Below are 56,699 nucleotides of genomic sequence, written 5' to 3'. Positions count from 1 at the left end.
CCGCGTGGAACGCCACTAGCTTGCTTCAACGCTATAATACTACGCAGGCGTTCGGAGAGGCTTATAACGTTTCCAGTGTATCTGGATGTATTGCTGATAGCTCTCGCATCCGAGCGATTGTCTGTCGGTAAGAGGCTGTCAACGTCGATATCTGTCCAGTTCGTATCCTGTACAATATTATTATACACACATCGCGTTAAGCCACTTCCCACATCGAAGATATCCGTACTACTTCTCGAAAGAACACGACTGTCTTCGACGACGGAAATCCCATTCAACTCCGATGCAACGGAACGGTCAGGTATCGCATCTGCCGATTTCTCACCGTCCTCAATATCCTTATCAATTGAAATGCTCGAAGACGTGATACGTTGATCACCGCCAACTGCGTTTTCTTTGGCTTGCCCGATGATAACGCGAAGCGATTGAAAGCCTGATCGCTCCACACATAGCCAATCCACATATGCGCGGATATCTTCAGCTGACCACCAATTGCGTTCGGTTGGCTTTGCCTCATCGGCTTGTTCTGTCTCGATGAAGTCCTGAGCATCCGGCCGCTTGTAGTCACACTCGATGCGGAACTTTAGGCAATATCGGACGATGTTCTGAATATTGTCGCCGACATCGCGATATGTACGAAATGGCTGGATATCCACCTGATATTTTGCTGTGTGGGTTTCCTTGCGTAAGGCGCAGGCAATTTCTTCCGTGGGCAATTCGCCCTTGCGAACTATTGCATGAAGATGCGGACGCCAGATTGTTTTGTTGGGAGCTTCCATCAAAGGAAATCCTAATGCATCCAAGGCCAATCGTGTGTTACGGCCACAGGTTTCGAAATCACCGAAGCTCATGCGATCGACTTCCCACCAGCCCATCAACTGAAAATCGTTCCAGCGGGTGTCCTTTCTCCGCTGGCGATCTATAAAAGTCCTTAGGCGGCGCTTCTCATTTTCAACGAGAACGGTCATGCCGGAGAAGTCCAATTGCGGTGGCAGCAGGATCGTTGCGAACGCCAGTTCGTCATTGGTGGCATCACAGAAAATCTTTTTAACTGCCTTTCCCGTTTGCACTCCGCGTTCTCGCAGATGGCAGCGCGGACAAAGCGGGACACGGCAATAATCGATGTTTCCGTAATCATCTACCTCGCCACAGGTTTCCATCCGGCGTCCGGCCAGATGGTTCACCGGCAGTGCTGCTCTTACATATTGACGCTGAGCCTCATTCGCTTTCGTCAACGTTCGGATTTGGCGTCGCTCATAACGGGTGAAGACACCCTTCGTCATCAAATCCGCCCTTAGCTGTTCCATACTTGTCATTGAAAATCCTCTGCTGAAATAACGTGCTATTTATCCAGCACCATTTTAGCGCCTTGGCCTCTTGAAAATAAATATTTGTTTCAAGGAGATAGCAGAATGAAGATCAAAGACATTTACGAGGTATTACAAGCAGACGGGCTGACGAATTCGCAGATGGAGTTTTCTCGCATCTGGCTCGGACGTAGCCCACGCTATTATTCGCATCTCATCGCCGTTAATCGAGAGCCGGGGCTTGCCACGCTTTGTGGGATTTCATGGCGGCTGAAACGTATGCGCTTAAATAATCTCCCCCGGCTACTAGATTTACAGCAGAAACTCGCCAGCGAGATCGAACGGCGGACGGTCACCGATGTCCGTCGCTCCGGCCTACGCGGCCAACGCATCATATAGTACTGCTCCGTCGAAGAACTTGTTCCTGATATTGGACGCAAGCACGTCCGCATGGTCTTGCCATTGGTTCGTCCTCGCTTTAGTCAAGGCCGACCGCATATGCGCTACGAGTTGCAATTTGCAACGCTGGTAGCTGTCCCAGTCCGCGGTCCAAGCGCACGGGTAGAGACATTCCCTGGGATACATTTCAGAATAGGAAAGCCGGTTCGGCGCAATCGGCATAGCGCCGCACAGCAGCCCCTCATAGAGACCAATTCCGAGGGTTTCCTGCAAACTCGCGGAGAATACGGCCACGGACTGTCCCAGCAGTTCATGATACTCGCGCTTCGTCAGCTTCGCCTCCTGACAAACGCGGAATTCGTATTCAGGAAACTCGGTCGCCAGATCGCGGAAAATTTCGACCTGCTTTTCCGGCGCGATGCGGTGTGGGAACAGCACGAGCTTGCGCTTGCACAATTCGAGGTGAGGCTGAAGGTTTGAAGGCAAATATTCCATCGGCCAACCACAACGCTGGATCCGGCTTTCATCGTTGATCCCATGTGCCTCTTTGAACAGATCGATATGGAAGCGCGTGGCGAACATGTTTAGGTCGATTGCCTCAAACAGCGAGCGCTCGAAATCCCGAGCCCATGTGACATCGGGAATGCGGCCAAGAAAATCGTGCGGATCATGGCTACCTGCGTGCCAGAGCGCTACGGTTCGAACGGGAATCCGCAGCAAATCGCTAATATAACGCAGAGCGACAATCCCATAGTGCCAGGCATCAGTGAACAAGAAGCAGTCACTGTCCTTAACGTCGCCTCGCTCAAACAACGCAGCGATTTCCGCGATCTGCTGAGACTTGAAGATGTTGGTCGCCGCGAAGTTAAGGAACGCTCCCGGCGTGGTTTCTTGCTGTTTCGCAACGCCTTCGATGACGCGGATATCCTCGTTCGGTAAGGCCTGCCGGATTTGATCCGGCAGATGCGTGGCCCATTCACCCGTATAGCGTTGCTCGTGTGCCTCAAGGCCGACGACGTAAATGACCATAATCAGACCTCCTTCCGCTGGCAAATCGTGAGACTGATCCAGAAAAGACCAGTGCCGATCAGCTTGACGCCGATCCCGACGACTAGCGAATGAGGATCGAGTATCCCGAGCGCAAGAAAGAGCGCGGCAGTATCCACAGGCACGCCGACCAGTGAGGACAAGAGGATGCGTTCACGCATCGGTCGCTTCGTCATGGTGTAGATTCCCCAGTCGGCCAGCTCCGAGACAACGAAGGCGCTAACACTGGCAAAGGCGATTGTAGGACCGGCAAGCGCGTATGTGGCCACGGCCGCAGTGCTCATGACAAGAAGTACATAATGCCCGATAGCCTGCTGCGCGAAATCCCGCAGAACGAATACAAAACCAAAGGCGAAAATCGCCGGAGGAATAACAGTGCCGAACAGCGGCATCATCGGTAGCCAGATCATCAGGAAATTGCTGAAAACAATCGTCGCAAAATAGACAAGCGGCCAGCACAGCGCGGAAAACCCCAGGCTAACGTGACCAACGACAGTGGTGAGAGTACGCATTACTATTCTCCTTTTGCCGCGATGCGGCGATTAACGATCAAACCCTGTCGGGTCGTTGACCAAACGGGTGTTTCGGCTTTTGTGAGCCAGGCTATCGAGCAGCGGTCGGTGCTGCCGAATGAGGGACATCGGTTTTTCTGCGTGGAGGATTTCACGCACGAGTTCCGTGAGTTCGATGAGGCGGGAAGGTAAAACCGCTAGTGCCTCCCCGACTGGAAGCCGAAGACGCCTATTTGCTTCGGCTACGGCGTAGCTCAGCGCCCAAACATTGTGCGCGGCGAGAACCGCATGCGACATGTCATCCCAAGATGTCTTGCGACCGCTGGCATGAAAGTTCAGGTCACCCAGCGTAAGACGGTCAGCAAACGGGCTAGACATTTTCCATGACGCAGTGCTGCCGACAAACGAGGCGGCAACCGGCATCTTGACGACCGGCACATAGAGGCTTTCGCGCGTCAACGATGGCGTCCCGAAGCCCCGTTTGAACCTTCCGGCAAGCAGGAACGGAGTTGCCGTATCGAAAGAAACGAGAATTGCCTCATCGACAGTCGCACGAAGGCCGTCCTGTATCGCGGTCAGCCCACAGCCAATTTCGGGATGACCGACTCCAAGAAAATGCAGACGCGCGCCCGGCAAAATGAGTGCTTGGTCCCGCATCATCACCAGCAACGTAAGCACAAGCGAGAAATAGGTCCGCGTCGCTCCAGCAAACGCCCAATCCTCTAGCGCTCTTGCACCAAAGCTGCATGGGTCATTGAGGAACTTGACCGCTTCAAACCAGTCGATAGCCTGCTCAAAGCTCAGACCCTGAATGACGTTGAGCAGTCTGGTCTTGCCCGGAATACGGTTCGAGATCGCGTATCGCGCATTCTCGACGGTGAAATCAAAGCACTCCCGAACATTGCGAAGAAAGCTTTTCGGATTGAAAATGGAGGAGGTCGGGCCGTCGAGGATCGGCGCTGCTTCGAACTGCTCGGAATACCGCAGTAAATCGAACATCGTGCGTTCGGAGTATTTTTCCGCGCCAGTTGAAATCTGATAGCCACCGCTGTCAATGAGGGCGGCGCTAAGGCGCTTATCACGGCCCGCAACCATGGTGTCACGCGCCTTCAATCCGCTAAAGGCGGACTGCAGAAAATGCCCAAGCGTCATCAATCCATGGCCGCTCAGCATATCGAGCTGTTTGTTCGTGATCCGGCCATTAGTCCGCGCCGCAACGTCCGTGCGCGACAAAGCTTCCGAATACCAAGGCTGCACCGCAGCGCGATAACACGCGCCGTCGTGACGCAGCGGATCACAGGTCCGCGCGGCCATATTCATGCTCCACATTCATATCTGATAAGGGGGTAAAGCTGGCCGCATTTAGCGGCCAGGGGCCTTCAGGATCGGGCCGTAAATGTGAAGCTGATCGCCAATCGTGCGACCTTCGAACAGGAATGTATCACCAGCCAGGCCGAAAGGCAGATCAATCGTGGCCACAAGCGGCAGTTTCTGATTGATCTCACCGACAAGACACGTGTTGGCCAACTCGTTCTCCGCCTTGTCCGTTGCAGAAGGCGACTGACGGCCCACGACACGTTCTTCCGCGACGCGAGCGGGAACGGGCAGCGGGACCGGCTGCGGCGGCTCAACAGGTTCGGAGCGCCGATCTTTCACGATCTTTGCGAGGGCATCACGACTCGAACCTTCGATCAGTCGAAGAACCTCGCTGGCCGTGCGAAACGACGGCACAATGCCGTTGTCTGCACAAATAATCTCAATTCCCGAGAGCGCCGTGGCACTCCGAGAGATTTCCGACTTATGTGCCAGTTCTTCGGCGTTCTGCGCAGAAAGGTAACGAAGCACAGCAGCATTGATGGCCTGCTCGTTATCCGTATTTCCGGCAATGGAGACTCCCGCCTTCTCAAGCACGCTAGCGAGATAGCCGCCGATGTCCTTGGCCTCAGCCTTCCAGCAAAGGGCACGGCATAGAAACCGAAGCTTGTAGCGGCGGCTAAGTGACAGCGTGATATTAGTGTATCTCCGGTCATGCGACCGGATAAGGTGGGCCGTTTCCTCAAGCACCGCCTCGTCGGTTGTGAGCTGCTCTTTGCACTTGAAGCCGCGCCAAATGTCATCTGCGTCGGGAATGGACTGCGCCAAAGCATGCGCGTCTTCCGCAGTTGCGTCGAAATCGGAAGCTGCGTTCGATGCGCTGATGCTTCCGTTGATGTACCGCATGAAATGCCTCCGTGCTTGTTAACTGAAGGCAATTCTGAGGGCGGAATCCGCTTTCGAAAAACATGGAGTAGCGTTTTATGTCATTGAATATGCAGACATTTGAGAAATTTTATTTTCGCCGCCTTTTTATTTCTCGCCGCAAATCGCTGTGACGCTCATAAAGATCGGCGACACCCCGGGCGTCGGCGTCCGCAACCTTGAAGCTTTCCGTCGAGTGATCGTATTCCGCTGCCATAATGCAAGCGGCGACGATGATGTTTTTGTCACGCCCCTCCCAGCTCAGTCGGCTAATGAACGTGTCAGCATTGAACCGCTCAATCAGATGGCAATAATCCTCGGGAAAGTACTTCTCTTGTTCCTGCAAGAAATGGACCAGGGCATCCATAGCGCGAAGCCCGGGGGCCGTATCGTCAACAGACCAGTGTCTCCATCTCTTGTAGAGCAATGTCTCTTCGATATGCATTTTAGCCGGATTGATAGTATCCTGGGCATGGAATTGACGACGGAAGTCTTCGAATAGCGTGTCGATATCCCGGCCACGCAATGCGGAGAGATAACGTCGCACCTCGGGCGAAATGCGCTCTTTGTTCGAAACGAGGTCTTCCGATGGGGAAAATACCTTCTCCATCTCGGATTTTGCTTTCGCGCCGATTTCTCTAATCCGCGCCGCGCGCTGGTCCTCAGTGAGGCCATGGTTCCTGCGCTTATTATCATAGGCTTGCATTCCGGCCGCCAGATCGAATTTGGGATGGGCAAGTTTATATATGATTGCTTCGTCGCGTGATTCGATATTTGAATCCTTTCGGAACTGACCTTCCGGCATTGCGGCGAAAATTGGCCACACATCCGCGCTAGCGTTCTTGATCGAGGATTTCGTAGCCGCGATTGTCTCACGCCGGAGACGGTTGCGTTTACGGCGCGCGATTTTCAGTTCTTCGTGATCCGCTGTCGATGCTCTTGTTTTCTTAGCCATGAAGGTCCACTCTGTAGCCGGTTCGATGACATTAAGCACAGCCTGTTCTATCGTGTGTTAAGCGCACACGTGCAATATCCCGGCACCTAACGTTGCAAGCTGCAACGTCTCTCTGTTTTCAAAGCCAGACATTGAAAGACTTTTTCGTATACATATACCAGACATACAGTTCGTATACTGATCTAGTGCAACTTACTGGGGGTGAAGTCATCATCGATCTCTATAGAGGTTGCCACAACGAAGGGGTATTAATCAAAGGTAAATAAAAGTTACATCGGACAGTTTGTCCGAATGGATACCAATACGCTGCCGTATTCCATCGCAGATGCATTACAGCAAATCGACAGCCGCTTTCATCATTTCATCACGGACGTCGATATAACGCTGGGTGGTAGTCAGGTTTTTGTGGCCCGCCAGCATCATAATGACCTTCGGACTGACCCCGGAATGCGCAAGCCGAGTGATAAACCAGCGGCGACCGCTGTGCGATGTAGCTCCATCTAATCCGGCACTCCGGTAAAGCTGCCCCATCAACTGGCAAAGGGTATTTGCCGAGAATGCTGTTTGCTTTTGTGTGAGCAGCAGAGGCCCATCGGTGTTCCGATCATTGATCCATTCGCCGCAATATCGCTCAATCTCCCGGCGTAGCTTCTCGTTGAGGAAAACCACTCGCGCATGACCACCCTTAGTGATCTCAGCCCGCAGCCGCAATTGCTCTCGAACCTTCTCATCACCGTCGAAGACATCGCGGACAGTTAGCGCAGCAATCTCGCCTACACGCAGGCCTGCGAGATGCGAAAGCAACAATGCCAGCCTGTTGCGCCCGGCATGTTTCATCTGCGCGACCACGGCCAGCACACGTTTGAATTCTGCATCCGTCAAAACACGCGCCTGCTTCATCAGAACCTCACAAAAAACAGCGTTGCCATGCCATTCGTTATGTTGCCGATGATTGCGTAGGGCCACCGGAGAGTGCCACCGGGGAATTGCTCTGCGGGTGCAGCAGGTTAATGGTTGAGAGAGCTGGAACCTAAGAAAATGTGTGTTTAATTAGGTTTGACCCTATGGCAGCGCGATTTTACGGGGAAGGCAAATCTGGAACGTAGATCTGCTTCAGCGGGACAATTGCTCGATAACGAGGCGAAAGCTTTCCATAATTTTCCAAGATCATCGCTACAAAAGCTTCGCCGTCGATCAATCGCAACTTCGAACGATTTCGTTCAAGCTCATTCGCCGATCTGCTGAATGATCCAAGAGATACGAAAAGACCAAATTCGCCTTCGCCTAAGGTGCCCAACAACTGATTTACCTCTGGCGAGCCGTGTTGGGCAGTTGTTCGCTTACACTGGATTTTAATTATCGGGGGCTGAAAGCCAAGAGCATCCATATGAGCAATCACGTCAACACCGCCATCGGCCGACTTCGGGGTAAGGCGGGCTGTATAACCCATACATTCCATCAAATGCGCGACAAGCTCTTCGAACTGATATCCGCTAAGCTGTGCCATGATACGTCTAACAACGAAATCCTCTGTCGTTTCTTCTGCTTGCCGAGAAACCGCGACAGTGGCGCTATCATCGTCCTCGACCTCTTCCTGGACTTCTGCGACCGGTCCAACTCCAGCCACATGCACGTCGCCCTCACCCAATCCAATTTTAGAAAGAAACTCGGCCGCATGGCGTTTGATACGAAAAAGGGTCAGAAACGACCCAACTTCGTTCAGGGCACTTTGGCTGAACTCGTTGCGGGGAAAGTGCCCCAACCACTTAACCAGCTGCCGGTTAGGATAATCGTCGGAGTCATTCACGTCGTACGCGCTTTGCCCAAGAAATCTTCCGATATTAATCATGCGATCTGACTTGGATGGGTAGATAACGAAATCGCCTGCTTGAATCTCATGAACAAACTTAAACACAGTCCCAGCATCGACCGGGATTGCGCCCGGCTTAATGTCGACGTAGGCCTTTGCCATGGCGCGTTTGTAGTCTTCTCGTGTCTGTCCGACCTGTCTTACATCACCCAACGCAGGCCATCCTATGGCAACATAACCACCCTGTATTGGTCGGTCTTCCACGTGTACGCCCATGTGCACGCCCCAGATAGTCACGTCTTTCACCATTATCACTTCCAGTTTAAAACGACTTCTAAGATAGTATAATTCATTTATGAAGGTACATTTGCATAACCTTATCGCTTCGTTCCCGCGAATTGCTTGAGAGCTTACTTTATCGCTATGCAAAAGACGATTTCGGAAAAGCAAGCTTTGACGGCAAATAGCCTGGAGAAAAGCCGACAACCCTAGCGATCTGTAGCCGCCTCATCAGCGCTTTCTTCAATCCGCTCCATGTCATCGTCCGAAAGGCCAAAGTGGTGGCCGATCTCGTGGATCAGGACGTGAGTGATGATATCGCCCAGCGTCTCTTCGTTTTCGGCCCAGTAGTCGAGGATCGGGCGACGGTAGAGGGTGATGCGGTTCACCATCTCGCCGGTTTCCATCGTGAAGCGCTCCGAAATACCTCGGCCTTCGAACAAGCCCAGCAGATCGAAGGGCGTTTCAAGAGCCATGTCCTCGAAGACGTCATCGGTGGGAAAATCGGAAATCTCGATGATCAGGTCTTTGGTCAGGGCGCGAAATTCGTCCGGCAGGTGGCCATATGCCTCGATGGCAAGCGATTCGAAGGCTGAAATTGTTGGCGCGTGGCGGTCCCGCCAATCGTCGGTATTGTCTATGCGGGCCATTTCTGCTCCTTGCTGCGGACGGTTATATATCGGTGCGCAAGAAAAATCGATGAAAATATCCGCGAAAAAAATTATCAAATGTTCGACGTTTGGCGTGTCATTTTCCGCTTATCAAGCATAATCCCTGTCATACACTGTCGCCGTTCCAAGTCTCCCTTCACACTGACGAGAGGCGACTTCGAGAGTGATCAAACGACGGCTACTATAAACTCCAAAGGCGTTGTACGCGCAAAGCCTGCAGGGTGACATTGAAATAGAAATTAGCTAACACGGACGTTCCCAATTTGTTCGCGCGGTAAGGTTCAAGTTGGCAACTGTTAGAGGTTTAAATTGTTAGAGCTGAGTTACCCTGGGGCAGATTTGCGCGCCGAGAGCTACAACGGAAAGTCTTTGCACGAACGGGTCCGAGGTAAATTCTACACTCCCGAAATTCTAGCTGTACAGCTAGCTAAATCGGTTGTTGAAAGCATCCAAAAAAGCACGACGAAGCGGAAAGACATATTTATTGTTGATCCCTTCTGCGGCGATGGTCAGCTCTTGTGCTCCTTTCTAAAAGCAGCATCGAGATTAGAACATTTCTCGAATATTAGGTGGAGCATCCATCTTTATGACATCGATGAAGAAGCCGTAAAGGAAGCTAAATCGAGGGTTCTAAGCGCTGCGTCTTTATTAGGCGTATCCGTCAGCATCGAAACGCGGGTAGGAGATAGCTTTTTTTATGAAAGTCCAACCAAATTCGATATAGTTATAACAAATCCCCCTTGGGAGTTGTTGAAGCCGGACAGGAGAGAAACCTCACACATGTCCGCATCGGAAGCGGCCTCATATAGAGACAGTCTGAAGAAACTTTCAGACCGTCTTGAAGCGCGATTCCCCGACTCCAAGTCAAGATCAGCTTGGGGAGGTTGGTCCACCAATCTAGCACGGTGCGGCTGGGATCTCAGTATCGACATGACCGCTAACGATGGCGTTGTAGGTATAATACTACCGGCATCTTTGCTTGGAGATCAGTCGTCGGCCCGCCTGAGAGAGAAAGCATTTACTGCGTGCTCTGTTGAAGAAATCGCCGTATATCCTGCTGAAGCTAGGCTGTTTGCAAAGGTAGATCAGCCAGTCGTAACTTTGATCATGAGCCCTGGCAAAAGCATTTCAAAAAAATCGAATTTTGTCGCCTACGACGCCAGCGGGAACAAGGCGAGTTCGCAATTTATCGAAATTGAATCTTATTTCGAAGCCGATCGTTTTTACACCTTGCCGGTTCTGCTTGGTCCTTCGGGCTTTAAATTTATGTCAAAATTTCATGGTTTTAAGCCACTCGAACATTTTGAAGGAACTGAAGATAATCAACTCTGGCTTGGTCGGGAGCTAGACGAGACGAGAATCAGCGAAAAAATTGGAGCTGGTTCGTCGCACCCATTCATCAAAGGAAAAATGATCCGGCGTCATGAAATTTTGGCCGGCCCTCAAGATTTTGTCAAAACTGAATTTGTTAAGGGCATGGAATCTATAGGTAAGAATCGTATCGTTTGGCGAGATGTTTCGAGGCCCACGCAAGAACGCCGTATGATAACTGCTATGATTCCACCGCAATGGATCGCGGGGAATTCACTACATGTCGCTTGTTATCGAGATGGCAATCTACAGCGTACACGAGCATTTTATGCCATTATGTCATCGCTGATGGTTGAATTCCAAGTCCGATTCAGATCAGCCACAAACCATATGTCTTTAGGCGTTATCAGACAGGCAGCTGTTCCTGAAATTACTGCTCGTAACGAAAAACTTCTGAGCGAGCTTGTTGCAAAGGTTTTGAATGAGGATGCTGAAGATCGCAGCGCTCATCTTTTAGAGATTGCCGCTGCAAAGCTATATGGCTTTAGTAGGGGAGAAATGATTTCGCTGCTTGATTGTTTACCCAAAGTCTCCGACTCTTCGGCTGAGTTAATGACGCAACAAGCATCGTGGTCCAAATTCTGAAATGATCGCTAATCATCAAGCCGCATCCTTGAGCCAACTGGACCTAGAGATCGCGAAGGCGGTCCCTCCAGGCGGCAACTGGAAGGATATACCTCTTTCTATCCCATCACAACGGATAGCCCAGATACGCGCTAGCGCGGCGGCAGGTAAAGGTTCGCGGTCCACATACTACGGACGGCTCCTCTACGATCTACCTGCCTTTACAATCGGGACGTACTACAACAGACCGGGAAATGGTTGCTTTCTCCACCCTAGCCCTTTGCAGCATAGAACGTTGTCTCACCGCGAAGCAGCACGTTTGCAATCGTTCCCCGACAGCTTCGAATTTCTTGGCCCTCAGCGCGCTGTCTGTCAGCAGATTGGTAACGCCGTCCCGCCCTTGCTCGCTATGCAATTGGCAAAAGCGTTAGGGGTTTCAGGCCAGATGATAGACGTATTTGCTGGGGCTGGTGGTCTGTCACTTGGTTTCAAGTGGGCAGGTTGGGAAACCATCGCCGCGACCGATTTCGATAAGAACGCTATAGAAACCTTTAAAAAGAATGTCGACAGCAATGCCTTTGTGGGCGACATGATGCTGGACGAAACGATCGACCGACTTGTGCAATCTTCGGAGAGGAAAAGCGGTGGGGGCATACTTGCTCTCGTCGGCGGACCTCCGTGCCAAGGATTTTCAACAGGTGGGAAGCGCCGATCGGAGGGAGATCATCGAAACCACTTGTATCGCAGGTACGCACTTCTTTTGAAAAGAATTAGACCGGACATTTTCATTTTCGAAAATGTCACCGGGTTGCTGAGCATGTCGAAAGGAACGTTTCTGGCTACCATACTCAGTGAGTTTTCAGATCTCGGATATAAAACCAGTGTGCTCAAGATCAACGCAGCGGATTATGGTGTACCTCAACGTCGAAATCGGGTGATAATCGTTGGTACACCCGAAGGAACAAACTTAGACCTGTCACTTCAGCCTTCTCAAGGTTTGAGAACAACAGTTCGAGACGCGATAAGCGATCTGCCAGTACTATGTGCTGGAGAAGATGGGGCATCCAAATCCTACCTTTCCGGACCGAAGTCCGCATATCAAAAATTAATGCGTGGGATTTACTCTCCGACAGATTACCTCGGCAAGACGACTAATCAGGACGAGACATACGCTGCATGATACCCATAAACGACGCTGATCTTTTCGAACGTTCGCTCGAAATTCTTCAAGATTCCGTTGGTAGACGCTACTTAGGGAGAATCGTCCAAATTTTCTTAGCTTGCAAGCAGATGGGCAACGGCGTTCCGCAAGTCGGTGATCCCATGGGCCTTACTACAGGCCAAATCGAGGAAATATTAGACGATCTTTATAGGAAGCCAAGCAGGACAAGTGACTATAAAATTCTGATATTATTTGAAAATGAATTCAAAGTTGCTTCACGGCAGCTGGGCGGTACGCTGACAAGCCCGTCCAATATTTGGAGAAACAATCTTAATTTCCAAAAAGGGTATATGTGCTATGGCACAGTTACGGAATTTCAAGATCGCACGTTTTTGTTGCAATCCCGAACGCTGTGTCCTCATCTTGATCCCGTTGTACCCAAAACCCTGAGAGGTGCAGGGTGTAAGCTGAAGCCAGGCGCGAAATATCGCAACGAAGATCACGCCAAAGTTTTTAGAAAAGATCCATCAACTGACGAATATTTTATACATGATCTCAGTGATGTTGAATTTTACCGAAACATAGTTCGCCCGAATAATGGCGATAAGCTACCAATCGTACCTCTTATAATTGCTTTATATTATGATAGCAGCCTGGCTGCGGGACGCGTTGCCGTAAGCTTAAGCGACTTCCTTGCCGATTTTGATTTCAGTCCAAAAGAAGCCTCAGAATACTTCGAGGATTCTCAGACATCTGCTGCTCACACTGCAATTCTGGCGACAGGGAAAATCACGCCTTGGGTAGAGGAACTTGTTCATCTCTCGGCACCAGTTTCAGCCGCGCTGCCAAGCACAACATCACCAGTGCCGACACCGAAGACGCCCTCGTCAACTAAGACGCCCTCAACTAACGCAACTAACAAGACAGCGAAAACCTCGCTACCACCAAAGGGCGGCTTTTGGTGGAATGCTGAACAGGCGGTTCGGGATTTGTTGGTAGCCGACGGTTGGACAGTAATGGACGTCAGTCGAATGGGCGTTGGTTGCGATTTCAAAGCTACTAAAGATTCGACTTTGAAACTTATAGAGGTAAAGAGCTCCGCCGGACCATGTGCACCCGTTTTAACAAAAAAAGAATATTACGAAGCCTGCCATAATCGAAGCAACTACGTGCTAGCTATAGTAGAAAACTTCCTGCCTACCGCCGCATTAACTGTGCAGTGGGTCCATGATCCTGCAAGTTTACAAGTTACAGAGCGATTAACGAAAGAATACTACTTACCTCGCTCAGTTTGGAAGCCACATAAATTAGATAGTGTCTGAGTTCTGCAAATCTGAGCTGCCAATCTCGACATTCAACGAATACGGCAGTTCACCGACGATTAAAGAGACAGGTGACACAGGTAGATCAAACGATAACGCTCCTAAACCGCGTGAGATAGCGGAGATTAAACTAAATCAAAGATTTCATGTAAAGTGGAACCTTAGCACAGCATAAGGTCAAAGGTCTTGTAGTCAACTTACCACCAATGTCTGCCAATTCCGATGACACTCCTAGACAGGTCAAAAAATTGAACTGAGCTAGCCGGAGCTGGTTCACAGTACTCGTAAATCTAGCGCAGCCTTAACGCACTGCAAAATCTATCTATTGAAAATCATATACTTACAACTAATGTCTTCCAATTCCGATTCCAAAGGTCACAGGTTCGAATCCTGTCGGGTGCGCCATTTTACGCAGAACGTATCGCCCCGGATTGCCACGCACCGTTTTTTGACGGAAGCCTATGGAGGCGTTGCCGCATCCGCCAGGCAGCGTGCTTGACAATTGCGTGTCGCAACAGTCTTCCCCAAAACGCCGCTAGACTCCGTCCCGATCGATATTACTGAAGCATTGAAGGCGATGGCCGAAGGCTGGCGGCGGCGGATCAGTGGTGGTCTGAGATAAGCTATCCGGTCTTCGACAACCCCGACACAAAAAGCCGCCCGGTGGTCGAAGCACCGGGCGCTGGTTTCAGGCGAATGAAGTCGCAGGATCAAAACTCACGCCATTCGTCTCTCGATCTGTCGAGGGCGGCATTGCCCGCGAAGGCGGCAGCGAGCTTGTGGCCGAGCGCACGCACGGGTGATGCTACCGGTCTTTCGCCGCCGGCGGCGGTGCGCACCGGCGCGGGCTGGCTCTGCGGCTGATAGGCGCTGTCGCCGAGGCGGAATTGCGACAGCAACTGGTTGAGAGAGGCCACCTCCTTGGCCAGGCTGTGGCTTGCGGCATTGGTTTCTTCAACCATCGCCGCGTTTTTCTGGGTGTCCTGATCCATCTGGTTGACCGCGGTGTTGATCTGCTGCAGGCCCGAGGATTGCTCCTGCGCAGCCTCCACGATGGAAACCACGTGGCGGTTGATTTCCTGCACTTCGGATACGATCGTCACCAGCGCCTTGCCGGTGTCACCCACCAGCTGCACGCCCTGCTGCACCTGATCGTTCGAGGTGGTGATCAGCGCCTTGATCTCCTTGGCAGCATGGGCGGAGCGTTGCGCAAGCTCGCGCACCTCCTGGGCCACGACGGCGAAGCCCTTGCCGGCCTCACCGGCGCGGGCGGCCTCCACGCCGGCATTCAGGGCAAGCAGGTTTGTCTGGAAGGCGATCTCATCGATCACCCCGATGATATTGCTGATTTCATTGGCAGAATTGGCGATCTGCTCCATGGCGACCACGGCGCGGCGCACCACTTCGCCAGATTGTTCCGCACCCGCCTTGGCGCGACTGACGATCAGGCCCGCCTCCTGCGCGCGTTTGGTGGAATCCCGCACGGTCGTGGTGATCTCCTCCAGGGCCGCCGCGGTTTCCTCCACGGCCGCCGCTTGCTGTTCGGTACGTCTCGCCAGATCGTCGGCGGCCGATTTGATTTCGTTTGCCCCCGCGCCGATGCCGTTGGCGTTCTGCGCAACACGGGTCAGGGCTGCCTGCAGCTTTTCCGCCGATGTGTTGAAATCGTTGCGCACGGTATCGAGCGTTGTCGTGAATGGCTCGCGGATGCGGTAGGAGACATCGCCGTCGGAGAGTTTCGAGAGACCGGCAGCGAGGTTGTCGACGGCGAATTTGACGTCGGCCGCTTCCTTCGCCTTCTGCTGTTCACGGTCGATCCGGTCCCGTTCCGACAGGCTGCGGTTCGCTTCGGTTTCCCGCTCGAGACGAATGCGCTCGATGGCATTTTCACGGAAAACCTGAACCGCCTGCGCCATCTGGCCGACTTCGTCTTTGCGTGCCATTCCGTCGATTTCCGCCGTCGTTTCACCGGCGGCCAGCGAGACCATGCGCTCGCGCAGGCGGGCAATCGGCGTGGTGATGCCGCGCGAAGCCACGAAAAGCGCCAGAATAATGCCGGTCGCGAAAGCAACGCCGACAGCCATCAGCGAGGTGAGGATGGTCGAATTGGTCTGATCGGTCAGGTCGTCGCTTCCCTTGACGACACCCTTGGCAAGCTTGTCAAGAAGATTGGCGATGTCGGCGCCCGTAGCGCGCATGGCAACGTCAGCCTTCAGAAGCTCCGCAGCGGATTCCTGGTTGCGGTTGGCCGAACCGAATTCCACGGCCTTATCCGTGATGGCGATAATGCCCTTGACGTCTCGCAACAGCCTGTCGAGTGCTGCTGTCTCTTCCGGAAAAATGGCTTTGACATCGTCCAGCCGCGTTACCACCTCTGCCCTGTCCCCCGCATATTCCTGCTTCACGATTTTAAAGTCGGGGCTATTGGCGTCATAAACCATGATCTGATACGCACCATAGGCCATGGACTGCAGGTTGCGGTTTGCCCGGGCAAGCTCCACCAGGGCGGCGTTGTCTTTGGCGATAAAATCGGAATAGGCCGTGTCCGCGTGCTTGTAGCGGTCGGACATGAAGCCGGTGGCGCCAAGACCGACGATGCAGATCGGCAGAATGAGGGAAAGAATTTTGGTGCGGATGCTGGCGTTCTGGAGAAAGGACACGGAAACCTCACGTCATGAAAAAACCGCTCCTTCCCCGTGCCACAGGAGGTGTTCGGCAAGGCTGGCATGGCACGTCGAGGACCCCGGTCATCAGGGCTTCGATAGCCGCATCATCGGCTGGGATTGCCTCTGCATCATGCATACGCCGAAGAAAGTCCGGGCCTGTCCCTGCAATACGCACAGGTCGTCTCCCCCCGTGGCATGGCGCCCCTGAAAGGCCAGGCGCCAGGCCGCATCTTGAGGAAAAGCTGAGCAGAGCCGATCTATGGGCTGCTCGCGATTCCTTTTATCGCAAAATAATTATGATCAAAAACTTTATAATTTCTTCACGCCGAAAAATTGCAGGTGCCGACAGGGATTCGCGGTGCAGCTGCTGCCCGCGATATCAAATGACGGAACCAGTATGGAGCAGTGATCTTGCATCATTACCCGACGCAGAGCGGCCGGCGGTGGCGGCGCATCTCGAACCGTCAACGGGAATGCAGGACCTGCGGTTGTGCGGCAGGCGGCCCGCCCGGCTTCGCTGCACTGCGCACGGGGCCGCCGGACTGGCCGGGTTCCCGCTCCGCCTCTTCCTCGACGAGGCTGGCATGGGCCTGCAGATGCAGGCCCATCATCGCGACGAGCAGGAAAAACCAGACGAAACCCGCGCTCAGAAGAAACAGGGTTTCCAGAAAGCCGTATAGCAGGACGTAAAGCCAGACGCCGACATAAAGCCGCGTCAACGGACTGTTGCGCGTGGCGCTGTCCATTTTGCCGAGATTATGGAGCGGCAGCAGATAAATCCATATCAGCACCAGAACCAGCCCCGGCACGCCACCTTCCAGCAGCAGGTCGAAATAGCCGCTATGGGAAGCCGGCGCGGTGGTCGCCCAGCTATTGTCCTCGGTGAAGCTCGACATCAGCGTATCGCTGCGCCAGAAGGCCTGGTAGCCATATCCGAGGATCGGGCTTTTGCGGATGTAATCGATGGCGACAGCCCAGATATCGGTTCGGCCCGTAAAGCTGGCGTCGATGCCCATTTTCGTCAGCATCTGTGAAAACACCGGGTCTACCGTGGTGCCCACCGTCACGGCCGCGCAGAACAAAAGAAGCAGGGTCACGACCATATAACGCCACCGGGGCCAGCGAACGATGAACCAGCCGGTTGCCACGATGATCGGCATCAGGCCAAGCACCGTCTTGCCACCTGTCTTGACCAGGAAGAAAACCGACAGCAGCAGCACCGAGAGGCCGCCGATGAAGGACCAGCGCCTGCAAAGATAAATCGACACGATGATCAGCACCGCCATGACCGATGCGGCCTCGTTCTTGTGCTGGAAGACCCCCCGCCAGTTGCCGGCCAGCAGCGGCTCCAGCGCATCGCTTGCCAGGTGAATGGACCGCGAAGGCAGGGCGACGACGCCGAAATAACACAGGAACAATATGATGAGGACGCAGGTGGCGAGCAGCGTGGTGAAATGCCGCTCGGTGCGCGGCAGCTGCAGGAACCCGCCGGCGAGCACACAGATGATGATGCACATGACAAGCCGACGTAGAGAAAACGATGGTGCTTCACCGAGAAGCGAGGTCAAGGCAAACCAGCCGAAAATTGCCGCTGTCAGCAGGCGCGGCGCAAGGATGATGGAGAACGAGCGCTCCCTGGCCATGAATGCCACAAAACTGCAGAGCAGGATGACTGCGGTGAGCTGGTTGAGCAGGTTGGACCCGGCCGCCATGGCGGACCCCAGATAGGTGGAGGAGAGCGAGATATAGGGCGAAAAACCGACTGTGAAGTACAGGAACGTCACATAAAACAATGCGTCCCGCCAGTAGCCACGCCCCTGTCCGTCATGCGGTGCATCCATAAGGGGTTTTTCTCTTCCTCTTTCCACCGCCTCGGCATCCCGTCCGATGCTTCATCCGGTTACCCGAATATCCTCCCAAAATCCTATTTTTTAGTTATATATAATGCACGGAAGAATAGTAATTCCGTCATTTCCGACCGCGCTTCCGGAACGAGGTCAAAGGGTTAGAAACGGAGAAGGACTGCCGGGAAAGAAGCTGCGCCCTGAAGAACGGCTCTCAGGCGTTAACTTCGCATCGAAAATTTAATGCGCTGATTTCCTTAATATTTACCACGAAATTCCCGGCCGGAAAGCCCGCCTCTACTTGCACGACAAGAGAACCGTCTTCGTATGCCGGAGGTATACTCACGCAGCCAGCAGATACTCTATTTAGCGTATATTAACAACTCAAGATATATCTTTGGGTTGATTTCGTAAATGCGCATAGGCTGGAGACCCAGGGTGGACGTTCCGAGGCACACCAGGACGGACGATAGCGATAACGGTCAGTCGACGCGATGCCCGGCGCCGCAAAGCTCAACCGGCGTCCGCCCCATGCGCAGGGACGACGTGCCGGCTGTCGAGCGGGTGCTGAACAGCGCATTCAGGAAGACAGGGCCCACGACGAGCTTCGATTTTCGCTCCTATGTAGAGACGTTGTTCTTCAGCAGCCCCGTTTTTGATCCGGATTACGGCAGCGTGGTTTACGATGCGGGAGAGAATGGCGTGACAAGCGTCATTCTGGCCGTGCCCATGCGGTTTGTCGCCAATGGAAGAACCGTTACGGCGCGCCTGCTCTGTGCTTTCGCGTCGGATGGAAAACTTGGCGCACTCGGGGCCGCGCGCCTGTCCCGCGGCATGCGGGCATCGAAACACGACATGCTGTTTTCGGATACAGCCTCGCCTGTCAGCGCCGACCATTGGGTTGCGACCGGCGGCAACATGCTGCCCATCGAAAGCCTGCAATGGCACAAGGCGCTGAAGCCCTTCTCAACCATCGCACTGCGCATGCCGCGCCGTTCGAAACTGGCCAAGACAACGCTTGCCCTGGCGGCGCTCGGCTTCGTGGACGGCGTTCTGCGCAAATGGAAAAAAGGCCTGAGGCCGCAGCAGGCTCCGGGCGCCAGGGTAAAAGAAGTGGATTTCGAAACCTTCCGCCGCGCAGCGCTGCCGATGATCGAGCGTTTTTCCGTCCGCCCGGAATGGTCCCATGACGAATTTCACTGGCTGATCGGCATGAGCAGGACGAATGAGAGCCTAGGCGAACTGAAAAGCCTGGCGATCGAGACGGCCGAAGGTCATGTCATGGGAGCCGCCCTGTTTTTCGGGCAGCCGGCGCGAACCGCCTATGTGCTCAATCTCGTCTGTGATGCCGGCCGCGAAAACGATGTCCTCAACACACTGTTCCACCATTTTGACAATGAGAATTACGCCCATGTCACTGGCATGGCGCAGCCCTTTCTGATCAACGCGCTTTACCGCCAGAACCACATGAGCTTCCGCCATGACGGATATTTCTGCATGGCCACCCGGGACGATCTGCTGAGGGAAAGGGCGCTGGCCGGGGATATCTATATAGGCGGACTATGCTCGGAGAGCTGGAGCAAACTCATCACCGATTATTGAGGCCCCCCGCAGACCGACACGAGCCGGGCCGCCGCCTCAAGCCTTGGTAAAACGACCCACATTGGCCGATATCAGATGGCGCAGGGCCTTCGCGTAACGTTTGGAGCGTGTCTTGGCCGCCAGCGCGCTGGTCCAGTCCACCATCGATCCGTTGATATCGAAATCGCCGAGCTGACCTTCGGGTATATCGCCCTTTTCGATCCGCTCGACGATGGAAGCGAGCGCCGAATAGAATTCCGGCGAACGATAAGGCGGGTGCAGTGAATACATGCCTTTACCCGTACCGAGAAAATCCAGCCTGTAGACGCCGCGGCGCATCATGTTGGTGCTCAACACCTCCTCAGCAGGCATCGAGATGGGCTGCTGATTATAGGCATAGGAGCGGATGCGCCGTTTGAAATCGGGCCTGAGCAGTTCCAGCGAACCGATCCGCTTGGCGAAGCGTTCCATGTCAATCATGAATAGACGTGTGGAAACGGTGGCGAAGCGCCAGGTGGGAATACGCGACGGCAACTTGCGCGGCTCAGGAATGTTCTTCACGCCGGGCATGCCGACATGGCGGGAAATATCGAGATCGCCCCGCACTGTCGGCGGCCCGGAAAACGGCGTGATGCACAGCGCATCCGGATTGGCTTTCTGCAGCGCGATCGCCTCGGAAAACCAGCTCTGGCTGCCGCCGCCAAACATCATGTCGCTGTCCATGTGCAGCACGTAACGGGCGTTGGCCCGTTTAAGACCGTGGAAATAGACGTGGAAAGGACCGCCGTCGAAAGCCTTGGCGGGATAGGGAACCGCCGACCGGGAAAAGAAGGTCTCGGACACCGCCTTGCGCGCCTCATCACTGTAATCGACGATATCGACGACGAGATGCGGATAGTTGATCTGCATTTCCTCCAGCATGTCGAAAAGTCGTTTGCGCGACGCTTCGAAGCCTTTGCCCTTGTAGCGACCCGCCCCCACCTGGCCGGTATCGACCGTCAGCAGAATGCGGTCCACCTGTCCGCCCCAGACCCGTAGCTGATGCGGCAACGTCAATGCGGCATGCGGAGCGTCGAAGGGATGCAGATTGACCTGCAGCGCTTTCTGGACGGGAGGAAGCGGCATTTCAGCATTCATAGTCACGCACCACGGTTCCGGAATTCATTGATGATGGCCATCATGGGTTTTTCGTTGAAGCTCCAGTCGAGCGGCAACGGTCGGTTCGCCGTGCCGTCACGACGCGGATAGGCCCAGCGGATCCAGGTATACTGGTCCGAAATACCCCATGTGGTGATCGAGGAAAGCGGGCCGCCGGCCGAGGCCGCCTCAAGAAAATCTCGGACCTGACCGTTGATCAGCAAATCACGTTCCGCTTCCGGACCCGGCAGCGTCTGGTCCATCACATCAAGCTCCGTCACCAGAACGGCAAGGCCGTAACCGCGCATTTCCGTCACGAAGGCGGCAAGCTCGTCCTTGGCGATCGGCCAGCCGCCACGCAGGTGCCCCTGCAGACCGATGGCGTTGATGGGCGCCCCTTTTTCCAGAAGCTCGAGAATGAGATTGCGGAACGCCTCGCGCTTGGCTGGCGATTTTTCGACCGCGAATTCCACGTCATATTCATTGAGAACGAGCTGCGCTTTCGGATCGACCTGATGGGCGATATCGAAGGCCTTCTTGATGGCGTCCGGCCCGGCGCCGTAATACCAGGCGTCACGCCGGGCGCGCACATTGCCGGGAACATCCGGGATCGGTTCGTTCACCACGTCCCAGCTATGGACCACATCCCCGTAACGCTCCATCACCTTGACGATATGGGTTTCCATCAGCTTCTCGACCTTGCCGCTGCCACCGATGCCGGCAATCCAGGGGGCATTTGAGGCGTACCAGATCAGCGGATGGCCATGCATGGAAAGCTTGTGCTGGCGCGCGAAGTTGGCGAGTGCATCGGCGGGCGCAAAATCGAACACCGCTTCCGATGGCCGCATGACCTCCCATTTCATTTCAGTCACGGGGGTGATGCGCGAGCAATATTTCACGATCGCCTCACCGATGCGGCTATCGGCGGTGAGGTCAGGCAGATAAATGGCCGCGCCGTAAGGGGCGGTTTTGGTCGAGGTTTTTTTCTGCGCGGCAGAGGCCGTGCCGGTCACGGCGTGCAAAAGGCCCGCGCTTGCCGCACCGCCCAGAAAATTCCGCCGCCCGATCCGCATTCATCCGCCTCCACAACCCCGGCGCATCGAGGGAAAACCGGGATCGATTTTCGCCAGCAACGATGCGCAGCCCAAAATGTCGGAGCGTTTCCGCACATCCGGATGGACCCGGCACGCTCCATTCTCAAAACATAACATTCTGATCATGCCAAAAGGATATTAAAGATTTGCAAGGTTAACCGCCGCTATACCACGCCATAATTGGCCAGCGCCGCTTAATCCGGTAGTAACTTCGCCGTGCGAATTCTTGGCCCATGCCTCACGGAGTTTAAAGCTTGATATCCGTTTCGATTGTCATCCCCGTTCGCAATGGCGAGCGTTACATCGTGGAAGCGATCGAAAGCGCATTGCTTCAGGGCAAAACCGTCTGCGAGGTGCTGGTGGTTGATGACGGTTCCACTGATAGCACGGCGCAAAAGGTGCAGGGTTTTTCCGATCCGCGCGTTAAACTGCTTGCCCGGCCGCAGGGACGGCAGGGCGTTTCCGCGGTTCGCAATTTCGGTCTTTCGCAGGCACGTGGCGAGTGGACGATGTTTCTCGATGCCGATGACCGCCTGAAGACTGGCGCCGTCGCGGCGCTTTGCGCCGGCGTCACCGGCCCGGATGTCGTTGCCGTTTATGGCGATTACGAGCGTATCGATGAAAACGGTGCAAAGATCGGCCGTCGCAACCTCATCCGTCGCCGCGAAAAGCCTGACGGGTTCATCCTTCGGCCGCTGCTCGGCGGAAACTTCATCGTCAATGGCGGCATCATGCTGGTCAGAACCCGAATCTTCCAGGATTTCGGCGGTTTCGACGAAACCCTGCGGTATGCGGAAGACTGGTACGGCTGGTGCAGGCTGGCCGCCGCGGGCCGCTTTGTTTATCTTCCCGGCCGCCACGTCCTCGATTATCGGGTTCACCGGACGAGCGTTATGATGAACCGGCTCTTGACCTTCCGCGATTGCGAACCGGCAATCGAAGCCGTGTTTTCCGATCCCGCCATCGTCGCAGCCATACCCCCGCAGGAGCTCGGACGGCTTCGCCGCAAATCCGAAAACCATATGAACGCCTATACCGTTGCCCAGGCGTTTCGTGCCCGCCGTTACCGGGAAGCCTTTTCGGCACTGGCCGACACCGTCATCCATCGCCCGCGCCAGAGCCTCCGGGCCGTCGTTTTTTCCGCCGCAGCACTTGCCGGAATTTAGGAGTTTCCATGTCCGAGATCATGCCGGAAGCGGTGGTGTGCATCCCCAGTTTCCGCCGGCCGGAAGGCCTGAAGAAGACACTTGCATCGCTTGCAGCCCAGAAGGCCGATTTTCCCTTCGCGGTCGTCGTGGTCGATAATGATGGTGCAGGCCAGCAGGGTCTCGCTGTTGCGCGCGCCTTTTTTGCCGAAAACGACATGGCCGGGCTGGCCCTGGTAGAACCGACACAGGGCAATTGTTACGCCATCAATACGGCGTTCCGCACCGCCCGGCAGAGCTATCCTTCGGCGCAATGGTTTCTGATGATCGATGACGACGAGGCCGCCTCCCCCGTCTGGCTTGGGCAAATGGTCTCGGCGGCGAAATCCTTCGACGCTGATATCGTCGGCGGACCCGTCAATCGCGAATTCGACGCCCCGGCTTCCAGGGCGGTTCTTTCGCATCCGCTGTTCGGTTCCATAGAAGCACCGACCGGCCCGGTCGACCAGATCCACGGCTCGGGCAATTGCCTGATTTCACGGCGAGTGTTCGAAACCTTGCCGAAGCCGGAATTCGACGTGCGGTTCAACTTCCTCGGCGGCGGCGACATGGATTTCTTCACACGCTGCCGCAAGGCCGGTTTCAAATTCGCCTGGAATGCGAACGCCCTCATCATCGAATACGTGCCGGAAAGCCGCATGGCGCCGCGCTGGATCATGGAGCGCTCGCTCCGGACCGGCATCATCAATTACAGCATCGATCGCGCCCGCCGCCCCGGCCTGAAGGGCGGACTGCTGCTCGCCGCCAAAAATGCCGTCAGCCTGTGCCTGTCGCTCTTCCGCGCCGTTTCAGCATTGCTGAAAACCGGTTCGCTGCTGCCCGCCACCCATCCCCCCCTCATGTCCGTGGGCCGGGTGATGGCGAGCCTCGGCATCACGCTCACGCCCTATAAGGCACCGGCGAAGAAAAGCTGACGCCCGATCTTACCGTCACGTTTAACCCAGCGTCTTTTGCCTGCCGAACGACATCGGGTTCGCGCGCCGTTTCTGCAAACCGAAAGACGAAAAGGCCGCCGCAAGCACGAGAAGCGGCACGAGCACCGGCCAGAAAAAACAAAGGACAATGCCGGTTACCCGATAAAAATCCCAGCTCTTGTCGCGGCGGGCGCCTTCAATATAGGTCATGGCGAGAGAGGTAACGGTGCCAATTCCATATATGAAAAGAGAAATGGACGTAATCACCATTGGTGGCCTCAAAATATCTCTGATTCGAATAAATTTGTAATATTTGTGCAGTGTAGCGCAGCCGTTCGCAGTTGCAACGGGTTTCGGCGCCGCAGCGCGCTGATTCAATAAGTTAGAAAAACCTTACATTTATCGGGCAAGACGGCGCAATGATCTAGCGGTTCTGCCCCGAAGCGCCAAAGCGATACTTCAGCAGCGAATATATGGCGATCGGATTGGTCAGCAGGTAACGTTTTCCAAGACGCTTCGGCTCAAGCATCGCCCGGTAGAGCCATTCCAGCCCCATATCCTGCATCCACTGCGGCGCCCGGCTGTTCTTGCCGGCAATGAAATCAAAAAGGCCGCCGCAGGTCTTGATCACGGCGACGCCGGATAGCCTGTCCAGATTGCGCGAAACGAAGCGCTGCTCGAGCGGAATGCCGAAGCCGACCCAAAGAATATCGGTCTTCGAGGCGACAATATCGGCAATGATTTCGTCCCCGCGACCCGGACTGAAATAACCATTATGGCGTCCCGAAAAGACGAGGCGCGGATAAAGCCTCTGCATTTCCTCGACCGCCGCACGGTTCACCTCTTCGGAACCGCCAAGGAAATAAAACCGGCTGCCCGTCTCTTCGGCGCGCTTGGCCACCGCATGGACGAGATCCGTCGTTGCAACCCGTTCTCTCAACGCCCGGGCACAGAACTTGCGGGAGAAGATCACCAGCGACATGCCATCGGCGTGAATCTGGTCCGCCTGCCGCAGCATGGCGTCGAATTCGCGGTCGTGGTGGCAGAGCGCGATGACCTGACCGTTTGCGGATGTCGAATAAAACGGCCTTGCACCCGGCGTACGCTCCGTCGTTGCACGCAGGATGAAATCCCGCGCGGTTTCATCGATGGTTGCGTCAGTAATGGGTAGGGACGCAAGAGAAATAACCGGCCAGGAATGACCAGTCTCCTCCGTCTGCGGCATCTCTCTCCCTGTCATAATCTGTCCGGCGTCCAAGATAGGCATCGTTTCATTGTTATGGGCACGCATATGCATAAAATAGAAGGCTTCAAACACTACGAAGAACTATCATTAATATTTTTATAAATCCTCCGCTTGAGGCGGGGAAATTGCACGCCCGCTGGTTGAATGACCTTCCCCTCGCCTATTCCCGTTTGGCGTCCGATGGTTTAATGGACGGAAACATCAATGACAAAGGTCCCGGCCATGGAAACCATTTCAATCGACAACCGCGGCGATTTCGGCCTCTGGGCAATAGAACGGGCGAAGGAAATCGTTGCCAACGAGGCGTCCGATCTCGCCGTTTCCGTCCGTGATGGCGACGAGGCAGGCATTCGCGATGCCGGCAATGCGCTGGGTGCGGCCATCGCCGCCGCTCTCCTTGAAGTTTATGATGGTCTGATCTCGGAAGAATAAGTCGGCGCGGGGTCCCAGGTTTAACGCGCCACGGCTTCCGCATGATCGTCCCGGCGCAGATAACCCCACAGCCCGAGTGCGATTGCAATGGCGAGGCCGAGAAACAGGCCACCCGCGCCGCCAGCGACGAGGAAGACCAGCTTGCCCGGCGGCCAGCTTCTGGAGTTCGGCGCAACCGGCTGCGAAATAACGCGGACATTGGTGGAATCGATCGATTGCTGTTCGGCGAGCTGGCGTGACCGGGTAAGATAGGTCTCATAGATCGCCGCTGCCGAGCGGGCGTCGCGCTCAAGATCCCTCAGCCGCACCTGCGCTTCGTTATCGGTGAAGACATTGGCACGCTCCGCCACGGCTTTCAGTCGCAGCGCATCGAGCGAGGAGCGCGCTTCGGCGACATTTGTCTTTGCTGCCTGCAGAATGCGCCGCGCCTCGTCGGCCATGCCGCGTTCCAGCATGGCCCGTTCCGCGCCTGCAGTCGCCAGCCGCGGATGACGCGCGCCGTAGGTTAGCGTCATGGCTCCGATCTGCTGCTGCAGGGTGCTGTATTGCGCCCGGATCGTGTTCATGGTCTGGCTATCGAAAATCGCATCGCTTTGCGTGCGGTTCTGCGCGATTGCCGCCTCCATCTGCTTCAGCCGGGATTCTTCCTGGATGACGCGCTGCTGGGCCGCGAGAACCTGTGCATTGAGCTCACCGGAGGCCAGGTTGCTGACAAGCTGGCCATTATTCTCCTGAAGGCCGTTTTCGCGACGGAAATCGGCCACCCGCTTTTCAGCCGCAGTAACATTCTCGCGCATTTCCTCAAGCCGCTTCCTGAGATCGTCGACGACACGCTGGCTGCTGTCGGAGGTCGTCTGGAACAGCTCGGTTTCAAACGCCTTCACGATGGCCTTTGAGACCGTCACGGATTTGTCCGCATCATTGGTCCAGACGGAAAGCGTCACCACGAAGGAGCGTGGGTCGCGTTCCGCTGCGACCCGGTCGCCGAGGGAGCGGAGTGCACCGAGCCGGTTGTCGCCATCTTCCGGCCTGGATGAAAACATCGCCTTCAGCCGGGCGAGCGGCGGCGGGCTGATGAATTCCGGATCCTGATCGAGCTTCAGTTCCTCCACCACCCGCGCCAGCACGTTGCGCGACGTGATCGTGCGCAGCTTGCTTTCGACTTCGAGAATCTGCGTGTCACGCTGCTGGTTCGGCGAGAACACGCCGTCGTTGACAACGTTGAGATTGGAGGGATTGACGACGATATCCGTATAGGCCGTGTAGCGTGGCGGCGTCATATACGCATAGCTGAGCGCAGCCGCGACGCAGAGAATGATTGCCAGAACGATCCAGACGATGCCCCTGCGAAGCCAGATGAGGACGTCGTCAACGCCGATCCTGTCGATATGGCTGAGGCCCGGCAATGCTGCGGCCAGACTTCCGCTGGGCGACGCCGCCTTCACCGGTCTCGCGGCCGGAGCGGGCTCGACGGCAGCCGCCGCCGGTTTCGGCTCGAGATGCTCTTTCAGCACCGTGCGTTCGAAAACCTCGTCGTCATCCACCAGATCATCCAGCAGGGAACCATGAGTTTTCGCGGCCGGCGCCGTTTTTTCATCGAGCGGACGTACCTGCTTATGTCCCGCCTTTTGAAGCCTGTACATCAGCCAATCCAACTCGAACGAACCAAAAAAGCCGGCAACCGATGATCCTCATCGTCGCCATAGCCGCTATCGACGGACAAGTTTAAATATGACGGGTGAATTTTAGGTTACCCGCATCATTGCCGTCATCATCGCCTATTCGCGGCCTCCAGGGAAGGGGAGGATTGACGTGAATGGATCGATACGGTTCTTTCAAGCGTTACATTTTTGAACTATCCATTTGGCCCTCAAGGATTTTACGGAAGCGGAGTTGAGAATGAGCCTGAAATTTGGAACGAGCGGCCTTCGTGGCCTCTCCGTCGATCTGAAAGGAAAAGCGTCGGCCGTTTATGCCACGGCATTTGCGAGGCACCTTCTCACATCGGGCCAGGCAAAGGCGGGCGACCCCATTCTCGTTGGCCGCGATTTCCGCGATTCGAGCCCCGATGTGTCCGCCACCTGCATCGCGGCGTTGAAAAAGGCAGGCCTCACGCCGTTCGATTGCGGCACGGTGCCCACCCCGGCTCTGGCGCTTTATGCTCTGTCGCTGAAGGCGGGCGCGCTGATGATCACGGGCTCCCACATACCGGCGGACCGCAACGGCATCAAGTTCTACCGCCCGGATGGCGAAATCGACAAGCAGGACGAGACGGCCATCGCAGCCCTCGCCGCCGAAATCGAAGCGGAAGGCACCAGCGACGAAACGGCGACTGCCGAAGACCATTCCGCCACCGCAGCCGAACTATTCTACGAACGCAACATCGCGCTGTTGCCGGAAAAGGCCCTCTCAGGCCTCAAGATCGGTGTTTACCAGCATAGCACGGTGGCGCGCGATCTCTTTGTCGACGTTCTCGCCCATTACGGCGCCGAAGTCGTTCCGCTCGGCCGCTCGGAGACCTTCATCCCCGTCGATACGGAGGCGGTCTCGCCGGAGACGCTTTCGCTTCTCAGAAAATGGGCTCCTGAGCACAGTCTCGACGCCATTGTTTCCGCCGATGGCGACGGTGACCGCCCCCTTCTGGCCGATGAAAGGGGCGTACCGCTGCGCGGCGACCTCATTGGCCTCATCACCGCCAATTTCCTTGGCGCAGGCGTCGTTGTCACCCCTGTGACGTCCAATTCCGGCATCGAGGCCAATGGTTCCTTTGAGGTCGTTCGTACGAAGGTTGGCTCGCCTTTCGTCATTGCCGGCATGGCAGACGCCCTTTCATCCGGCAAGAACGGCGTGATGGGCTTCGAGGCGAATGGCGGCCTGCTGACGGCCTCTTCCTTCACGCTTAACGGCAGGCCCCTCTCGCCGCTGCCTACGCGTGACAGCTTCCTGCCCGTTCTTGCCGTGCTGCTTCTTTCGTCGGAACAGAAAAAACCGCTGTCGCAAATCGCCGCAGCCTATAACCTTCCGGTCGCCGCCGCCGACCGCCTGGAAAATTTCGCGCAGGAAAAGAGCGCCGCGCTGATGGCTCATCTGCGCGCCTCGCGCACCAATCTCGAAGCCTTCCTCGCGCCGGTTGGCACGGTGAAAGGCCTGAGCGACATCGACGGCCTGCGCGTGTCATTGACCGACGGCAGCACCATCCACTTCCGCCCGTCAGGCAACGCGCCGGAAATGCGCTGCTACGTCGAAGCTGCCAATCAGGATGAGGCCGAGACGCTTTTGAGCAAGGGGCTCGACCTTATCCGAAATTTTGGATGATTTTTGGATGATGCCGGGCAAGCCCGGCATCTGCCCTTTTTAATCTGTCCCAAATGTCGCACCCTGCCCGTGCCTGTTGCTCTTCCGGCTCCGCGGAGCGATAAGAGCCGGAGGGCCACGAGAGGCGGATTATGACTGGCGAAACCATTACCCTTTATGAAGCGATCGGTGGCGATGCGACCGTCAGGGCGCTCACCCGGCGCTTCTATCAACTGATGGATACCCTGCCGGAAGCAGCCCGCTGCCGCGCCATCCACCCGGCCGATCTTTCCGGCAGCGAAGCGAAGTTCTACGATTACCTGACTGGATATCTTGGCGGACCGCCGGTCTACGTCGAGAAGCACGGCCACCCGATGCTGCGCCGCCGCCATTTCGTCGCCCCCATCGGCCCTGCCGAGCGGGATGAATGGCTGCTCTGCTTCCGCCGCGCCATGGAGGAGACGATCGAAAATCCCAAGCTGCGCGACATCATATGGCCCCCGATCGAGAGGCTCGCCTTTCACATGCAGAACCGGGAGGCGGACAGCCAATGACCACGCAGAACGCGACCATAGCGACGGTGCCCGGGGCCAGATTACGGGCCTTCATTCTGTTGCTGGGCAGCCTGCTGGGTGCTGCCGGCGTCATGCTTGCCGCCGCTGCCACCCATACCGGCGAGACCTATATGCTCGGTAATGCTTCCGCCATGGCGCTGGCGCATGCGCCGGTTCTTATCGCGCTCCATATCGGTGCGGATCGCATCAGGACCGCCATTCCGGCGGGCTTGATCCTCGGTCTCGGCACGGCGATCTTCGCCGGCGATCTCGTTATCAGGCATTTTTCCGGCCACAGCCTGTTTCCATACGCTGCGCCGCTGGGCGGCATCGGCATGATCGCGGGTTGGCTGGTGTTGTGCGCGGGAGCGTTTCTGAAGCCGAAAGGCTGATTGTTTTTAGGGCATCTGCATCGTGACCCGGAGTGCGAGCGGAGCTTCCCTCACACCTGGCGCGATCTTGCCCTCTCGGCAAGGATTTAACGCTAACCACGCGTCCAGCGAAACGGCAGAATGTTGCGGCCTTTTTCAGCCGCCACACCTGTTTGAAAGGCCGTCGTTTCACCCGGCTGGCGGGCGCGCTGATGAGGAAAGGTCACCACATTGCCGCCGCTTCCGGCAACGCGGCTGCGTCTTTCGCGTTCGCCGATGATGTCATAAAATTCCGTCGTGGCCGGATCGCTCGCCTGTTCGGCCATCTTGTGCAGTTCCACACCACACGGCGTGTCCGCCGTGCGGTGCTCGTCGGGAAAATTATTGCGCTCGTCGCTCATCGCTGGGGCTCCGTTCATTCATCGTCTGCAGCGCCCGCTCCAGACTTGATTTGCTGCCATTGCGCAGCGGAATGAACGTCTTGCCGAACTTCTTGCAACCGGACTTCACCCGCAGACACGCATCGTGGCTGATACAGTCGATCGGGCAGAAAACGCAGTCGACGGAAGGAAGCACGGTATCGATGCGCGACACCGCCTCACGCAGGCCGCCGTCGTGGTGGATCAGTTCGGCGCCGAAATTGCTGGCGATCTGGCGAAGATGGGCAACCTGACAGTCACGGCCGCCGACATAAAGAAAGCTTTTCGGACCGGAAAGCTGCTGTTCGGCCACGTCCCGCTCGGTCTGGGGAGCGCCTTTGCCCTGCTTGCCGCCACGTTCGGCCTTCTTCTTTTCCTTGCGTGCCATTCCCTCACCTGCCGGTTGGTTTTTGATACCCCGATATCGGGCCCCGACGTTCGGGATGCCGGCAACATAATAAAGATGAGTTTTGGAGTAAAGTATAAAGGTGATAAATTTCCTCATGTTTTTATGCGGAGGGCTTATCACATAATCGCGAGAAGCAGGCCGATCAGCCGTTTATCCGCAACCCGCCCATGAAAAGCTGTTCCAGATGGCGGGCCGCGTCTTCGAAACGTCCCTCGCCGCCATTCTTGTCGCCCAGCACCGCCCGCACCTGTACATCGAAATCGGCATAGTGCTGGGTGGTCGACCAGATCGAGAAAATAAGGTGGTAAGGGTCACATTTGGCCATCCGCCCCGCCTTCACCCAGGCTCGGATCACCTCGGCCTTCTCATCCACCAGCTGTTTCAACGGGCCTTTCAGTTCATCCTCGATATGCGGCGCGCCCTGCAGTATTTCGTTCGCAAACAGCCGGCTTTCGCGCGGGAAATCGCGCGACATTTCCAGCTTGCGGCGAATATAGGAGCGGATCTCGCTTTCAGGATTACCCTCGGCATCGAAAGCGCGCAGCGGGTCGAGCCACGTGTCCAGCACCCGCTCGATCAGCGCACGATGCATCGCCTCCTTGGTGCGGAAGTAATAAAGCACATTCGGCTTGGACATGCCGGCCGCTTCCGCAATCTGGTCGATGGTGGAGCCGCGGAACCCATTCGTGGAAAAAACACTGAGCGCGGCTTCAAGAATCGCTTCCTGCTTTTCCTCCTGAATGCGGGTCCGCTTCTGTGTTTTCGCTGCGCGCGGTATGGCCATTCTCAGCTCTCTGTTTCTTTTCAATGCAATTGCCGCTACAGTATGCTTAAAAAATAATCGACGTTCATAGCTTAGGCAAAATTACTGCGTTTCGTCACAAATTCCCTTGCTGACGCCATCGCGAATTTGCAATGTTTACCAGCCGGTCAATTTATCCATCATCGCCGCCACAAGGCAATGGCTGTTATCTTAACCGGCAAAAAAGGGAACGGCACAAGCTTTGCTTTGATAAAAACAAAACAGGTGAGGACGACACTTCATGACGGCGGGTAAGAACTTGACGGTCAATGGCGACCGTCTGTGGGATAGTCTGATGGATATGGCGAAGATTGGCCCCGGCATTGCCGGCGGCAATAATCGCCGCACGTTGACGGATGAGGATGCGGAAGGCCGCCGCCTTTTTCAGCGCTGGTGCGAAGCGGCAGGCCTGACGATGGGCGTCGACCGCATGGGCACCATGTTCGCCACCCGCGCCGGCGAGGACCCGGACGCGCTCCCCGTTTATATCGGTAGCCATCTCGATACCCAGCCGACCGGCGGCAAATATGACGGCGTGCTTGGCGTGCTGGCTGGTCTGGAAGTCGTGCGCAGCCTGAACGACCTCAATATCCGCACGAAACACCCCATTGTCGTCACCAACTGGTCGAACGAGGAAGGCGCCCGCTTTGCGCCTGCCATGCTGGCGTCGGGGGTCTTCGCCGGCATTCACGATCTCGATTACGCCTATAGCCGCACGGATACCGACGGCAAAACCTATGGCGAGGAGCTGAAACGCATTGGCTGGCTGGGTGAGGAAGAGGTCGGCGCGCGCAAGATGCATGCCTATTTCGAATATCACATCGAACAGGGCCCGATCCTGGAGGCCGAAAACAAGCAGATCGGCGTCGTCACCCATTGCCAGGGCCTGTGGTGGCTGGAAGTGACGCTGACCGGCAAGGAAGCCCATACCGGCTCCACCCCGATGGCGATGCGCGTTAATGCCGGCCTTGCCGCGGCGCGAATCCTCGAAAAGGTGCAGGAAGTGGCGATGGCTCACCAGCCGGGAGCCGTCGCCGGCGTCGGCCAGATGATCTTCACGCCCAATTCCCGCAATGTGCTGCCCGGCAAGGCGGTCTTCACCATCGACCTCAGAACCCCCTCGCAGGCAAAGCTCGACAGCATGCGCGCCATCTTCGAACGCGAGGTGCCCGCCATCGCCGAAGAACTCGGCGTCGGCTGCTCGATCGAAGCCATCGGCCATTTCGACCCCGTCACCTTCGATCCTATCCTCGTCGGGCGCGTACGCTCCGCCGCCGAACGACTGGGCTACAGCCACATGGACATCATCTCCGGCGCCGGCCACGACGCCTGCTGGACGGCCAGAGTCGCCCCCTCCACCATGATCTTCTGCCCCTGCGTGGACGGGCTTTCCCACAACGAGGCCGAAGAAATTTCACCCGAATGGGCAAAGGCCGGCTGCGACGTGTTGCTGCATGCCGTGCTGGAGACTGCGGAGATCGTGCAATGACCGCTACCATTATCAAAAACGGCACCATCGTCACCGCCGATCTCACCTACAAGGCCGATGTGAAGATCGAGGGCGGCAGGATCACCGAGATCGGCCCTGATCTCACCGGCGGCACCGTGCTGGATGCCACCGGATGTTACGTGATGCCCGGCGGCATCGATCCGCATGTGCATCTGGAAATGCCTTTCATGGGCACCTATTCCGCCGATGATTTCGAGAGCGGCACGCGGGCGGCGCTTTCCGGCGGCACGACGATGGTGGTGGATTTCTGCCTGCCGGAGCCGGGGCAATCGCTTCTCGATGCCTTGCAACGCTGGGACAACAAGGCGACGCGCGCCAATTGCGATTACTCCTTCCACATGGCCGTCACCTGGTGGGGCGAACAGGTCTTCGATGAGATGAAGACGGTGGTTCAGGAAAAGGGCATCAATTCCTTCAAGCACTTCATGGCCTATAAAGGCGCGCTGATGGTGAATGACGACGAGATGTTCGCCTCCTTCTCGCGCTGCGCGGAGCTCGGCGCCATTCCCTTCGTGCATGCGGAAAACGGCGATATCGTCGCGCAGATGCAGGAAAAATTGATGGCGGAAGGCAATGTCGGGCCGGAGGCGCACGCCTATTCCCGCCCGCCCTCCGTGGAAGGCGAGGCCACCAACCGCGCCATCATCATCGCCGATATGGCCGGTGCGCCGCTTTACGTCGTCCACACCTCCTGCGAACAGGCCCATGAAGCCATCCGCCGCGCCCGGCAAAACGGCATGCGGGTCTATGGCGAGCCGCTGATCCAGCACCTGATCCTCGACGAAGGTGAATATGCCCATCCCGACTGGGATCACGCCGCCCGCCGCGTCATGTCACCGCCATTCCGCAACCGTCAGCATCAGGACAGCCTCTGGGCGGGTCTGGCCTCCGGCTCGCTGCAATGTGTGGCGACCGACCATTGCGCCTTCACCACAGATCAGAAACGTTTCGGCCTCGGTGATTTCCGCAAGATACCGAACGGCACCGGCGGGCTGGAAGATCGCATGCCGCTTCTCTGGACCCACGGCGTGGCGACCGGCCGGCTGACGATGAACGAGTTCGTCGCCGTCACTTCCACCAACATCGCCAAGATCCTCAATATCTATCCGAGGAAAGGCGCGATCCTCGTCGGCAGCGACGCCGATATCGTCGTCTGGGACCCGGCGCTCACAAAGACCATCAGTGCGGCAAACCAGCAATCGGCCATCGATTACAACGTGTTCGAAGGGCAGAAGGTAAAGGGTCTGCCGCGCTACACGCTCTCGCGCGGGCTGGTGAGCGTTGAGGAAGGCACCATCGAGACACAGGCCGGCCACGGCCAGTTCATCGCCCGCGATCCCTATCCGGCCGTCAGCCAGGCGCTTTCCACCTGGAAGGAGCTCGTATCGCCACGCAAGGTGGAACGCACGGGCATTCCGGCATCGGGCGTGTGATCATGAGCGAGCCGAAACGCGAAATCCTCATCGCCGCCGCCATCCTGCTCAACGAGAAGCGGCAGATGCTCGTGGTGCGCAAGCGCGGCACCACGCAGTTCATGCAGCCGGGCGGCAAGATCGATCCGGGCGAAACGCCGGAACAGGCGCTTCGCCGCGAGCTGGCCGAGGAAATCGGCCTGACGCTGCCCGAAAATGCCGCGCGTTATGAGGGCGTCTTTCGCGAGGAAGCCGCCAATGAGCCGGGCGCTGATGTCGTCGCCCATGCCTTTACCGCCAGGCTTCATTCCGAGGTCACCCCGCAGGCGGAAATCGAGGAAGTCCGCTGGCTCGATCTAGACCGCACCCCCGGCGTCACCATCGCCAGACTGACGGAAACCCAGATGCTGCCGCTGGCGCGCGCCGCACTTACGGAAAGTGAAACCAAGTCGCGATGAACCAGGCCTCTTCCTATTCCGTCGTTTCCGCCAGAAAACTGGGCCTCACTTTCGAAACGGGGGACGGCCCGGTTCACGCTCTGTCCAATGTCGATCTCGACGTGAAAAAGGGCGACTTCGTCTCCTTCATCGGCCCTTCCGGCTGCGGCAAGACCACCTTTCTGCGGGTCATCGCCGATCTGGAAAAACACACGTCGGGCGACATCACCGTCAACGGCACCACGCCGGAAAATGCCCGCAAGGACCGGTCCTATGGATATGTCTTTCAGGCCGCCGCACTCTATCCATGGCGCAGCATCGAAAAGAACATCGCCCTGCCGCTCGAAATCATGGGTTACAGCAAGGCCGAGCAGCGCGAGCGCATCGACCGCACCATGGACCTCGTCAACCTCAACGGCTTCGGCAAGAAATACCCCTGGCAGCTTTCCGGCGGCATGCAGCAGCGCGCCTCCATCGCCCGCGCGCTCGCCTTCGATGCCGACCTGCTTCTGATGGACGAGCCCTTCGGCGCACTGGACGAGATCGTTCGCGATCATCTGAACGAACAGCTGCTGAAACTCTGGGATACGACCGGCAAGACCATCTGCTTCGTGACCCACTCCATACCGGAAGCCGTTTATCTCTCGACCAAGATCGTCGTGATGTCGCCGCGGCCGGGCCGGGTGACCGATGTGATTGAATCCACTTTGCCGCGCGAAAGGCCGCTGGAAATTCGCGAGACGCCGGAGTTTCTGGCGATTGCGCATCGGGTGCGTGAGGGGTTGAAGGCGGGGCATGGTTATGAGGGGTGATGCTGGAAAAGACGCCGTTGCGGCAGGTGTTACCCCCCTCTGTCCTGCCGGACATCTCCCCCACAAGGAGGGAGATCGGCAAGGAGCGCTACCAATGCTCTTTCCACAGGCGTTGAGATGGCCGCGACCATGCCACGAGTCGATCTCCCCCCTTGTGGGGGAGATGCCCGGCAGGGCAGAGGGGGGTAAGCCTCACCCACAGGTCACCGCTAACCATCACCCTCAATGCACGCAGCGGAGCAAAACCCCATGACCCTCCTCCGCCACCGCGTCCTCCCCATCCTCACCGTCCTCCTCGCCATCCTCATCCTCTGGCATCTCGCCGTCATCTACCTCAACATGCCCTTCGCCCGCGACCAGGCCACCCGCGCCGGCCAGACGCCGGGCTTCCTCGAACTCCTGCCGCAAACCTTCGCACAGGAGCGCCCGGTCCTCCCCGCGCCGCATCAGATCATCGCGGAACTCTGGGATACCACCGTCAACAAGGCCGTCACCTCCAAGCGCAGCCTCGTCTACCACGCCGGCGTCACGCTTTCGGCCACGCTGCTCGGTTTCGCCATCGGCGCGGTGCTGGGAATCCTGCTGGCGGTCGCGATCATCCATAACCGCGCCATGGACCGCTCCGTCATGCCGTGGATCATTGCCAGCCAGACGATCCCCATTCTCGCCATCGCGCCGATGATCATCGTTGTCCTGAACTCCATCGGCATTTCCGGGCTGCTGCCGAAGGCGCTGATCTCGACCTATCTCTCTTTCTTCCCCATCGTCGTCGGCATGGTGAAGGGCTTAAGAAGCCCCGAAACACTGCAGCTTGACCTGATGCACACCTATAATGCCTCACCGGCGCAGATCTTCTGGAAGCTGCGCTGGCCCGCCGCCCTGCCCTATCTCTTCACATCGCTGAAGATCGCCATCGCCATCGCGCTTGTCGGCGCCATCGTCGGTGAATTGCCGACAGGCGCTGTTGCGGGTCTCGGCGCGAGACTGCTCTCCGGTTCCTATTATGGCCAGACGGTGCAGATATGGGCGGCGCTGTTCATGGCAGCCGGTGTCGCCGCCATTCTGGTATCGATCATCGGCGTCGCCCATGCCGCCGTCCTCAAGCGAATGGGAGCACGGCCATGACGAACCCCGGCTGGTTTATCGGCGCTATCCTGTTCTGGCTTGCCGCCTGGGCCTTCAACGAATGGCTGGTACGCCATGCCTTTATTTCCCAGAGCGCGAAACGCATAAGCCGCCTCGCCGTGCCGCTGCTGTTCGGCCTTGCCATTCTGGTTCTCTGGGAAGGGATGGTCCGCGGATTTTCCGTGCCGCCCATCCTGCTGCCGGCGCCGAGCGCCATTCTCGCCCGCCTTCTCGGCTCGCTGCCGATCCTCTGGGCGGATTTCCGCCAGACCTTCATCAAATCCGTACTGACGGGTTATGTCCTTGGCTGCGGCCTCGGGTTCCTCGTCGCCATCCTCATCGACCGCTCGCCTTTCCTGCAACGCGGGCTTCTGCCCATCGGCAACTTCGTCTCCGCCCTGCCGGTCGTCGGTGTGGCACCCATCATGGTGATGTGGTTCGGTTTCGACTGGCAGTCGAAAGTCGCCGTCGTCGTCATCATGACCTTCTTCCCGATGCTGGTGAACACGGTGCAGGGGCTTGCTGCCGCCAGCCACATGGAGCGCGACCTGATGCGCACCTATGCCGCCGGCTGGTTTCCCACGCTGATAAAACTGCGCCTGCCCGCCGCCTGGCCCTTCATCTTCAACGCGCTGAAGATCAACTCCACGCTCGCCCTGATCGGCGCCATCGTCGCGGAATTCTTCGGCACGCCCATCGTCGGCATGGGGTTCCGCATCTCGGCGGAAATGGGCCGCAGCAATGTCGATATGGTCTGGGCCGAGATTGCCGTGGCGGCGCTCGCAGGTTCGGGCTTTTACGGTCTTGTGGCGCTCGCAGAACGGGCCGTCACCTTCTGGCATCCGTCCGTCCGTGGGGGACGAACGTAAATAACGAAAAAGGGAACAGCGATGAAAATGAAACTTGCATCCATGCTTCTTGCCGGGGCGTCACTGCTGACCGCATTTAGCGCTCAGGCCGCCGACAAGATCACCCTGCAGCTGAAATGGGTCACCCAGGCGCAGTTCGCCGGATATTACGTCGCCAAGGACAAGGGCTTTTATGAAGCCGAAGGCCTGGATGTCGACATAAAGCCCGGCGGCCCGGATATTGCGCCCGCGCAGGTTCTGGCCGGCGGCGGGGCCGACGTCATCGTCGACTGGATGCCGTCTGCGCTTGCCACGCGTGAAAAGGGCGTGCCGCTGGTCAATATCGCCCAGCCATTCAAATCATCGGGCATGATGCTGACCTGCCTGAAAGAAACCGGCATCAAGAAGCCTGATGATTTCAAAGGCAAGACGCTGGGCGTCTGGTTCTTCGGCAATGAATATCCGTTCCTGTCGTGGATGGCGCACCTGAAAATTCCGACCACCGGCGGCGCCGATGGCGTTACCGTGCTGAAACAGGGCTTCAACGTCGATCCGCTTTTGCAGAAACAGGCCGCCTGCATTTCCACCATGACCTATAATGAATATGGACAGGTCCTCGATGCCGGCATCAAGCCTGATGACCTCGTCACCTTCAAATATGAAGACGAAGGCGTGGCGACGCTGGAAGACGGGCTCTACGTTCTAGAAGACAAGCTGAAGGACGCCAAGTTCAAGGAGGACATGGTCAAATTCGTCCGTGCCTCCATGAAGGGCTGGAAATGGGCCGAGGAAAACCCTGACGAGGCCGCCGATATCGTTCTCGAAAACGACGCCTCCGGCGCGCAGACCGAAAAGCACCAGAAGCGCATGATGGGCGAAGTGGCAAAACTCACCGCCGGCTCGAAGGGCGCTCTCGACAAGGCGGATTACGAGCGAACAGTGAAGACCCTGCTCGGCGGCGGCTCCGACCCCGTTATCACCAAGGAGCCCTCGGGCGCATATACGACCGAAATTACCGACGCTGCGTTGAAGTAGGCGCGGGCGGGAAGATAGGATCGCGCGGCGTTGACCGCGCGATTTTCTTGAATGACAACCTCTCTTCCGTCATGCTCGGGCTTGACCGAGGATTTACCGACATTTCGATTGCGGCGACGTGCCTGGATCCGCGTCAAGCCCGAGAATGACGGCGTATTAGGCGTTGTCAGAATTCCAGGCCGCGTCACGCAGTGGTAACCCATCAAACCAATTACAACACCTCGGCCTATACAAAAATGTATATCAACCCTCGTGGCTATGCGGATTGATTTGCACGACAACAAGAATTACAGTCCCGCCCACAAGACTGCCAAATTTGATCTTGTAGAAAAAGCACAGGGCAAAGGTGCTTGAGATTCGCGTTGAGGGGCGTTCGAATCGGGAGGATCGAAAAGGGAGTATTGTGATCCCTTGTTTCACATTCGCCATCGCATGACCTTTTAAGATACGGGCCGCAGCCTGCAGGACATGTGAGCGGATATTGCGCGAGCCAAGACATATGCAGCATAAAGTCACGTTTAACCGCATTCTTTTCCTTCTTCTTCTGTCCGCAACGGCGCTTCCCCTTCCAGCAGCCGCGGAGGGAGAGGCACAGGCGCCGGTGAAACAGCAGAACGTGCCCTCGATCATCGTCGCGCATGTCGCAAAGCGCGACCTCGTTGACCGTGTTATCGCGACAGGCACAATCCGCCCGGTGGACGAAATCTACGTCCAGCCCTTGGTCGACGGCCTGTCGATCGACACGTTGAACGCCGATATCGGCGACCGGGTGGCGGCGAATGCGGTTCTGGCCGTCCTGTCCTCCGATAGCCTCGTCCTGCAAAAGAGCCAGCTCGAAGCCAACAAGGCCAAGGCCGAAGCTTCCGTCACCCAGTCCAAGGCGCAGGTGCTGGAGGCGCAGGCCAATCTGGCCGACGCCCTTCGCCAGCGCGACCGCGCCGCCAAGCTCAGCCAGACCGGTTCAGGCTCCATTTCCGAAACGGAAAAGACCGAAGCCCTCGCGCAGGTGGCGCAGGCTCGCCTCGATGCGGCCAAGCAGGCCGTTTCCGCCGGCGAAGCCGACATCAAGGTGGTTGACGCGCAGATCGCCGATATCGATCTCAAGCTCACGCGCACCGGCGTGAAAACCCCGGTCGCCGGCATCGTTTCAGCCAAGAACGCCAAGGTGGGCGCGATTGCCAGCGGCGCCGGAAACCCGCTTTTCACCGTCATCAAGGACGGCGCCATCGAACTTGTTGCCGATCTTTCCGAAACCGACATTCAAAACGTGAAAGTCGGCCAGAAAGCCTATTTGACGGTTGCTGGCGGAAGAGCGAAAATAGAAGGCAAGGTGCGCCTCGTTTCGCCGACCGTCGATCCGACGACGCGCCTCGGTTCCGTGCATGTGGTGCTGCCGGAAAACAGCCCGGCGCGATCGGGCATGTATGCCAGCGCAGAGATCGTGATCGAGGAGACGAACGCGCTCGCCTTGCCGCTCTCGGCTGTCACTTCAGGGCGTGAAGGCTCGACCACCCGCAAGGTGGAGGGCGACGTCGTCAAGCAGGTGAAGATCGAGACCGGCATAGAAGACGGTGGATTCATCGAGATCGTCAGCGGCCTTGCCGCTGGAGACAAGGTTGTCGAGAAAGCTGGAGCATTCGTGCGTGATGGTGACCGGATAAGACCGGTGGAAGCCCAGACGGCTGCGTCCAACTGACTGAGGGAATGAAATGAACTTCTCCGCATGGTCAATCCGTAACCCGATTGCGCCGCTTCTCGGCTTCGCACTTTTGATGATGCTCGGCATGCAGGCGTTCAATACGCTGCCGATCACCCGTTTCCCGAATATCGACGTGCCCGTCGTCGCCGTCACCGTGACCCAGAGCGGGGCTTCGCCCTCCGAACTGGAGATGCAGGTGACGAAGGAGATCGAGGACGCCGTTGCCGCCATCAGTGGCGTCGACGAAATTCAGTCCACCGTTGTCGACGGCCAGTCGACGACAACGGTCGTGTTCCGTATCGAAAAGCCGACGGAAGAAGCGGTTCAGGACACCAAGGACGCCATCGACAAGATCCGCAGCGATCTTCCCTCCGATATCGAAGTGCCCGTCGTCAGCAAGATCGACGTCGAGGGACAGGCGATCCAGACCTTCGCCGTCTCTTCGCCGAACATGACGCTGGAGGAACTGTCCTGGTTCGTGGATGACACGATCAAGCGCTCGCTGCAGGGCCAGTCCGGCATCGGCAAGGTCGACCGTTACGGCGGCGCGGACCGCGAGGTGCGCGTTTCGCTCAGCCCCGAAAAGCTCGATGCCTATGGCATCACCGCGACAGAGGTGAACAGCCAGCTGCGCGGCACCAATATCGACCTCGGCTCCGGCCGCGGCCAGGTGGGCGGCAACGAGCAGACCATCCGCACGCTGGGCGATACACGCGATGTAAGCCAGCTTGCCAACACCACGATTGCGCTTTCCAACGGCCGCTTCGTCAAGCTTTCCGAACTCGGCACGGTTACGGACACATATGAAGAGCAGAAGTCCTTCTCGCGCTTCAACGGCAATCCGGCCGTCACCTTTGCGGTGTTCCGCTCCAAGGGCGCGAGCGAGGTTTCGGTCGCCGAAACCGTCGCGCAAAGTCTCGATCAGGTCCGCAAGGACCACCCCGATGTCTCGATTGAGATGGTCGATGACGCCGTCTATTTCACCTATGGCAACTACAAGGCCGCACTGGACACGCTGATCGAAGGCGCGATCCTCGCCGTTATCGTGGTCCTTCTCTTCCTCCGGAACTGGCGCGCGACACTGATCGCCGCCGTGGCGCTGCCGCTTTCCGCGATCCCGACCTTCTGGATCATGGACATCATGGGCTTTTCGCTCAACCTCGTCAGCTTCCTCGCGCTTACGCTCGCCACGGGTATTCTCGTGGATGACGCCATCGTGGAAATCGAGAACATTGCCCGCCATATCAAGATGGGCAAGACGCCCTATCGCGCGGCCCTCGAAGCAGCCGATGAAATCGGGCTTGCCGTCATCGCGACCAGCTTCACCATCATCGCCGTCTTTGTGCCCGTCTCGTTCATGCCGGGTATTCCGGGCCAGTACTTCATCCAGTTCGGCCTCACTGTCGCCTTCTCGGTATTCTTCTCGCTGGCAGTGGCCCGTCTCATCACACCCCTGATGGCGGCCTATCTGATGCGCGCCGAAGACGCGATGGACGATCACCACGACAATGACGGCAGGCTGATGAAGGCCTATACGCGCATGGTGACCGCTACCACACGGAAATGGTGGGCGCGTTATCTCACACTATTGGGAGCGATTGCCTTCCTCATCGCCTCAGTGATGCTGTTGAGCCAGGTCCCCGGCAGCTTCCTGCCGCCTGATGACGCCTCGCGCGTCACCCTGTCCGTTGAACTGCCGCCCAATGCGACGCTGGATGAGACCGACCGCACGACAACGCAGATCTACCAGGCGATCCGTGACATCAACGGCGTGGAAAGCGTCTTCATCCTCGGTGGTGCTTCGCCCAAGGGGGACCTGGAGCTGCGCCGCGCCACCGTCAATGTCATCCTTGAGCATATCGATCACTCGCTGCTGAAAACCCTCGTCAACAAGGGGCTCGGCTCCATTCCGCTCATCGGCCAATATCTTCCCAAGCTGGAGGAGAAGGGCCGTACACGTCCGCAATGGGATGTCGAGCGGGATATTTTCGCGCAGGTGCGTGGCATTGCGGATGTCCGCATCATCAAGCTGAACGACCGCGCGGAACGCGAGCTTTCCTTCAACTTCCTCTCAACCAACGAGAAGGATCTGAACGACGCCGTGGGCATTCTCGAAAGCCGCCTGCGCGCTTCGCCCATCCTTGCCAATGTCAGCTCGGAAGGCGCTCTGCCCCGTCCCGAACTGCAGATCCGCCCGCGCAAGGACGAGATCGCCCGCCTGGGCATCACGCCGCAGCAGATTTCGCAGACCGTGCGCGTCGCCACCATCGGTGATATCGATGCGCAGCTCACGAAAATCTCGCTGGATGACCGGCAGATCCCGATCCGCGTGCAGGCTTCGCTCGATACCCGCCGCGATCTCGCCACGATCCGCGCCTTGAAGATCAAGACCGCCTCCGGTTCGCTGGTGCCGCTCTACAGCGTGGCCGATATCGATTACTCGGAAGGCCCGAGCTCGATCAAGCGCAACGACCGCAACCGCGTCGTCTCCATCGGCTCGGATGTGCCTTTCGGCACGGCGCTCGATACGTCGACGGCCGAGTTCAAGCGCATCGTTTCGGAAACCAACCTGCCGGCAAGCGTTCGGCTTGCCGAAAGCGGTGACGCCAAGGTGCAGGGCGAAATGCAGCAGGGCTTCGTCAACGCCATGCTGCTTGGCCTTATGCTGGTGCTGGTCGTGCTCATCCTGCTGTTCAAGGATGTCATCCAGCCCTTCACCATCCTGTTCTCGCTGCCGCTTGCCATCGGCGGTGTGGCCGTCGCGCTCATCATCACCCAGAACGCGCTCTCCATGCCGGTTCTCATCGGCATTCTGATGCTGATGGGCATCGTGACCAAGAACGCCATCCTGCTGGTGGATTTCGCCATCGAAATGCGCCGTCACGGCATGGAGCGGGTGCATGCCATGGTGGAGGCCGGCCGCAAGCGCGCCCGCCCGATCATCATGACCTCCATCGCCATGTCGGCAGGCATGCTGCCCTCCGCGCTCGGCGTCGGCGAAGGCGGTTCGTTCCGCGCACCGATGGCGATTGCGGTCATCGGCGGCATCATCGTTTCCACGGTGCTGTCGCTGATCGTGGTGCCGGCCTTCTTCCTGATCATGGACGACCTGTCGCGCCTGCTTGCCCACCTCTTCGGCCGTTTCGTCGGCAAGAAGGAAGAGGAGGAAGAGGCCCTCTCCAACGAGAAACTCTCGGAGATCGCCCGCGAAAACAGCCTCGCGCTTTCCTCGCTGGAGGCACGGGTGGCCAGTATGGAAAAGGGCAGCGGCGACAAGGCCGCGGACAAGGGCAGCAATATATTGCGACTGCCGCCGCTTGCCGCCGAGTGAGTGCTGCAGCTTGAAGATTGAGACGCCGGGTCATGTGCCCGGCGTTTCCATATACTTTGGGAGAGCACGGCATCGCGGATCGTTTCTTCTCCCCGCCGGGAAGAAGGTGGCCCGAAGGGTCGGATGAGGGGGCAAGCTCTCCTGATATCTCGACCCTCGCCCCCTCATCCCGCTGCCGCGGACTTCTCCCCCTCGGGGAGAAGAAATATGCCGCATGCGCTCGCTCCATATTTCCCTTGTGATTGGAAGCATGAGCAGCCCCATCATTTCCTTCCTCACAACGGCCGCACCCCCGTTTGATCGAAATCAATTCGCTTTCCACCTGAACTGCTAGTCTCCCTCGCATCGGGAATTGCCGGTCGAGGAAAATGCGATGAGTTCAGTGCAGATGGGCGTGAGGGGCAAGGAACATCCCCGGTTTCGTATCGCTTCGGACAGCCCGGCAAAAGGTTTGAGCGGGAGCCGAATGGACGTGAACAAGACCGTGAAGCTGAGCAACAGGGACAGGAACATTCTGCTGCGTGCGCCCTTGATCGGGATCGCGGATGACGCGGTGGCGCTGAAGCTGATGGAGGCGGCGACCATTGCCAATGTGAATGCCCGCCATGTGCTTTTTAAGGAAGGCGAACTGGCCCAGCATTTCTATTGCGTGCTGTCGGGTTACGTCAGGCTCTACCGGCTGGACAGGCACGGGCGCGAAGCGGACGTGCGCGTCAGCGGCCCCGGCGATACCTTCAATGAATGCCTGATCTTCGGTAGCGACACCTATCGTTACAGCGCGCAGGCGGCGGAAAGCTGCACCGTGGCGCGTTTCGAACTCACCAGGCTGCGCAGCCTGATCGATCAGGAACCGGCCATCGCCAAGGCCGTCATGCGCTGCCTGTCAAACAGCCTGCTGGCCGCCATGGACTGCGTTGCCAATGACCGCCTGCAGACGGCACCGCAGCGTGTCGCCCATTACCTCATCAATCAGGGCCCGCGCGACGCGACATCCTTCTCGCTGCGGTTGCCGTTCCAGAAAAGCCTGCTCGCCGGCAAGCTCGGCCTTGCGCCGGAGGCCCTCTCCCGCGCCTTCTCCACCCTGAAAAAGTCGGGCGTCACGGTGCGCGGTCGCATCGTCCAGGTCAATGACGTGGCGGCGCTGAAACAGATCTGAAAATACGGGGAGAGGACGAAGGGCGGGAGGCCCATCAGGCATTCCGCCCTTCGGTGTATTGCACGGAAGTCATCCAGGCTGCGGTATAAAACCGAAACTGTCGCCCCGCCGCTCGACCGTAAAAAAGCCGCCGAGATGGCCGCCGGACACCAGCCAACCATGGTCAGCCGCCGCCGACAACGCTTCGAGACGCGTCGCGTGGGCGAGTTCGGAATCGATATCATAGACAAAAGCAATTCCGGGATCGGCCGCCTGCATGTCCCCGACATGCAGCACATCGCCCCATAACATCAAGCGCTTATCGTCTCTTCCTATGAGGTAAGCCATCTGTCCGGGCGTATGACCGGGCACCGCGATTGCCTCTATGTCCTCGGCAACCATCCCCACCGAGATCGGCCGCAACATCGCGCCGCAAATATCGATCAGGCGGGCAGCCAGATCGAAACCGCCCTGCCGGGCGGGCGGCAATGTCTTTCGCGCCTCTGCATTGGTGAAAAAGGCAAGATCGGCCTCCGGCACCCATATCTCCGCCTTGGGAAAATAAGGCCGGTCGCCATCGATAAGGCCGAGTGCGTGGTCGCCGTGAATATGGGTGAGGATGACACGGCTGACATCATCGGGCTGGATACCGGCGGCAATCATAGCCGCACGGGCATGGCCATAGGCCTCGCCCCAGGCCGTGCCGCAGCCTGCATCGATCAGCCAGATGCCCTCAGGTCCCGAAAGCGTGAAGCAGTTGACGTCCATATCCACTGTTTCGCCGTGATGGCCGGCAAAGGCCGCAGCCAGCGCTTCGGCACCCTGGCGGTGAATGAGATGGCTGACCGGTGCCTTGTAGACACCGTCGACAAAACGGGAAACTTCGTAAGCGCCGAAACGGCGGGGCATCGTCATTATTCAGAGACCGCCCTGCTCTTTCAGGAAACCGACGATGCGGTCCACGCCATCGCCCCGTTTCATGTCGGTAAAAACAAAGGGCATGGCGTTGCGCATGCGCGTCGCATCGCTGTCCATGACAGTCAGATCCGCGCCAACATAAGGCGCAAGGTCCTTCTTGTTGATGACGAGCAGGTCCGAACGGGTGATGCCCGGCCCGCCCTTACGGGGAATTTCCTCGCCCTGGCAGACGGAAATCACATAGATGGTGATATCGGCAAGATCAGGCGAAAAGGTCGCCGCGAGGTTATCGCCACCGGATTCGATGAAAACCACGTCGAGATCGGGAAAGCGCTGGTTGAGCCCGGCAATCGCCTGCAGATTGATCGTGGCATCTTCGCGAATGGCCGTATGCGGGCAACCGCCCGTCTCCACCCCGACGATCCTTTCGGAAGGCAGCGCCTGCATGCGCACCAGTGCCTCGGCATCTTCCTTGGTATAGATATCATTGGTGACGACGGCGACCGAATAATCGGCGCTCATCGCCTTGCAGAGCTTTTCCGTCAGCGCCGTCTTGCCGGAACCCACCGGCCCGCCAATCCCAACGCGCAGCGGACCATTACCCGATTTCATCACTCTGTTCCCTTCACTATGCTGTGGTCCAATCTTACGACAACCACTCAAATTACAGCTCAAATATACGCAAGGATCGTGCCACTTGTTTCTTCTCCCCGCCGGGGAGAAGGTGGCCTGAAGGGTCGGATGAGGGGGCTAGCTCTCCGGATATCTCTACCGGAGCCCCCTCATCCCGCTGCCGCGACCTTCTCCTCGGCGGGGAGAAGAAACAAGTGGCACGCGCTCGCTCCCGTCGCTTTCACGACCGGAAAAGCCGTGTCCCCTGTGTTTCATGACGCATCGCCGCCGTATCGGCGATGATCGTGGCGCTGCCGAGGTCATCAAGCGTGGACTGGACGGCCCGTGCCGCCACCTCGGCAATCCCAGCCTCGCTTGCGGCGAGAATGGCAACGCCATCTTTCTGGCCCGCGACGCCGAGACGGATACCGGCAGAAACGATCTGCGAAACACCTGCATGCAGAAAGGCGGCAAGCGTCTCGCGCAGCGGCACGCCGTGGCCAGCGGCCACAGCGCCTATGGCGACGGGATAGGGAGCCTCTTTCGGCAACAGCTCCAGAACCTCGTGCGGCCAGGCGCTGGCGGCGGAAACGAAGGCGTCCCCCAGAAGCACGGTCTCCCGATAACGCTCCGCCGAACCGGCGAGCGCGCGGCCAAGATCAGCGGTTTCGCTGAATGCTACGGCATCCTGCGAGCATCGCCAGACATGCGCGAGAAACACCGCATCGTTCCACAGGCTGCCGTGGCGCAGCAGCGTTTCCACCCAGCCGCTCAACTCGGCGGCATCACGCACACGCCCGTCCTCCACCGCCTTTTCCAGCCCGCCCGAATAGGAAAAGCCGCCGACAGGAAACGCCGGCGACATCCAGGCCATCAGGCGCAGCAGCGCGGCAACGCCGCTTTCCCCGCTCACGCCTCAGCCGTGATCATGATGGTGGTGGCCATGCCCATGCCCGTGCCCGTGATCATGGCCATGCGAGTGGCCGCCATGGGCGTGATAAGCGCCGCGCGCCGGCTGAAACGGCTCTTCCACCTCGCGCACTGTGGCGCCCAGACCTTCCAGCATGGCGCGAATGACATGGTCACGCAGGATGAGAATACGCTCCTCCTCGATCTGCGCCGAAAGATGCCGGTTGCCCAGATGCCAGGCGAGCTCAATCAGGTGAAGGCGGTCCTTTGCCTTGATTTCGAACAGCTTTTCATCCGCCGCACGAACCTCGATCAGATCGCCGTTTTCGACCATCAAAAGGTCACCATGGGCAAACAGCACGGCTTCCTTCAGGTCCAGCATCACCATCTCGTCATTCTGCAGATGCAGAAGCTTGCGGCGCAGATGCCGCTGGTCATGCGCCAGCGTGACATAGCCGGAGGGCTCGTCGGCAGGGGTTCCGGCCGGGTGATAGGAGGTGACGCGCAGCATGGGATGATCCGTTTCAGAAACAGTCTTTGGGGGTCTGATTTTTGACGGATAGGCGGGGGGATTTCAAGGTGTGTTTTCAGGGCGGCAATGCCTCGGAAAACAAAAAGCCCGGCATCGCTGCCGGGCCTTTCTCAAACAACAAAACCAAAATCAGGCCGCAGCGCGGCTTTTCAGGTTTTCCAGAATGTTCTGCGGCGAGGAAACGCCGTAGGGGTCGCTATCGCAATTGTCCGAATAGCCTTCTTCCTCGAACCACTGCTCGACGACGCCATCGTTGATGACGGCGGCGTAACGCCAGGAGCGCATGCCGAAGCCGAGATTGTCCTTGGCGACCAGCATGCCCATCTTGCGGGTGAACTCGCCCGAACCGTCAGGGATGACCTTGACGTTTTCGAGGTTCTGACCCTTGGCCCAGGCGTTCATGACGAAAGCATCATTGACCGACAGGCAATAGATTTCATCAACGCCGAGCGCACGGAATTCCGGCGCCAGCTTTTCGAAATCAGGAAGCTGGTAGGTCGAGCATGTCGGCGTGAAAGCGCCGGGCAGCGAAAAGAGGACGACCTTCTTGCCCTTGAAATAATCGTCGGAGGTCATGTCCTGCCAACGGAAGGGGTTCGGGCCGCCAACGGCCTCATCGCGAACGCGCGTGCGGAAGGTTACGGCGGGCACTTTTTTGCCGAGCATGTCTTGTCTCCTGTTCTGGCGTTTTGCGAGGCATCGCTTGGGATCGATCCGCGCGGAATTCTTTTGCCGTTTCCATAGCGCAAGACGCGCTGCGGTGCAGCATAAAAATCGGATTCCAGCCACCAAATGCGCGAAATGCCGCACGGAATTGGGGATCAATTGTGCAGGTCTATCGACCAGCGCAACAGCGGCGGCAAGGGCGTCCACCAACCGGTTTGAACGCCCGCTTCCCGCAACATCGCGGCTGACCACGTGTTACAGCCGGCGAGTGCATTGAACTGGCCATTCGCCTCGAAGAATGCGTCCGTCAGGCCGTAGCCGGCGCCGGGTACCGGCCTGACACCGTCATCGTTTCCGGCAAAACTCGCCCGGATGCCCGCGACGAGACGCTGATAACCCGCTTCGGAAATTCGAAGCCGTTTCACTCCGGCGAGATCAGCGGGAAAATCACCTGTCACATCCACATGCATGACGGAGCTGTCCAGCGTGAAAGAGCGCAGAACCGGCATCGGTTTCAAATCGGCCCAGGTGGGCGTCTGAATGTAAAACGAGCGGCCGCCCCAGCCGAACACCAGATAGGCCGCAGCTGGATGATTGACCGCGATCCCACCCTCCTGCAAGGCGGCAAAGACCCGCCGCAGATCGTCATCAACCGGCAGGGCGATATCGGTGTGGATCGGGTTGGATAAGAGCAGGATTTCCCTGCTCTTTTCGCCTTCGCCCACCTGCGCGGCAAAAAACGGGCGCGGCGCAACCGTGCCCAGCACAAGAAGCAGGAGGAGCAGCAGCAGGCCGCCGCCGATCCATCGTGTGAGGCGTCTCAAGAGCGCCTGCCGTCAGAACAGGAAATAACGCTGCGCCATCGGCAGCACGGTCGCCGGTTCACAGGTCAGAAGCTCGCCATCCGCACGTACTTCATAGGTCTCGGGGTCAACCTCGATATGCGGCGTCAGCGAATTGTGGATCATCGAGGCCTTGGAAATGCCGCCGCGCACATTCTTCACCGGCAGCAGCTTCTTCGCGACACCGAGACGCTGGGCAAGGCCACCGTCAAGCGACGCCTGCGAGACAAAAGTGACCGAGGAATTGGTGCGCAGCTTGCCATAGGCGGCGAACATCGGCCGGTAATGCATCGGCTGCGGCGTCGGAATGGAGGCATTCGGATCGCCCATCGGCGCGGCAGCGATCGAGCCGCCCAGCAGCACCATTTCCGGCTTCACGCCGAAAAACGCCGGGTTCCAAAGAACCAGATCGGCACGCTTGCCGACTTCGATGGAGCCGATCTCGTGGCTGACACCCTGGGCGATGGCCGGGTTGATGGTATATTTTGCGATGTAACGACGAACACGGAAATTGTCGTTTTCGCCGGTCTCTTCCTTCAGGCGGCCACGCTGGCGCTTCATCTTGTCAGCGGTCTGCCAGGTGCGGATCGCCACCTCGCCGACACGGCCCATGGCCTGACTATCGGAGGAAATGATCGAAAACGCGCCGATATCGTGGAGAATATCCTCCGCCGCAATGGTTTCCTTGCGGATGCGGCTTTCGGCAAAGGCGATATCTTCGGGGATGGACGGCGACAGGTGGTGGCATACCATCAGCATGTCGAGATGTTCCGCCAGCGTATTGACGGTGTAAGGCCGCGTCGGGTTGGTCGAGGACGGAATGACGTTGGGATTGCCGCAGACCTTGATGATGTCAGGCGCGTGGCCACCGCCCGCCCCTTCGGTGTGGAAAGCGTGGATGGTGCGGCCCCGGATAGCGGCGACCGTGTCTTCCACGAAACCGCTCTCGTTCAGCGTGTCGGTATGGATCATCACCTGCACGTCATATTCGTCGGCCACCGTCAGGCAATTGTCGATGGCGGCGGGCGTCGTGCCCCAGTCCTCATGCAGCTTCAGCGAGGAGGCACCGGCGAGGATCATTTCTTCCAGCGGAGCCGGCAGAGAGGCATTGCCCTTGCCCGCAAGCGCGAGGTTCATCGGGAAAGCATCGAAGCTTTCGATCATCCGCTCGATATGCCATGCGCCGGTGCAGGTGGTGGCAAGCGTGCCGTGCGCCGGGCCGGAGCCGCCGCCAAGCATGCAGGTCACACCACTCATCAGCGCTTCCTCGATCTGCTGCGGGCAGATGTAATGGATATGCGCATCCATGCCGCCAGCCGTCAGAATCTTGCCTTCGCCGGCAATTGCTTCCGTCGAGGGACCGACGATGATCGTCACGCCGGGCTGCGTATCGGGATTTCCGGCCTTGCCGATGGCGTGAATGCGGCCGTTCTTCAGGCCCACATCTGCCTTGTAGATGCCGCTATGGTCAACGATGACGGCATTGGTGATGACGGTATCGACAGCGCCCTCTGCCCGCGTCGCCTGGCTCTGGCCCATGCCGTCGCGAATGACCTTGCCACCGCCGAATTTCACTTCCTCGCCATAGGTCGTGTGGTCCTTCTCGATCTCGATGAAGAGTTCGGTATCGGCAAGACGCACCTTGTCGCCAACGGTCGGGCCGAACATGCCGGCATAGGCGGCGCGGGAAATCTTGTATGGCATGGGTTCAGGCTCCTTCGGACGCGGAGAAAATCGGTATGGGGGAAAATCGTGTCAGCCGGCCCGTTCCCGCAAGGGCATCGACCAGCTGTTGTTCGGCGGTAAAGGGATGGCCGCTCCAGCCCTGGTGGCTGAAACCGGCAATCGTCACCTCGTCATCATCGCCGCTGACATTTTCAAGAACATGGGCAATGGCAACGAGGCCGGTGCTGGGGCAGACGTATGGTGCGGGCTTATAGGCTTCGAGCGCCGTATCGAGCCTCTCATGCACACCGCGAGAAATAACGACATGGCTCTTGCCGCCAGCTCGTGCGATGGCCGCGAATTCGCCGGTATAATCGGCGCAGAAATCAGTGAGTTCCGGCCAGGCTGCGCGGATGCCGGGTTCCATTTCGGCAAATTTCGCAGGATCGCGCACCGACCAGATGGCGGCGGCTTGGCGCACACCATGGCTCTCGCGCCATTCGCTTCCCTCGGTCATCTCACGGCCCGGCCGCCCGGTATTACACACGGCCACCACATCGGTGCGCGTACCGCCCAGCCCAAGAGACCGGCAATCATTAAAACGGACGACGATATCCGACCGGTCGATAAGCAGGGCCGCGCCTGGCGGCAGCTCCCCGTTTCCGACAATCGTGATCCGCCGCCCCATGGGTTCAGAAACCTTCCGAGAGTTGGCGCAGTTCTTCCGCCCGCTTGCCGCTCGTCTCGGCCAGGCAGGAAGAGATCAGCATCGGCTCCATTGAGCCGCCACGCGCCTGAAAACCGGCAAGTGCGCAATTGGCGTCACGGAACGCCACCCATGCGCGCTGAGCTGTCACCAGCGCGTCGGTTGCACCCTTTCCATCCGCATCCGCCGCCTTGTCACGTTCGATGAGCAGCTTGCGCAGCTTCTGATAAGCGACATTGAGCTCTTTGTCGGCCTTTTCGTAATCCTTGCCGGCGCAAATCGTCATGTCCGCCTGCGTCTGCGGTTCCTTGCAGTTCGGCTCCTGCGCGGCAACCGGCATGGAAATACCGGCGGTTACGCAGATGAGAGCGGTCATGACGAGGTTGTTCTTGCTGATCGCCATCGCTCAGGCCGCCGCGCCGTCATAAGCCTGCGGCTTCAGCGCCCGCGGATCGACGCCATCGAGACAATTGGCATTGACCGCCACCATCGGCGTACCGTCAGGCCCATCGGCATAGGCAAAGCTTTCAATGCCGCAGGTGGAGCAGAAAAAATGATGGATCCTGTGTTTGTTGAAGAGATATTCACTCAGCGTGCCCTCGCCGGAAAGCAACGTGAACTTGTCACGCGGCGCGAAGGCGAGCGTGGAGCCCAGACGTTTGCACCGCGAACAATTGCAGACAACAGTGTGATCGAGATCGGCATCGACCTCGAAGCTGACGCTGCCGCACTGGCAGCTTCCATGATAATGCGCCGTCGCCATTTCATAACCTCCCCATGACCTGTTGACGGAAACCATAAACCTCCCGCTTGCCGGAAAGCGGCACCAGCGTCACTTCCCGCTTCTGGCCAGGCTCGAAACGCACCGCCGTGCCGGCCGGAATATCGAGACGCATGCCGCGCGCCTTTTCGCGATCGAAAATGAGACCCGCATTGGTCTCGAAGAAATGGTAGTGGCTGCCCACCTGTACCGGCCGGTCGCCCGAATTGGCCACTTCGATCGTCACGGTCGGCTGGCCGGCATTGAGTTCGATGGTGCCTTCGGCGGCAATGATTTCGCCTGGTTTCATCGGTGTTCCCCTTATCGTTCTTATGCGGCCGTGGCTGCTGCGCAGCCTTCCGCCTTCAGCACCCGTTTTGTCGATGCCGGGTTATTGATGAGCTTTCCCGCCGGGCGGACGGGCCTTCGCACCAGTTCGCCACCGCAATTCGGGCACGCGCCCTTGAGCACGCCGGTCACGCAATCGGCGCAGAAAGTGCATTCGAACGAGCAGATCATCGCGTCCCCGCTGTCGGGCGCTAGATCACGGTCACAGCATTCGCAATTGGGCCGAAGTTCCAGCGCCATAAGTCACCTCACCGGATCGGTTCGTGAACGGTCACCAGCTTGGTGCCGTCAGGGAAGGTCGCTTCCACCTGCACATCGTGGATCATCTCGGCAATGCCGTCCATCACCTGATCACGGGAAATGACATGCGCGCCCGCCTCCATCAGGTCGGCCACGGCGCGGCCATCGCGTGCGCCCTCCACCACGAAATCGGTAATCAGCGCAATCGCTTCGGGATAATTCAGCTTGACGCCGCGTTCCAGCCGGCGGCGCGCCACCATGGCGGCCATGGAAATCAGCAGCTTGTCTTTTTCTCTTGGGCTAAGGTTCATCGTCGTCCCACGGCTTGGCATCTGCTCCACAAACGAGGTTTGCTGGAGACCAGATCCGACATTTGACAGCCCCCGAAGAACGCCTGTCACGAGACGATCCGAGGGGTTTACAGATTCCAGACTTTCGGCACTGGCGCGCCGTTTCGCAAGAGCGAAATGATCGGAAAAAGCAATTTTCTCAAGGAGAAACCATCAGCGGCGGACACGCGCACGACGAGCTTGCCCTGCCACTCGCTGGCACCGCCGCTTTCCCCGGCAATCGCCCGGATTTTAGGCAGAAGCGCCTCGGCCAGAGGCCCGATGTAAAGCAGCGTGGCAAAGGCAACCTGCCCGGCCAGAACCGCAGGTTTCGCGGTCAGCGCCGCCACCTCGCCCGCAAGCAGAAGTTCTTCGGCATGCACCAGCTTGCCGCCGTGGCGAATGCGCCAGCGGTCGCGGAAAAGCCCGTGCGTCATCACCTCGCCCATGGCCTGGCGGCCAAGCAGCACGGCTTCGACGGCGATGAATTCTGAGGACTGGTCAAGATCGGCTTCCAGCCTTCGCGTCAGCGACGCCCGGTCGAAGAGGATCGTTTCCTGCGGCAGCCAGTGCAGCTTCGCACCCGGCCCGGCGGAAACACGCGCGGTCACGGTGGCGGTGCCCGACGACGCCTTGTAGACCTTTTCGCAGGCCTGCGTGGTGACCACAAGCGAGGTACCGGCGCCGGCGACTGCCTGCCATTCAAGTTCGTCTCCGCCGGTCAAACCACCGGAGGAATTGATGAGTATGGCTTCTGCTTCGTTCGAGTAGGTTTCCGGAAGACGGATCTTGGCGCAGCCCTCCTGAAACAATTCGTCCAGCCGGCTGCGCCCTTCAACTGCCTTGGTTACAATGCGTCCTCTGCCACGGGCGCGCTGTTGCCGGACAGGTTGAGCGTCTTCGCAACCGGAAGGGCTGATGGCTTGCTGTTGCTGCTGCACGCGGTCTCCGAAGCGGTTGCGGAAGCGGGATTGGCCTTGGCGACGCAATCCTTCTTGACGACGGCGTCCACGACAAGCTGACCTTCCGTGTTTCGGAAGAAATCCCACATTCTCTCGGCTGCATCAACAGTCCGCGTCACTTCGCCTGTGGGCATCTTGCGCTCCACGGCGGGCTCCGCCTTCGGTGTCTGCTCGCCGCCCGGCTTGCGGGTAACAACGGCGTTTGCGGCCAGAACCTCGGCCTTCATGGTGGCGCGCGGCCAGGCATGGTCCCAGTCGTTGATGACATAGGACTGGATACGAGCGCCTGCCTTGCAGACATCGTAAGAATTGACCGTGAAGCTCTCGCCCACCTTGCTTTTGGCGGCGCCCTTGCAACCATCCATTTCGGCCCAGCGCTTCAGCGCCGTCTCGCCGCTATATTGCCAGTAGGATTTGCCGCCGCCCTGATAGGGGTTGGCTGGATCCTTCAGCCCGGCGAAGGCGATGATCGACATCGGCCGCGCCGGTGTGCAGCTTGCCGCATCCGGTGCCCATTTGCCTTCGGTCTCCAGCGGATAACCCGCGCGCAACGACGCGACAAAACCGGCGGCATTAAAATCCTTGGCTCCGGTGCAGATGAATTGCGACAGCATGCGCCCGCCGCCGGAATAACCGGAACCGTAAAAACGTTCCTCATCGACGCAGAACTTGCCCTTCACCATGGCAATCGCTTCATGAATGAAGCTCACCTCGTCCAGCCCGCCGGGGCGTGTTGTAACACCGGGGACATTCCAGGCATGGGTGCCCGGCAATTCGCCGTTTAAACTGCCCGCCAGCGCGACGACCACAAGACCATCACGCTCGGCAAGCTTGTCCCAGCCGCTGCGGTTCAGCTGGCCGTGCGGGTTGCTGTTGGAGCCGTGGAAATCGAATACGACAGGCAGAGGCTTATTTCCATCATAGGCGGATGGAACAAAATAGACGCCGTCGCGTTTCTGCCCGTTAGAGAGAATGGAAAAATCATGTCGACCCGGTTCCATGCCGGGGCCAATACCCTGACCGCAGGTCGATGCCGACGCTGCGGCCCCTGCGCCTGCGCTGATCGCCAGCCCAAGAAGCAGGCTGCGTGCGGAACGAACCAACCGGGAGGCCCGGCCCACTGCAAAGTCTTGAATCATTGACACGCCTTTATTGGCACAGTTTTCCGACAATACGTCGGACGTGCGTGGAATGTAAGGGATCAACTGTCGCGGCGTGCGAATAGACTTTTCCTGTGTCTCGCATGCAGCATTTTCGCTGCCAATATCACAGGCGGTTATTCAATGAAATGCTAAAATTACGCATGAAAGCCATGTCGAGGCGCATAGGCTTTCAAAATATTAATCGCCCGTTTGCACGCCGTGATCGGCGCGCACAGGCTTTGGTCTCGGTTTATACTGTCAGATGCCGCCTCGCTTCCGGCATATCCAGCGTTTCAGCGAGGCCTTGATGCACGATTTCACCTCGGTCCATGATGTAGACGTAATCGGCAAGCTCACGGCAGAAATCCAGATATTGCTCGACCAGCAGGATCGCCATGCCGGTGGAATCGCGCAGATATTTGATGGCCCGGCCGATATCCTTGATGATCGACGGCTGGATGCCCTCGGTCGGTTCGTCGAGAACGAGGATTTTCGGCCGCGTGACCAGCGCCCGGCCGATGGCAAGCTGCTGCTGCTGCCCGCCGGAGAGATCGCCGCCGCGGCGTGACAGCATGGTCTGCAGCACGGGAAACAGGCTGAAAATATCATCCGGGATGAACCGCTCCTTGCGCGACAGCGGCGCATAACCGCTCTCCAGATTTTCCTGCACGCTGAGCAGCGGAAAAATCTCGCGCCCCTGCGGCACGTAACCGACACCGCGCTTCGCCCGCTGGTAAGGCGCCAGCCCATCAAGCGCCGCATCACCGAAACGGATCGTGCCAGCGCTGGTGGCCTGCTGGCCTGTCACGGCCCGCAGCAGCGAGCTTTTGCCGACGCCGTTGCGACCGAGAACGCAGGTGATCTTGCCCATCTCCGCCTTCAGCGACACGCCGCGCAGAGCTTGCGCTGCGCCGTAGTGGAGGTTGATGTTGTCGACTGTCAGCATGGTGAAACTCCAATGACGGTATGGTGGGCGGCGCTACCCCCCTCTGCCCTGCCGGGCATCTCCCCCTCACGGGGGGAGATTGGCAAGTGGCGAACACTCTTCCCCATAGCATCGTGGCAAAGGAACGAGCGAGGGCGGCATCTGATCTCCCCCCTTGAGGGGGAGATGCCCGG

The 56,699-nt window shown here is 58.0% G+C and carries 55 protein-coding genes and 1 pseudogene (1 of these 56 running past the window's edge); 21 read left to right on the top strand and 35 right to left on the bottom strand.

All coding sequences use genetic code 11. From position 1 onward, the window contains the following. On the bottom strand, positions 1-1,316 hold the 5' portion of the coding sequence (locus K7A42_RS22110; RefSeq protein ID WP_282455888.1) for a hypothetical protein. Its footprint begins 19 nt before the window's first position; the window shows 1,316 of its 1,335 coding nt (coding positions 1-1,316); its start codon is at positions 1,314-1,316; the stop codon falls past the left edge of the window. Between the two features lie 96 nt (positions 1,317-1,412). Between K7A42_RS22110 and K7A42_RS22105 the strand changes: the two genes are divergently transcribed. Then, the gene (locus K7A42_RS22105; protein ID WP_282455887.1) at positions 1,413-1,706 is read left to right on the top strand and encodes a DUF6626 family protein; all 294 of its coding nucleotides are present in this window, start codon (positions 1,413-1,415) and stop codon (positions 1,704-1,706) included. Here K7A42_RS22105 and K7A42_RS22100 read toward each other — a convergent pair. From K7A42_RS22100 to K7A42_RS22065, 8 genes are all read right to left on the bottom strand, one after another. After that, positions 1,683-2,735 (bottom strand): hypothetical protein, encoded by a 1,053-nt coding sequence (locus K7A42_RS22100; protein ID WP_282455886.1) that lies wholly within the window; start codon positions 2,733-2,735, stop codon positions 1,683-1,685. The genes K7A42_RS22105 and K7A42_RS22100 overlap by 24 nt on opposite strands. A 2-nt stretch (positions 2,736-2,737) precedes the next feature. Continuing rightward, positions 2,738-3,265, bottom strand: coding sequence for a hypothetical protein (locus tag K7A42_RS22095; RefSeq protein ID WP_282455885.1), 528 nt, complete (start codon positions 3,263-3,265; stop codon positions 2,738-2,740). Between the two features lie 30 nt (positions 3,266-3,295). Continuing rightward, on the bottom strand, positions 3,296-4,579 hold the full coding sequence (locus tag K7A42_RS22090; protein ID WP_282455884.1) for a hypothetical protein: 1,284 nt from the start codon (positions 4,577-4,579) through the stop codon (positions 3,296-3,298). A 48-nt stretch (positions 4,580-4,627) separates the two neighbouring features. Further along, on the bottom strand, positions 4,628-5,485 hold the full coding sequence (locus K7A42_RS22085; RefSeq protein WP_282455883.1) for a hypothetical protein: 858 nt from the start codon (positions 5,483-5,485) through the stop codon (positions 4,628-4,630). A gap of 109 nt (positions 5,486-5,594) precedes the next feature. Next, on the bottom strand, positions 5,595-6,458 hold the full coding sequence (locus K7A42_RS22080) for a hypothetical protein (RefSeq protein WP_282455882.1): 864 nt from the start codon (positions 6,456-6,458) through the stop codon (positions 5,595-5,597). Positions 6,459-6,788: 330 nt separating this feature from the next. Further along, positions 6,789-7,358, bottom strand: a complete 570-nt coding sequence (locus K7A42_RS22075; RefSeq protein ID WP_282455881.1) for a tyrosine-type recombinase/integrase — start codon at positions 7,356-7,358, stop codon at positions 6,789-6,791. A gap of 178 nt (positions 7,359-7,536) precedes the next feature. Further along, positions 7,537-8,577, bottom strand: coding sequence for a restriction endonuclease (locus tag K7A42_RS22070; RefSeq protein WP_282455880.1), 1,041 nt, complete (start codon positions 8,575-8,577; stop codon positions 7,537-7,539). Between the two features lie 179 nt (positions 8,578-8,756). Further along, positions 8,757-9,197, bottom strand: a complete 441-nt coding sequence (locus K7A42_RS22065; protein WP_282455879.1) for a metallopeptidase family protein — start codon at positions 9,195-9,197, stop codon at positions 8,757-8,759. A 330-nt stretch (positions 9,198-9,527) separates the two neighbouring features. Between K7A42_RS22065 and K7A42_RS22060 the strand changes: the two genes are divergently transcribed. From K7A42_RS22060 to K7A42_RS22050, 3 genes are read left to right on the top strand one after another with little or no spacing between them, the layout of a single operon-like run. After that, positions 9,528-11,174 carry an Alw26I/Eco31I/Esp3I family type II restriction adenine-specific DNA-methyltransferase gene (locus K7A42_RS22060; RefSeq protein ID WP_282455878.1) on the top strand — a complete coding sequence of 549 codons (1,647 nt, stop codon included), beginning with the start codon at positions 9,528-9,530 and terminating at the stop codon, positions 11,172-11,174. A 1-nt stretch (position 11,175) separates the two neighbouring features. Continuing rightward, positions 11,176-12,333: a DNA (cytosine-5-)-methyltransferase gene (gene dcm, locus K7A42_RS22055; RefSeq protein WP_282455877.1), complete on the top strand. Its 1,158-nt coding sequence runs from the start codon at positions 11,176-11,178 to the stop codon at positions 12,331-12,333. Further along, the gene (locus K7A42_RS22050) at positions 12,330-13,637 is read left to right on the top strand and encodes a DUF3883 domain-containing protein (protein WP_282455876.1); all 1,308 of its coding nucleotides are present in this window, start codon (positions 12,330-12,332) and stop codon (positions 13,635-13,637) included. Before dcm ends, K7A42_RS22050 begins: the two co-directional genes overlap by 4 nt. Before the next feature lie 710 nt (positions 13,638-14,347). Here K7A42_RS22050 and K7A42_RS22045 read toward each other — a convergent pair. Both K7A42_RS22045 and uppW read right to left on the bottom strand, forming a co-directional pair. After that, entirely contained in the window at positions 14,348-16,297 is a 1,950-nt protein-coding gene (locus K7A42_RS22045; protein ID WP_282455875.1) for a methyl-accepting chemotaxis protein, read from the bottom strand. A 470-nt stretch (positions 16,298-16,767) separates the two neighbouring features. Continuing rightward, positions 16,768-18,144, bottom strand: a complete 1,377-nt coding sequence (gene uppW, locus K7A42_RS22040) for a Wzy-type polysaccharide biosynthesis protein UppW (protein ID WP_282455874.1) — start codon at positions 18,142-18,144, stop codon at positions 16,768-16,770. 534 nt (positions 18,145-18,678) lie between these two features. Between uppW and K7A42_RS22035 the strand changes: the two genes are divergently transcribed. After that, a complete protein-coding gene (locus K7A42_RS22035; RefSeq protein ID WP_006699580.1) occupies positions 18,679-19,749 on the top strand; it encodes a hypothetical protein in 1,071 nt (356 codons plus the stop codon). Positions 19,750-19,785: 36 nt separating this feature from the next. Here the strand turns inward: K7A42_RS22035 and uppG are convergent, their stop codons facing one another. Further along, a complete protein-coding gene (gene uppG, locus K7A42_RS22030; protein ID WP_153776329.1) occupies positions 19,786-20,865 on the bottom strand; it encodes a polysaccharide biosynthesis glycosyltransferase UppG in 1,080 nt (359 codons plus the stop codon). Between the two features lie 2 nt (positions 20,866-20,867). Next, positions 20,868-21,938, bottom strand: a complete 1,071-nt coding sequence (gene uppI, locus K7A42_RS22025; RefSeq protein ID WP_006699578.1) for a polysaccharide biosynthesis UDP-hexose transferase UppI — start codon at positions 21,936-21,938, stop codon at positions 20,868-20,870. A gap of 275 nt (positions 21,939-22,213) precedes the next feature. On the opposite strand from uppI, the gene uppH reads away from it, so the two are divergent. Then, a complete protein-coding gene (uppH, locus tag K7A42_RS22020; protein ID WP_282455873.1) occupies positions 22,214-23,125 on the top strand; it encodes a polysaccharide biosynthesis endo-1,4-beta-xylanase UppH in 912 nt (303 codons plus the stop codon). A gap of 8 nt (positions 23,126-23,133) precedes the next feature. After that, positions 23,134-24,078: a polysaccharide biosynthesis UDP-hexose transferase UppJ gene (uppJ, locus tag K7A42_RS22015; RefSeq protein ID WP_077987287.1), complete on the top strand. Its 945-nt coding sequence runs from the start codon at positions 23,134-23,136 to the stop codon at positions 24,076-24,078. Positions 24,079-24,099: 21 nt separating this feature from the next. On the opposite strand, the gene K7A42_RS22010 is transcribed toward uppJ, so the two are convergent. Then, a complete protein-coding gene (locus K7A42_RS22010; protein WP_282455872.1) occupies positions 24,100-24,348 on the bottom strand; it encodes a hypothetical protein in 249 nt (82 codons plus the stop codon). 154 nt (positions 24,349-24,502) lie between these two features. Next, on the bottom strand, positions 24,503-25,303 hold the full coding sequence (uppL, locus tag K7A42_RS22005) for a polysaccharide biosynthesis UDP-hexose transferase UppL (RefSeq protein WP_004443235.1): 801 nt from the start codon (positions 25,301-25,303) through the stop codon (positions 24,503-24,505). Positions 25,304-25,546: 243 nt separating this feature from the next. On the opposite strand from uppL, the gene K7A42_RS22000 reads away from it, so the two are divergent. Beyond that, positions 25,547-25,756, top strand: coding sequence for a hypothetical protein (locus tag K7A42_RS22000; protein WP_003491679.1), 210 nt, complete (start codon positions 25,547-25,549; stop codon positions 25,754-25,756). A 20-nt stretch (positions 25,757-25,776) separates the two neighbouring features. Here K7A42_RS22000 and uppM read toward each other — a convergent pair whose 3' ends face one another. After that, positions 25,777-27,399 carry a polysaccharide biosynthesis protein UppM gene (uppM, locus tag K7A42_RS21995; protein ID WP_282455871.1) on the bottom strand — a complete coding sequence of 541 codons (1,623 nt, stop codon included), beginning with the start codon at positions 27,397-27,399 and terminating at the stop codon, positions 25,777-25,779. Positions 27,400-27,655: 256 nt separating this feature from the next. On the opposite strand from uppM, the gene uppO reads away from it, so the two are divergent. The 3 genes from uppO (at position 27,656) to K7A42_RS21980 (ending at position 29,996) form a co-directional block, all read left to right on the top strand. After that, positions 27,656-29,071 (top strand): polysaccharide biosynthesis phosphomannomutase UppO, encoded by a 1,416-nt coding sequence (uppO, locus tag K7A42_RS21990; protein ID WP_282455870.1) that lies wholly within the window; start codon positions 27,656-27,658, stop codon positions 29,069-29,071. Between the two features lie 131 nt (positions 29,072-29,202). Continuing rightward, entirely contained in the window at positions 29,203-29,604 is a 402-nt protein-coding gene (locus K7A42_RS21985) for a group II truncated hemoglobin (protein WP_004443244.1), read from the top strand. Beyond that, positions 29,601-29,996 carry a DUF423 domain-containing protein gene (locus K7A42_RS21980; protein WP_004443245.1) on the top strand — a complete coding sequence of 132 codons (396 nt, stop codon included), beginning with the start codon at positions 29,601-29,603 and terminating at the stop codon, positions 29,994-29,996. Before K7A42_RS21985 ends, K7A42_RS21980 begins: the two co-directional genes overlap by 4 nt. A 92-nt stretch (positions 29,997-30,088) precedes the next feature. On the opposite strand, the gene K7A42_RS21975 is transcribed toward K7A42_RS21980, so the two are convergent. The 3 genes and pseudogenes from K7A42_RS21975 to rutR form a co-directional block, all read right to left on the bottom strand. Beyond that, positions 30,089-30,376 carry a hypothetical protein gene (locus K7A42_RS21975; protein ID WP_037091754.1) on the bottom strand — a complete coding sequence of 96 codons (288 nt, stop codon included), beginning with the start codon at positions 30,374-30,376 and terminating at the stop codon, positions 30,089-30,091. After that, positions 30,357-30,680, bottom strand: a pseudogene (locus K7A42_RS21970) (DUF2325 domain-containing protein); the annotation flags it as partial. The pseudogene K7A42_RS21970 and the gene K7A42_RS21975, both read right to left, overlap by 20 nt. Positions 30,681-30,945: 265 nt before the next feature. After that, complete coding sequence (gene rutR, locus K7A42_RS21965) at positions 30,946-31,587, bottom strand: HTH-type transcriptional regulator RutR (protein ID WP_004443251.1); 642 nt, start codon at positions 31,585-31,587, stop codon at positions 30,946-30,948. 259 nt (positions 31,588-31,846) lie between these two features. Here rutR and K7A42_RS21960 point away from each other — a divergent pair, with 259 nt between their 5' ends. The 10 genes from K7A42_RS21960 to K7A42_RS21915 all read left to right on the top strand — a co-directional run bounded on the left by K7A42_RS21960 (position 31,847) and on the right by K7A42_RS21915 (position 44,970). Then, positions 31,847-33,094, top strand: coding sequence for a Zn-dependent hydrolase (locus tag K7A42_RS21960; RefSeq protein WP_282455869.1), 1,248 nt, complete (start codon positions 31,847-31,849; stop codon positions 33,092-33,094). Beyond that, positions 33,091-34,548: a dihydropyrimidinase gene (gene hydA / locus K7A42_RS21955; protein WP_282455868.1), complete on the top strand. Its 1,458-nt coding sequence runs from the start codon at positions 33,091-33,093 to the stop codon at positions 34,546-34,548. The genes K7A42_RS21960 and hydA overlap by 4 nt, the downstream gene beginning before the upstream one ends. Positions 34,549-34,550: 2 nt before the next feature. Beyond that, positions 34,551-34,985, top strand: coding sequence for an NUDIX hydrolase (locus tag K7A42_RS21950; protein ID WP_282455867.1), 435 nt, complete (start codon positions 34,551-34,553; stop codon positions 34,983-34,985). Next, entirely contained in the window at positions 34,982-35,776 is a 795-nt protein-coding gene (locus K7A42_RS21945; protein ID WP_282455866.1) for an ABC transporter ATP-binding protein, read from the top strand. The genes K7A42_RS21950 and K7A42_RS21945 overlap by 4 nt, the downstream gene beginning before the upstream one ends. A 249-nt stretch (positions 35,777-36,025) precedes the next feature. Continuing rightward, positions 36,026-36,901, top strand: coding sequence for an ABC transporter permease (locus K7A42_RS21940; protein ID WP_278066966.1), 876 nt, complete (start codon positions 36,026-36,028; stop codon positions 36,899-36,901). Then, positions 36,898-37,770 (top strand): ABC transporter permease, encoded by an 873-nt coding sequence (locus tag K7A42_RS21935; RefSeq protein ID WP_137068922.1) that lies wholly within the window; start codon positions 36,898-36,900, stop codon positions 37,768-37,770. The genes K7A42_RS21940 and K7A42_RS21935 overlap by 4 nt, the downstream gene beginning before the upstream one ends. Before the next feature lie 21 nt (positions 37,771-37,791). Further along, positions 37,792-38,784 (top strand): ABC transporter substrate-binding protein, encoded by a 993-nt coding sequence (locus K7A42_RS21930; RefSeq protein WP_004443268.1) that lies wholly within the window; start codon positions 37,792-37,794, stop codon positions 38,782-38,784. 499 nt (positions 38,785-39,283) lie between these two features. After that, a complete protein-coding gene (locus tag K7A42_RS21925; RefSeq protein ID WP_006699561.1) occupies positions 39,284-40,480 on the top strand; it encodes an efflux RND transporter periplasmic adaptor subunit in 1,197 nt (398 codons plus the stop codon). 13 nt (positions 40,481-40,493) lie between these two features. Then, positions 40,494-43,814, top strand: a complete 3,321-nt coding sequence (locus K7A42_RS21920; RefSeq protein WP_004443274.1) for an efflux RND transporter permease subunit — start codon at positions 40,494-40,496, stop codon at positions 43,812-43,814. Between the two features lie 466 nt (positions 43,815-44,280). Further along, positions 44,281-44,970, top strand: coding sequence for a Crp/Fnr family transcriptional regulator (locus tag K7A42_RS21915; protein WP_004443275.1), 690 nt, complete (start codon positions 44,281-44,283; stop codon positions 44,968-44,970). Between the two features lie 69 nt (positions 44,971-45,039). Here the strand turns inward: K7A42_RS21915 and aidB are convergent, their stop codons facing one another. The 16 genes from aidB to urtE form a co-directional block, all read right to left on the bottom strand. After that, positions 45,040-45,864, bottom strand: coding sequence for an AidB family quorum-quenching N-acyl homoserine lactonase (aidB, locus tag K7A42_RS21910; RefSeq protein WP_207587679.1), 825 nt, complete (start codon positions 45,862-45,864; stop codon positions 45,040-45,042). A gap of 3 nt (positions 45,865-45,867) precedes the next feature. Continuing rightward, positions 45,868-46,479, bottom strand: a complete 612-nt coding sequence (ureG, locus tag K7A42_RS21905; RefSeq protein ID WP_004443279.1) for an urease accessory protein UreG — start codon at positions 46,477-46,479, stop codon at positions 45,868-45,870. Between the two features lie 241 nt (positions 46,480-46,720). Further along, the gene (locus K7A42_RS21900) at positions 46,721-47,392 is read right to left on the bottom strand and encodes an urease accessory protein UreF (protein WP_282455865.1); all 672 of its coding nucleotides are present in this window, start codon (positions 47,390-47,392) and stop codon (positions 46,721-46,723) included. A gap of 3 nt (positions 47,393-47,395) precedes the next feature. After that, positions 47,396-47,899, bottom strand: coding sequence for an urease accessory protein UreE (gene ureE, locus K7A42_RS21895; protein WP_282455864.1), 504 nt, complete (start codon positions 47,897-47,899; stop codon positions 47,396-47,398). Between the two features lie 150 nt (positions 47,900-48,049). Further along, a complete protein-coding gene (locus tag K7A42_RS21890) occupies positions 48,050-48,586 on the bottom strand; it encodes a peroxiredoxin (protein WP_006699556.1) in 537 nt (178 codons plus the stop codon). A gap of 155 nt (positions 48,587-48,741) precedes the next feature. Continuing rightward, positions 48,742-49,410, bottom strand: a complete 669-nt coding sequence (locus tag K7A42_RS21885) for a TIGR02117 family protein (RefSeq protein ID WP_282455863.1) — start codon at positions 49,408-49,410, stop codon at positions 48,742-48,744. Positions 49,411-49,422: 12 nt separating this feature from the next. Further along, positions 49,423-51,132, bottom strand: coding sequence for an urease subunit alpha (gene ureC / locus K7A42_RS21880; protein WP_006699554.1), 1,710 nt, complete (start codon positions 51,130-51,132; stop codon positions 49,423-49,425). Positions 51,133-51,136: 4 nt separating this feature from the next. Then, the gene (locus K7A42_RS21875; RefSeq protein ID WP_045532181.1) at positions 51,137-51,781 is read right to left on the bottom strand and encodes a hypothetical protein; all 645 of its coding nucleotides are present in this window, start codon (positions 51,779-51,781) and stop codon (positions 51,137-51,139) included. A gap of 4 nt (positions 51,782-51,785) precedes the next feature. Then, positions 51,786-52,202 carry a lysozyme inhibitor LprI family protein gene (locus K7A42_RS21870; protein WP_082074323.1) on the bottom strand — a complete coding sequence of 139 codons (417 nt, stop codon included), beginning with the start codon at positions 52,200-52,202 and terminating at the stop codon, positions 51,786-51,788. 3 nt (positions 52,203-52,205) lie between these two features. Then, on the bottom strand, positions 52,206-52,562 hold the full coding sequence (locus K7A42_RS21865) for a GFA family protein (RefSeq protein ID WP_045532183.1): 357 nt from the start codon (positions 52,560-52,562) through the stop codon (positions 52,206-52,208). 1 nt (position 52,563) lies between these two features. Next, positions 52,564-52,869, bottom strand: coding sequence for an urease subunit beta (locus tag K7A42_RS21860; RefSeq protein ID WP_006699550.1), 306 nt, complete (start codon positions 52,867-52,869; stop codon positions 52,564-52,566). Between the two features lie 20 nt (positions 52,870-52,889). Then, positions 52,890-53,147, bottom strand: a complete 258-nt coding sequence (locus tag K7A42_RS21855; protein ID WP_048902744.1) for a DUF1272 domain-containing protein — start codon at positions 53,145-53,147, stop codon at positions 52,890-52,892. An 8-nt stretch (positions 53,148-53,155) separates the two neighbouring features. Beyond that, complete coding sequence (locus K7A42_RS21850) at positions 53,156-53,458, bottom strand: urease subunit gamma (protein WP_004443305.1); 303 nt, start codon at positions 53,456-53,458, stop codon at positions 53,156-53,158. Positions 53,459-53,565: 107 nt separating this feature from the next. Then, positions 53,566-54,417: an urease accessory protein UreD gene (locus K7A42_RS21845; RefSeq protein ID WP_034498717.1), complete on the bottom strand. Its 852-nt coding sequence runs from the start codon at positions 54,415-54,417 to the stop codon at positions 53,566-53,568. Continuing rightward, positions 54,324-55,577 (bottom strand): alpha/beta hydrolase family esterase, encoded by a 1,254-nt coding sequence (locus K7A42_RS21840; protein WP_022556807.1) that lies wholly within the window; start codon positions 55,575-55,577, stop codon positions 54,324-54,326. The genes K7A42_RS21845 and K7A42_RS21840 overlap by 94 nt, the downstream gene beginning before the upstream one ends. 253 nt (positions 55,578-55,830) lie before the next feature. Beyond that, complete coding sequence (gene urtE / locus K7A42_RS21835) at positions 55,831-56,526, bottom strand: urea ABC transporter ATP-binding subunit UrtE (protein ID WP_004443309.1); 696 nt, start codon at positions 56,524-56,526, stop codon at positions 55,831-55,833. Positions 56,527-56,699 lie beyond the last annotated feature (173 nt).

The organism is Agrobacterium sp. InxBP2, assembly GCF_026191755.1.
Taxonomy (GTDB): Bacteria; Pseudomonadota; Alphaproteobacteria; order Rhizobiales; family Rhizobiaceae; genus Agrobacterium; species Agrobacterium pusense.
This window is presented reverse-complemented; position numbering and strand designations above follow the sequence as displayed.

Bases quoted from the DNA above. Each gene is read 5' to 3' on its own strand.
- K7A42_RS22105 (WP_282455887.1), top strand. From the start codon at position 1,413: ATGAAGATCAAAGACATTTACGAGGTATTACAAGCAGACGGGCTGACG.
- K7A42_RS22100 (WP_282455886.1), bottom strand. From the start codon at position 2,735: ATGGTCATTTACGTCGTCGGCCTTGAGGCACACGAGCAACGCTATACG.
- K7A42_RS22095 (WP_282455885.1), bottom strand. From the start codon at position 3,265: ATGCGTACTCTCACCACTGTCGTTGGTCACGTTAGCCTGGGGTTTTCC.
- K7A42_RS22090 (WP_282455884.1), bottom strand. From the start codon at position 4,579: ATGGCCGCGCGGACCTGTGATCCGCTGCGTCACGACGGCGCGTGTTAT.
- K7A42_RS22085 (WP_282455883.1), bottom strand. From the start codon at position 5,485: ATGCGGTACATCAACGGAAGCATCAGCGCATCGAACGCAGCTTCCGAT.
- K7A42_RS22080 (WP_282455882.1), bottom strand. From the start codon at position 6,458: ATGGCTAAGAAAACAAGAGCATCGACAGCGGATCACGAAGAACTGAAA.
- K7A42_RS22075 (WP_282455881.1), bottom strand. From the start codon at position 7,358: ATGAAGCAGGCGCGTGTTTTGACGGATGCAGAATTCAAACGTGTGCTG.
- K7A42_RS22070 (WP_282455880.1), bottom strand. From the start codon at position 8,577: ATGGTGAAAGACGTGACTATCTGGGGCGTGCACATGGGCGTACACGTG.
- K7A42_RS22065 (WP_282455879.1), bottom strand. From the start codon at position 9,197: ATGGCCCGCATAGACAATACCGACGATTGGCGGGACCGCCACGCGCCA.
- dcm (WP_282455877.1), top strand. From the start codon at position 11,176: ATGATCGCTAATCATCAAGCCGCATCCTTGAGCCAACTGGACCTAGAG.
- K7A42_RS22050 (WP_282455876.1), top strand. From the start codon at position 12,330: ATGATACCCATAAACGACGCTGATCTTTTCGAACGTTCGCTCGAAATT.
- uppW (WP_282455874.1), bottom strand. From the start codon at position 18,144: ATGGATGCACCGCATGACGGACAGGGGCGTGGCTACTGGCGGGACGCA.
- K7A42_RS22035 (WP_006699580.1), top strand. From the start codon at position 18,679: ATGCGCAGGGACGACGTGCCGGCTGTCGAGCGGGTGCTGAACAGCGCA.
- uppG (WP_153776329.1), bottom strand. From the start codon at position 20,865: ATGAATGCTGAAATGCCGCTTCCTCCCGTCCAGAAAGCGCTGCAGGTC.
- uppI (WP_006699578.1), bottom strand. From the start codon at position 21,938: ATGCGGATCGGGCGGCGGAATTTTCTGGGCGGTGCGGCAAGCGCGGGC.
- uppJ (WP_077987287.1), top strand. From the start codon at position 23,134: ATGTCCGAGATCATGCCGGAAGCGGTGGTGTGCATCCCCAGTTTCCGC.
- K7A42_RS22010 (WP_282455872.1), bottom strand. From the start codon at position 24,348: ATGGTGATTACGTCCATTTCTCTTTTCATATATGGAATTGGCACCGTT.
- uppL (WP_004443235.1), bottom strand. From the start codon at position 25,303: ATGCCGCAGACGGAGGAGACTGGTCATTCCTGGCCGGTTATTTCTCTT.
- K7A42_RS22000 (WP_003491679.1), top strand. From the start codon at position 25,547: ATGGAAACCATTTCAATCGACAACCGCGGCGATTTCGGCCTCTGGGCA.
- uppM (WP_282455871.1), bottom strand. From the start codon at position 27,399: ATGTACAGGCTTCAAAAGGCGGGACATAAGCAGGTACGTCCGCTCGAT.
- uppO (WP_282455870.1), top strand. From the start codon at position 27,656: ATGAGCCTGAAATTTGGAACGAGCGGCCTTCGTGGCCTCTCCGTCGAT.
- K7A42_RS21985 (WP_004443244.1), top strand. From the start codon at position 29,203: ATGACTGGCGAAACCATTACCCTTTATGAAGCGATCGGTGGCGATGCG.
- K7A42_RS21980 (WP_004443245.1), top strand. From the start codon at position 29,601: ATGACCACGCAGAACGCGACCATAGCGACGGTGCCCGGGGCCAGATTA.
- K7A42_RS21975 (WP_037091754.1), bottom strand. From the start codon at position 30,376: ATGAGCGACGAGCGCAATAATTTTCCCGACGAGCACCGCACGGCGGAC.
- rutR (WP_004443251.1), bottom strand. From the start codon at position 31,587: ATGGCCATACCGCGCGCAGCGAAAACACAGAAGCGGACCCGCATTCAG.
- K7A42_RS21960 (WP_282455869.1), top strand. From the start codon at position 31,847: ATGACGGCGGGTAAGAACTTGACGGTCAATGGCGACCGTCTGTGGGAT.
- hydA (WP_282455868.1), top strand. From the start codon at position 33,091: ATGACCGCTACCATTATCAAAAACGGCACCATCGTCACCGCCGATCTC.
- K7A42_RS21950 (WP_282455867.1), top strand. From the start codon at position 34,551: ATGAGCGAGCCGAAACGCGAAATCCTCATCGCCGCCGCCATCCTGCTC.
- K7A42_RS21945 (WP_282455866.1), top strand. From the start codon at position 34,982: ATGAACCAGGCCTCTTCCTATTCCGTCGTTTCCGCCAGAAAACTGGGC.
- K7A42_RS21940 (WP_278066966.1), top strand. From the start codon at position 36,026: ATGACCCTCCTCCGCCACCGCGTCCTCCCCATCCTCACCGTCCTCCTC.
- K7A42_RS21935 (WP_137068922.1), top strand. From the start codon at position 36,898: ATGACGAACCCCGGCTGGTTTATCGGCGCTATCCTGTTCTGGCTTGCC.
- K7A42_RS21930 (WP_004443268.1), top strand. From the start codon at position 37,792: ATGAAAATGAAACTTGCATCCATGCTTCTTGCCGGGGCGTCACTGCTG.
- K7A42_RS21925 (WP_006699561.1), top strand. From the start codon at position 39,284: ATGCAGCATAAAGTCACGTTTAACCGCATTCTTTTCCTTCTTCTTCTG.
- K7A42_RS21920 (WP_004443274.1), top strand. From the start codon at position 40,494: ATGAACTTCTCCGCATGGTCAATCCGTAACCCGATTGCGCCGCTTCTC.
- K7A42_RS21915 (WP_004443275.1), top strand. From the start codon at position 44,281: ATGGACGTGAACAAGACCGTGAAGCTGAGCAACAGGGACAGGAACATT.
- aidB (WP_207587679.1), bottom strand. From the start codon at position 45,864: ATGACGATGCCCCGCCGTTTCGGCGCTTACGAAGTTTCCCGTTTTGTC.
- ureG (WP_004443279.1), bottom strand. From the start codon at position 46,479: ATGAAATCGGGTAATGGTCCGCTGCGCGTTGGGATTGGCGGGCCGGTG.
- ureE (WP_282455864.1), bottom strand. From the start codon at position 47,899: ATGCTGCGCGTCACCTCCTATCACCCGGCCGGAACCCCTGCCGACGAG.
- K7A42_RS21890 (WP_006699556.1), bottom strand. From the start codon at position 48,586: ATGCTCGGCAAAAAAGTGCCCGCCGTAACCTTCCGCACGCGCGTTCGC.
- ureC (WP_006699554.1), bottom strand. From the start codon at position 51,132: ATGCCATACAAGATTTCCCGCGCCGCCTATGCCGGCATGTTCGGCCCG.
- K7A42_RS21875 (WP_045532181.1), bottom strand. From the start codon at position 51,781: ATGGGGCGGCGGATCACGATTGTCGGAAACGGGGAGCTGCCGCCAGGC.
- K7A42_RS21870 (WP_082074323.1), bottom strand. From the start codon at position 52,202: ATGGCGATCAGCAAGAACAACCTCGTCATGACCGCTCTCATCTGCGTA.
- K7A42_RS21865 (WP_045532183.1), bottom strand. From the start codon at position 52,562: ATGGCGACGGCGCATTATCATGGAAGCTGCCAGTGCGGCAGCGTCAGC.
- K7A42_RS21860 (WP_006699550.1), bottom strand. From the start codon at position 52,869: ATGAAACCAGGCGAAATCATTGCCGCCGAAGGCACCATCGAACTCAAT.
- K7A42_RS21855 (WP_048902744.1), bottom strand. From the start codon at position 53,147: ATGGCGCTGGAACTTCGGCCCAATTGCGAATGCTGTGACCGTGATCTA.
- K7A42_RS21850 (WP_004443305.1), bottom strand. From the start codon at position 53,458: ATGAACCTTAGCCCAAGAGAAAAAGACAAGCTGCTGATTTCCATGGCC.
- K7A42_RS21840 (WP_022556807.1), bottom strand. From the start codon at position 55,577: ATGATTCAAGACTTTGCAGTGGGCCGGGCCTCCCGGTTGGTTCGTTCC.
- urtE (WP_004443309.1), bottom strand. From the start codon at position 56,526: ATGCTGACAGTCGACAACATCAACCTCCACTACGGCGCAGCGCAAGCT.